Here is a 57,671-nt window from a genome sequence, read left to right as displayed (position 1 = left end):
GCTGCGACGTTCAAGCAGGATCTCATCAGGCAGGAAGTTGCCAGCGGGTGGTCCACCGAAACCAACGATGAGGCCGACCAGGACCGACACCCGGTTTTTGAGGCTTACATGGACAAGGTTTACGCGGCCCAGGAAGTGGCTAGCGGCCGGACGACTATCCAACCACTGGCAGCCGACTTGCTCGTCCAGCACGGGATTGCCGATCCATCGCTGGGCCGAGAGACCGATGGCAGCTATCCAATCAGGCGGCGTCGACGGCGGGTGGTGCCGTCGTGGCTCCAGGCTGAGCCGAACTTTTTATACCTGTGCCGGCTGTTGGAGGGCGTCCAACTACAGCTCGCAGAGTTGAGGTATCAAGCTCTTAAGAACGGCACGATCGTCCTGCCAGAAGCACCTCGAAACGAGGTCAGCACGTCCGCGCAAAGGTCCAACAGGACCGTAGGCGAGCTTCTCGTGGCCTATATCGACCGGAAGCAGAATGCTGTTAGTGCCTCGCGGATGGCTCAGTTCCGGCTCGTGACACGTGCCATGCAAGAGGAATGGGGCGAACACAAAACCTTAAGCGAGATTACGCGCGAGGACTGCAAGGAGCTCATTAATCTCATCGCGCGGACGCCGCCTTATGTCAGTCAGCACTACCGTGGAAAAACCCTTCGCCAAGCTGCCGATGCCTATCTAGCGACGAACGGTCGGAGCGCTGAACGCCAAGAAGAGGCTGGAAATCAACTGGCCGTGCTTGTCGATATGTTCGAGCTGGCAAAGCGTGAAGAATGGGTCGAACGGAACGTCGCAATCACGATTGAGCCGCCATCGGCGCGACGACAAAAAGTGCATGAAGCCCATGAGCGATCTGCACAGCCGTTCACCATCGATGAGTTGCAGCGCATCTTCGCATCATCGCTATACGCGAAGTGGTCTGAGCTTCCGAAAACTCGGGATCACTTCTCAAGTCGAGATCACTCGTTCTGGGCGCCCTTGATCGCGCTTTGGACCGGAGCCAGGCAGAACGAAATATTGCAACTGGAACGGGGGGATGTTCGTCGGGCCGGTGAAGTGCCGTACCTTCAAATCACCGATGAGACTGAGATCGAGTACGACCCAGAGCAGTTCGACAAACGGATCAAGGCAAGAAATTCGCTGCGAGCCATTCCGATCCATCCCGAGCTAGTACGGCTTGGTTTCTTGGACTGGGCGAGCACTCGGAACCCTGGCAGGCTCTTTCCCGAGGCCTCCAAGGGCAACAGCGATAAACCTTCTGATATCTATTCGAAGCGCTTCAAAAGAGTGCTTGAGCAGGCTGGGGTCTGGGTGCCTCGCCGCAAGGTTTTTCATAGCTTCCGGGATACATTCAACGACGCCCTGCGTCGGGCTCACGTCGGGCAGGAATTAAGAGAAGCGATTTGCGGCTGGAAGTCGCAGCGATCCATGGACAGTCGATATGGCGAGGGTCATCTTGTGAGACACCTCTACGAGGCATGCGCAAAGGTTGAATTTCCGGGCCTCGATCTAACCCATCTGCGGCCTTGACGACCAACACCATTGCAACTCGCTGCAAGACTACAGTGATCCCATCTCCAGCTAGACCTAATCTGGAATAGCAACTGTCGATTTGATCCTTCCCCCAAGCAGCTGCACATCAGTTGTCGTGCAGACGTTCGTTTAACCCGACGGCTCTATAGATCGACAAAGGGTCCGATCTCGTCAAGGCACATAGACAGTCAACTCGATGAGGCAACCGACACGCCGCGTCCCTCTTCCTCGTCGTGCAACACGTTTCATCGCGCGACCGCAACACGGTTGGTTCGACCGCATCAAGCTTCGCCTGTACCCCTTCGAGATCCGCGGACAGCTATCGCCCGGCGAACTGCGGACGCTGCGCGGCCGTATTCGCGCCTCCAGCCTCCTCAGATCTCGGCACGCGGACGAGCTAGACTGCACGGTTGGCGGAACATCGTGGCTGCTGTCCGGGCAGCTCAAGCGGGTTGGCAACCGTGTTCGCCTCGACCTTGAGTTCAATCCCACTCGAGTGCTGGCCGCGAGAGCCGGCACCATTTTCCGAGGGGAAGAAGGCTGGCGCGCCGCCTTTACTCGCCGACCCGACGTTTCTGCTTCGATCTCGTACGAAACGATGGACGCGGCGGATAACTTCGTGCGTGACGAAGACACCCGCCTGCTCCTGAACTTTGACTGGTCCAGATGGACCTCACAGGCGGTTCGGCATGTCGTAGAAATTATCGCCGAAGACCTAGGTGTCTCTCCCGAGCATCCTAGGCGTCTGATGCTGAGCTCGAATTGGGATTGGAAGCTCCGCCAAATCGAGACGTATTGGGAGTTCGACGTTCCAAATGCCGTGGCTTCCGCCCGAGAACTCGCTCGGATATTCCGCGAGAACGCCTCTCAATGGTCGGTTACCTTTCACGATGTCAGTAGGGTCGGCGAGCGGGCACAGGTATCGGAACAGGGAATAGGCAATGCGTGGTCATCCACCATCGCCTTGGGCGCGACCGGCACGTCACTAGTAGCTTATGCGAAGTCGTTCACCCGGCTGCGGCTGGAGGTCCGCCATCTGCGGCCACCGCGCCGAATATATCAGCTGCCGGAAAGTTCGTTGTCCAGTTCGGACGTGGCTTCGTTGGAACGGATGCTAGCCTTCGTGCAGCAAAGATCGGCCGAGCGCTTGACCAGGTTTCTCGCAACCATAGAGGCGCCTTTCGCCATGCGAACGGACACCTCTCTCGCAGACTTAGCCACGCTACTCGGGATCATTGCCGAGCATCGGTTCAGGGAAAGAGAGATTTCCGAATTGCTGACCGTGCTGATCGCGCAGGGCCGCGTTGTCAGTAACGTCGGCCACCGGCTCAGACCGCTGGTCGATCTCCTGGTTGCTGCCGAAGTTCTCCGGCTAGGTAGAGGTACCCACAGACCCGGAACTTTTGTTCTGATTTCGCCATACCGTGAGGCACTCGGGCGCTTAGCGGCGAGAAGCGCTCCCTGAGTGCTAAAGCACTCAGTCTATGTGCGCGAAAACATGCGGTGTTCTCGGCAAGAATGTTCGAGTTACCGGGTGCCTGACCTGTCTGAAATGATAGGTTTTGACAATTTCGCCTTAAGCGCTTTCACCCGACGATTGCAACATGTTGCAATGAGCGAAGTCGCAGCAGTGGCTAACTTACTGGATCTGACGAAATCCCTCTCTCAGCGATGAAGGTCCTCACTTCACCGATGAAGCTCTCAATTGCTGTGACCCAGCCCGAAAGCCTATTCGCCACCATCTCAATCCGGGGCGCTTTTCCGCCGACACGTATGGTCCAAATGCCGCTCGACATCCTCTCTTTGTCGACCTGCATTCCCCATTCTTTCGCGAGAACTTCGACGTATCTCTGCGCGATGGAAAGCGAAGGCGATGTCCAACTCGTTGCATCGGTCCATATTTGCCCATCTTGCATGATGTAGCCCAAATTTATCGACTTCCCCTCGGGCGGATCCCAGCGAAGTACCAAGGATTTTCTGAATTCCGGTCGCACGCCCAACGGCTCCAGCTCAGCCAGAAATGTCTTCAGCAGAGCCGGCAGATCCGCTCCTCTCTTGGCAATCGCATCAAAAAACTGTTCTTCCGTTATCCCGCTTGTTTTGTGCGATTGCAGTGACGGTACCGGAAGCACCTCAAGGCCATTCGCTTCGGAGAAGCGAACGATGCCCCGCTCGATCATTGTCGTCTTAGCTAATGTGCGCGGGACAACCAGCCGGCCATACGCCGGCACGAGGTAGACCGCGAGCTCTATCAAGGCGAACGTAAAGTGAAATCCGGCGTGCGATTGCAATACCTCAACTAAGCGCTCCGTCTCCGCGCGGATACCGTCGCCGATCAGAAGGAGAACTATACGACCGCGGCGGAGGTTGTGGCTGACAGCATCAACAAACGCGGCTTCTGAGGGCGCATCAGGCAAGTTCGCGATACGCGAGTAGAGATCGTCGGGATCGCCAGTTGCCTTTGCTATCGCCGCCTGGAATTCAATGTACCCCATCCCAAATAGGCAGCTCGCGTAATCCAGCGCCTGCGCGACCACTTCTCGTCGCGCTTGCGGGTTACGCCAGAGTTTCGTCTCCGCGAGCACTAGATCCCCGTTCACGGTCATAAATAGGATATCTATGTTGCCGTGCGCCGTGGGCAGCTCTTTGCAGATCGAAAGTAATTCTGGAAAGCCCGGCTCTATCTCGTGCATAGGAATGCAAGCGGGGTGCTCAAAGATGAGGTTTTGAAGCCACTCTTCTCGGAACTGCCCATCTGACCCCGTGAGTTCCTCGCGCTGCAGTAGCTGCGCAGTCTCTCCGATCAAAACCGGTCGCCCCTTCGTAATCATTATTCGCTCCCCGTGAAGTGGGCACCTGAATGCCACTTACCCCGATTTGTCCATTGGGCATGCTCCATCGGACGCGTCCAAACTTAGGCTCGATAGCGTCCATTAGAATTGATTTTGATTTTTGGACGCGCTAGTATCTAGAGCCCGGACCTCAATGGACACTCCAACATGCTCGTAGGATACGGAAGGACATCGACCTCCGAACAGGAAGCAGGCCTCGCGGCCCAGACCCGAGATCTGGTTGCCGCCGGATGCGAAGAGATCTTCGCCGAGCGAGTTTCATCAGTGGGGAAACGAAGCGAGTTGGAGAAGGCCCTCTCGTTCGTTCGCAAGGGCGACACACTTGTCGTGACCAAGGTTGACCGGCTGGCACGGAGCACAACCGGCCTGTGGTCCATTGTTGAGGGCCTAAAGAAGCGAGGTGTCGGACTTCGCGTCCTGAACCTGGGCGGCGATGTGGTCGACACCACGTCGGCGACAGGGCAATTGATCCTCACGATCTTCGCAGGCTTCGCACAATTTGAGAGGGAGATGATGCTGGAGCGCCAACGCGAGGGCATTGAGAAGGCGCGCGCTGAAGGAAAATACCGCGGTCGCAAACCCACTGCCCGCGCGAAATCAGCAGAGGTGATACGGCAGCATGAACAGGGCAGATCACCAACAGAGATCGCGAACTCGGTCGGCATTGGTCGAGCCTCGGTTTACCGGATAATCGAGGCCCATTCTGCGCCGCCGCCATCGCCCGCACCTTAGCACGCGCATATAAAAGCAACGCAGCCTTGGGGCGTATGCCGACTTAGTATCAGATGCTTTATACCCGCCATCGTAGGTTATCAAACCTCCGAAAAATCAGGTACCGGTTACAGACCGCAGGTCGTTTGGGGGGAGCGATGAAACGGTTGGTACTTGTCTCAATTCTTACGGGGGTCGTTCCAGTCAACGCCGGCTTTTTAGATGGCAATAAACTGCACGAATTTTGCCGACAAGAAGACCCGTGGGGCGGAGGTTGGGTCGCCGGTTTTCACGACGGCTACCACCGGGCAGCTCGGGAGCGCGGATATTGCGCGCCCGCTGACGTGACCATCAGACAGATGTTCGATGTGCTCTGTGGATACCTCAAGGAAAATGCCGGCACTCGGCACAGGCCCGCGAGCGAGTTGGCAACGGAAGCTTTTACCGAGGCGTTCCCCTGTTCGAAACTTAGGTGATAAGGGATACCTGTTGAGCTGCTCGGGTGCTCCAGCAGCGAGCGCAGCTGACCAAACGGTTCGACGGCAGTCCATCCATATTCAGTGAACGGTCGCAGCTTCTTTGACCCGCTCTAGCGTCTCCGGTTCGGGCTCCAAAATGTCCAAAGCCGGTAAGGCGCGTACGATTTTCCTAGTCTCAAGGCTGACGGTGATGATCCGGCGGAAGAGCTCGAAGGGATAGGCCGGGTCGCCAACCGTCTCGATTGCGTAGCGATTGGCGTCATTAACTATGCCGCTGGCCGGATCGGTCTTCACGCATTGACGTTCCATCACCCATTCGAGCGCCGGTTTGCCGTTGACGACATAGTCGTATGCTTCCGGCGGAATGCCCGAGATGGTGATGCGTGGATTGTAGATGACCGTGGTCTTGTCGAGGTTTGGACGCTTACCCGCGAACTTCATCTTCTCGACGCGATAATAAGCAACGGCATCGGCGATGTTAGCGAGACGGAGATCGCCTTCTTTGATCGTCACCGGGAAGGGCTCGACGCTCTCGAAGTTGACGTGCAGATCGCCGAGTTTCCGACCTGCGTCGACGAAGGCCCAGAAATCCTCGGCGCGCTTTATCAGCGGGATGCGCGGCAACTGCTTCGAGAGGTTGTCGGCGTAGCGCTCCCGATACTCCTCCGAATGCAGCAGGCCATAGACGTAGTAGAACACATCGTCCTTGGAGATCGTCTCGTCGGGATAGGCGTCGGTGAATTGCTTTAGGCCTTCGTCCGTGATCGCGTCGCGGCGGACGAACCGCCCCGCTGGCGCGCTCTCCAAGAGTTCGCCTTGCGGCTGGTTAGTATTCGGCTCATCGGCGAGGCCGTACAGGTAACGCGGGAAGCACTGCGTCCCGCTTTTCGCGGCGACCACCGACAGGTCGAATATGGTGCTACCCATCAGCGCAGAGAAAGGCGTCACGTTCCCCGGACCGGGGACACTGATGAAGAGATTGTCCACCGCGGGCGATCCCAACGGGAAAATGCGCGGCATCTGATAAACGCGTTCATTGAAATCCCGTGAATAGTAGAGGAATGCTTTCGTGAAAGGCCTATAGACGATTGAATCAATACAGCCATCATCGAATGTGAAACGTTTTCGAGTTACCACGCTCTGCTTGAGATTGTGGGTCCAGCTGATCTTCGATGCATCGCCAGCAATAAATCCATCTACGGCGGCAGCCCGAGCTTGGCGGGCAGCATACTGGTGCACCGCGTCAAATCGATTAGCTTCAGAATTGTATGTTTCTATCATGCGCTGCATGTTGTCTGCCAACGCCGCCCGGCTTGGATTGATCGCCCACGCATCCCTGTTGGTTCCAACACCCAGCGAGAAGCCTTCAAAGAGCGCCGAACGCCCAGATTGCCGCTCACCTATGGCCAAGAACGCCTCGAACGCGGCATCTCGCTGCTTTAGCCAGTCTCCATGCTCATCGGGAGTAATCGACTGCCATCGCTGGGCTGCTGAAATTCCAGCCAGACTGCCGAAACGCTCAACTATTGCGAGCTTTTTCTCACGGCTGAGATAGTCACCAATGTCGTGGAAGCGGATCGCGCCCCGCTCGGTAGCCATGGGGTTCTTCACCAGAATGGCAATGCCAACTGGGGCCCGGCTACCTTGACCGAAGACCTTGCCGCCCTCCTGACGAGAGCGCTCTCCAGACGTGCGCTGATTGCCACGAAGGTGGAACAAGTAGAGACTGGAAAACTCTTCTGCCAAGCACTTACGCAAACCGTCTGCTGTGTTGGCGTCAAGCCAACCCGCATTGGTGACAAAGCCGACCACGCCTCTATCGCTAATGCGGTCGCTCGCCCAACGTATTGCCCTGATATAGCTGTCGTAAAGAACGCGCTTGCTCTTGGCGTTGCTGCGCTTGGCATAAGTTTCCTCGATACGCCCGTCCAATCGGGGATAAGAAAGGTTCGCGGCATTGTCATTCGCATCACTCTGTCCAACCGAATAGGGCGGATTGCCGATGATGACGCGGATGTCGAGATCCTTCTGGCGCGTCCGGCGGTTCGAGTTGGCATCTAGCATGCCGCTGACGAGGTCGCGTTCCTGCTCGTAGAGCTGAAAGGTGTCGGTGAGGCAGATGCCGGGGAAGGGCTCGTATTCCCCGCCCGCCTGCTCGTGATAGACGGCCTCGATATTGATCGCCGCGATGTAGTAGGCCAGCAATACGAGTTCGTTGGCGTGGATTTCGTGCCGGTACTTGTGCGCCATCTGCTCTGGCTTGATCAGCCCGGATTGCAGTAGCCGCGTGATGAAGGTGCCGGTCCCGACGAAGGGGTCGATGATGTGGACACCTTCGCTGCCGAGGGTTTGGCCAAACTCGGCTTGCAGCACCTCGTCCACCGACTTGATGATGAAGTCCACGACCTCGACCGGGGTGTAGACGATGCCGAGTCGATCCGCGAGCTTGGGGAATGCCGCTTTGAAGAATTTGTCGTAAAGCTCGACGACGATCTTCTGCTTTGCGGTTGCATCTTCGATGTCCTGCGCCCGCATCTTCACGCTGGCATAGAACTTGTTGAGGTTTTCCGCTTCCTTCTCCAGATTTTGTCGGTCCAGCACTTCGATCACGCTCTGAAGCGCCTTCGAGACCGGGTTGTTCAGGGCGAAGCTGTAACCCTCGAACAAGGCCTCGAACACCGGTCGGGTGATGAGGTGCTGAGCCAGCATCTCGATGGCCTCGTCCTCGGAGATGCTGTCGTTCAGATCATCTCGGATTTCGGCGAGGAAGGCCTCGAAGGCCTGCTTCTCCTCCGACCCAGCCGCATGCACCGCTGCGCGGATGCGGGTAACATGGACCTCGGCGATGCGGGCGACATCCTTCGCCCAGTCTTCCCAATAGGAGCGGGTGCCACACCGTTTGACGATGCGCGCCATGATCGCTTTGGCGAATTCATCGAACTGAAAGCCAAGCTGCGTGCCGTCACCGGCTAGCCCTGAGCGGTCGTCGCCCGGCTCGCTTCCGTCCCCTCCTCCCGATCCCAAATTCAGCCCGTTGTTCGTCCCTTGCGACCGAACCGGAAGTTGATTGGTTACAGCTACGATCTCGATCCGATCGCCGGGATCAACGCCGAGGTCGATCTTGTTGATGGTGGCGTCCAGACGATCATCGTGGGCCCGCAAGGCATTGAGGATTTGCCAGACGACTCGATACCGTTCGTTGTCGTTTAGTGCTTCTTCCGGGGCCTTATCGGCTGGCACCCCAACCGGGAGGATGACGTAACCCATCTTCTTGCCTTCGGCACGGCGCATCACACGGCCGACCGACTGCACCACATCAATCTGCGATTTTCTTGGATGCAGGAACAGGATTGCGTCGAGCGCCGGAACGTCGACGCCTTCCGAGAGGCAGCGGGCATTGGTCAGGATACGGCAGGTCGCGTCACCAGCATTTCCGTCCTTCAGCCACGCGAGCCGCTCGTTTCGGGCATGGGCACTAAAGCCGCCATCGACGTGCTTGATCTCGACATCCAGCGGCGGAATCGTTCCGGCGACTTCCTCATCCAGCGTGGCGCGCCATTCCTTGGCGACACGGGCGAACTCCGCGTCGACCAACTTGGAACGCTTGATGTCCTTGGCGAAGGCGAGCGCTCGACGCATCGGGCCGGTATCACCCGCTACATCCGGCTTCAAATCGGCCTTTGTCAGTGCCTTGTAACAACCAATGATCTTGGTCGCATCGTCGAGCTTTAATTCGCTGTTCTCGTCGGCCAACAGCCGCTGGACACCTGCGCTGACGGCCTCCTCATCGACCGCCAGCACGATGACTTTGTAGTCGGTCAGAAGGCCGTTCTGGACCGCCCATGAGAAGTTACGGGTGAACAGCGTTTCGCCGAACAGCTTCGGGTCATCCATGGAGCAGAGAACCGCACCGACATCGTCAGCGGTCTTGCGCACGCCGTCGCCGAAGATGCGCGGCGTCGCGGTCATGTAGAGCCGTTTCTTGGCCTTGATGTAATCACCGTCGTGCACTCGGACGAAGTTGCTCTCCTCCTCGCCCTCCAGCGTCACGCCAGTCGTGCGGTGAGCCTCATCGCAGATGATGAGATCGAACTCTGGTAAGCCGAACGAGGCTTGGGCGGCGGCTACGGCTCGAATGGACTGGTAGGTCGAGAAGACGACCGTAATATGCTCGGGAGCGGCGGAGGTCGCTTTCGCGGCGATAGTCGCCTCATGGGTCGTGGCCGGGATTTCGAGGTCATGGACGTCGATATCCGCGACATCACCGTCAGCGGCCTTGCGCACGCCAACCTGACTGTCGGAGCAAACAGCGAAGGATCGCAATGGGATCGTGCTGTCGATCGACCATTCGCGGATGGTCTGGGACATCAAAGATAGAGAAGGCACGAGGAAAAGAACCCGACCGCCCTTACCGGCCAAGGCTTCCGAAATGATGAGACCGGTATAGGTTTTGCCGGTGCCGCAAGCCATGATGAGCTTGCCCCGGTCCGCCCTCGCCAGTCCCTCCTTCACGGCTGCCAGAGCCTCGACCTGATGCGGGCGCGGCTTTTTGCCGGCGACCAGCTTCACGGTCGCGGTGGCGACGAAGGCTTCCCAATCGATACCGCTGTCTTCGAGGTCAGAGAGACCAACGCGGGTGGTTTCCACGATCTGATCGCGGAGCGCTTCTTCTGCGTGCTCACTCCATTGCACGCCGGTCGTATCGACGATCATCCGGCGTGTGAAAGGCCGCTTGCCCGACGCCGTGAAGAAGCTGTCGATGTCTGCCTTCTGGATGCGGTAGCCTTCCCGGTAAAATTTGCACTGGATCGCGCACCAGCAACCGGGGCTGTCGTTAAGTTCGGCGACGAGATCGATACCTGTGTCGCGCTGATCGAAACAATTGGCCTTCGCCCACTCACCGAAAGTCAGTACGCGACTGAACTGAGGCTTCTGAGTAGGAGCGTTCTCCAACCACACCTTGGTCAGGCGTTCGAAGTACGTTCCCTTCTCACGTTCTGACGATGATCCGGAACGATATTTTTCCAGGAGCGCGCGTAAGCTCAAGGACCCCCTCCCCAGCAAATCAGCGCGCATGTTAGCGACGCCTCGTGCCATGTGACACTCAGCGTTTGGATTTCCAACCCCTTTCAGCAGCTACCGCGGCTCACCGCTGCACCCACACGGTTGCCCAACCACGTCCGACTTAAGTGGTGCAGGGGAAAGTCAGGCCGCGAGCCTTCGCCCAGCCGTGTATGAACTCTCGAATTTCTTGAGTTCGTGGGCCAGGAGGGACCTTCCCATCGCGCATTGACAGTGTCGCGCGATTTGCGAGCAGCCAAGGCAAGAGCCCGAGGCGGTCATAATTTTCGCCGGGATCGTTACGCCCTGGATTTAGCCATTGAACAAAGAGATCGAACTTCTCACCGACGGCGTACTCAAGGGTCTTACGCACCGCCTCGATGTACTGGATCGAGCACAGGACAATGCGACAATCTTGGTTTTCTAGGATGTCGCCCGCGTAGAGTTGGCGCTCCTCCGGAGAGCCGCTTATCAAGAAGACCTGAGCGCATTCCCCGCCGTGAAGCGGAAGCGTGCGCGGATGCTGACCAGTTCTCACTGTTCCCCCGAACAGGGTATTCCACGTGGTCGATTTGCCGGAGTTTCGATGTCCCAAGACCGCGACAAACAATCGATCACCCATGTCAGTTCCCCCCACCGACCCACCTGGGCAACACCGATATTGCGCCCTTCCCAAACAAGCAAACATCTCCCGTCGAAGCTGCGGAGTGCACCGCAGAACGAGTAATGGCAGTCAATCCAGAGGTTCTTCGATGGTTCGTAGCCAGAGACTTTGAACAAGACCCGCTTTAATCCGGAGTAGGTTCGACCATCGAACGTCGGTTGCCGATGAAACCCGTTGCAAATCTCAATGACCGGAACGCAAGCGCGAACGAAGGGCGAAGATCGTGCGGTGTGCTCGACAAGACACCCGACGCGAATTTACGAAGATGCCGGAGCTCGCACTTCATGAGCGATCTCCGAGGTTACGGCCTCGCTCGAAGCTTTTTCCCTTCCAATCGTTGGTCGAGGGACGCGAACTATCGTGCCTTGAATTGAAAACTCAAAATCCTCTGCATTGATCGTCACCGATACGTCCCCGTAGTGGACCTCGCGGTGATGGTTTGCGCACAGCGTCACTACATTGGTCGCTGACAGCGACCCGATCTGCCTCTTCGATACAGGCATCACGTGATGCGCTTCTACATAGGGCTCCCCGTTCCTCTTCTTAAATCCGATTGAGTTGAGCCCTAAGCCTTCGCAGAGTTGACACCGATACCCATTGGCTCGCTTCACCGCGGCGCCAATCGGCCCCCGCTCGATCCCTTTACTAACCCTCGTTTTCACCTCTGGGCTCGCATTCATGTAGCGCTGCTCCAATTCGGCGAGCTTGTCGGGCGTATCGACCGGCGGAGTCGTAGGTGAGGGCAATTCCTCTGCATCCTCGTTCAGAAGCGCGAGGACGGCTTGGAAGTCGTCGGCGGGAATAGGAAAGGACGCCGCTTGATGACCGTTCAGCAATAGGTGAGACAGTCCAGGGCGCTCGCGCCGCAATCGTTCGATTGAAAGCGGCCCGGTCAGGTACTTGCGAAGATACCGAATTGGCACCGTAGGCCAGCCTGGCTCGCGCTCCGCGCCCTCGGTCCAGTAAGCATCCGATGCCCCCGTGCCGGGAAAGGCTTCGCTTTCCACTTCGCATAGCGCGTAAATTCCTGGCTCCAGTGGAGATGCACCACCACGTTTCGCCACGCTTCGGCGATCAACGCCGACGCGCACAATGCCGAGTTGACCCGGCTTGAACTTGTACTGATCCGATGGTCGTACGCCCCAACTGTCGACGTCGATACCGTCGCTCAAAAAGCGGTCGATAGCCCATTTCGCTGGGTTGCAAACGAAGACCCAGTACGGAACGTCGCACTCTACAGAAACGCCATTTCCCGTCCCAGCCTCGATCTCGGCGAGGATTGCCTCTGATGCTGTGCCAAGCGCAGCGGGATCATTTGCAAAGTCCTGCCACACGGCCTCCTCAGTTTTGCTGCCTCTCTCCAAACCAACCCGACCATCCGTAGTGTACGAAGGGTCGATGCGGCGAAAATTCATCATCTTCATCGACACACCGTTGGGATTGCGAAATGTCGAAGCGCCGGACACGCCGCGCAGACGCGCGAGCGCCTTCAGCCTGTCTGATAACTCGATGATCCCTGGGTGTTCGGGGGCGTATGTGCTTCCCCGGAGTGTCATATAGAGGCTCAATGCCAAGATATGCTCCTCGCGGGTCCAGTCAGGATTACTTTTTGCGCTAACCGTCGACGGACGGGAGTTTCCGTTCTTAGCGGGTGGTCGCTCGCTGTCGTTTGGCAGCCCCAATGTCCGGCGCGCATACCACGCGGCCCGCTCCGAGAACTCCTCTGGATGATCTAGAATAATTTGCTCATAAGACAGATCCTGACGGTTCTCCTCCTGTAGAATTCGGAAACCCTGGGTCGGATTAGCCCGCGCGACCGCCTCTTCGGCTGAGCCTATGAGGCCCCGATTGCGGAGCTGTCCGAGTGTCCGCGTCGCGTCCTTGCCGTGACGCTTCATTACCCCGACGTACTCGCTTACTGCTTCGACAATTCGCGTTTCCGCCGGCGTGAGGCTGCTTAGATCGAGACCGGTACGTGCGCCGATAAGAGAGAAACCAAGAAAGGCGGACCGAGCCGTTATCGCCGTCGCGATCTCGTCGGTCATCGCACCGCGTCGATGAACATTTGTCTCGAATTGAGCCAGATCCTCAAAACTGGTGATCCGGCTCAGCGTGCGCGCGACCTGTTCATCCATCCCGCCCCCCCAAATGACAAAAGCCATTTTATCATCGCCGGTTAGGCGAAGGGCGCGCTAGTCCCATCCTAGAGCAGGGAAAAAGCGCGGTCCCTCGCCTGAGACCGGCCGACTGCTTAAGTGTCGATGCTGTCGGAAAACAAGGCTCAGCACATCAGGGCCCGGTGGCACGCCTAATTACCTCGACGGCTCCTGCAGCTGCCCTTCCGTCTCAACGCATTCTGTCGGAACATCCATAGGACCGACCTGACAATCTCGCGGCCGCGTCTGGTTCCAGACACGGATTAGCTGACAGCGGTTGTCCTTCCACCACTTGAAGATATTGCGTTCCCATTTTTCCAGCCCTCTTACCTCCGGAAGGCGCTCTCCGTCGGCGATACTGAAGCTCGCATCCTCGCCGGCATACCGTACGTGGAAGTGCGGTGGCGGATGCTCATTAGCCTGGATCGTCACCGATAGTCCGTGAATTTTGGCCACCTGTTTCTCGGTAAGAAATCGCATCCCCCGGTCGTCGAGGATTGGTCCCTGCTGAAAGCTTTCCGCGAGCTCTTCTGCTAGTTCGTTCGGTAGAGTTAGTTCGATTAGGGCCACAACGATCTCTCTCCTTCATTTATCGGGCGGCGCAACTGCCAAGTTCGCATACATGCAGGTCAGTCAAAAAAAGTGTTCAAAGAAAGCACCATTCGACAACCTGGTCAGGCGTTGGCCAGCCTACATTACCTGCGCGAGGTCGATCCGATGACGACAAAGACTCGTTGCTGGTACAGGATGGCCGACTTCCGGCGCCTACGAAAACGAGACGGTAGTTCGGCGGAGCTTCGAGCTGACTAACGTCGGGGTGCGCACATTCGAGCCGCTTTACTGGACGCTGGTCAGCCGGCTGATCACAACCAAGTACGATGCATTCATTGAGCGTTCTCTCGCTCTTGCAGGTAAGGACATCGCGCGGATCGTAGACGTGAAAGACATGCCGGGGCTGCGTCAGGAACAGGTGCAGGTCGTCAAGCTGCACGGAGATCTTGAGAGCGATGACACCATCGTGCTCACGGAAACAGACTACTTCAAGCGGCTTTCTTTTGAGGCGCCCCTCGACATCAAACTGCGAGCTGACACGTTAGGGCGGGCGGTGCTGTTCATTGGCTACAGCCTCTCAGACATCAACATCCGGCTTCTGTTGTTCAAGCTGGCTCAAGTTTGGAATGCCTCCGGTCATTCGCATAAACGACCCGCCTCCTACCTTTTCCTTGCTCGGCCTGACCCCATCCAAGAAGCTGTGCTCGGAGAATGGGGAGTGAAAGTGATCACTGAGGATGCTGACAATCCTGGTGATGCTTTGAGACTATTTCTAAAGCGGCTTGTTGCTGAGGCAACGGGATGAGCGGTGCCGACCAGTTGCATCAGGCTGCTGTTGCAACATGTTTCACTCGGGATGGTTCGTCTCGCTCTCGCGAGCTCTACAAGGCGTTCCGCCATTTAGAGGAGAAACGGCTTACCGCCGAGATGGATGTTAGTCGGCCACATCGAAAAATTCATTCCTTCGATTAAAAATCCGGACCCGCCATTATCCAGATCAGGGGTGGCGCAGCTAGGCCGCCTTGCGAGGCTTGGCCGCAGGCTCGGAACTGATGGGGGCAACAATGAGCGACGAGCTGGTGCAAGCGGAGGCGGATGCGCTTCTTGCAATGCCAAAGAAGTATGCGGAGGTCGCCTCCGTTCAGCTGCCTGACCGCGGAAAGTGTGCCGTCGACCTGGAAGGCATTGGAAACAAGCGAGAGCGGTTCTCCCTCGACATCAATCGAAGCTACATCAGCTTTTCAAAGATCACCTATCAGAACAGGGCACGGAGCGTTGTTGTTCTAGCTCGCCTGGACATCGACGGGGCACCGCACCGCAACCCTGACGACGAAGAAATCGCGTGCCCCCATCTCCATCTTTATAGAGAAGGCTTTGGCGATAAGTGGGCGTTCCCGCTGCCCCTCGGCATTTTCAGCGACCCCGCGGACCGCTGGAAAACTCTGCAAGAATTCATGGATTACTGCAAAATTGTCGAGGCGCCTTCGTTTGAGAGAGGCTTGCTGTGGTGACACCCATCGCCGAAGTACAACAGCTGGTCGATCAATATCGACTGTGGTTGAAAGACCGAACCCGATTGAGATCTGTACATTCCGACTGGGTGGAGATCACCACGCCCTTCATTGACCGCCACAATGACCTCATTCAGATCTATGCCCGCAAAGACGACTTTGGCTACCAGCTGACGGACGACGGCCATACGTTGAGAGATCTAGAATTGTCCGGCTGCGTTCTCGACACTCCAAAACGCAAGTCTCTGCTCCGGCTCGCATTGAGTGGTTTCGGCGTGGAGGAGGATGGCGGGACCCTTCGCGTGAGAGCCACGCCACAGAATTTTTCGGCTCGAAAACATGCCCTCGTCCAATCGATGCTGGCCGTCAACGATCTATTCTATACAGCGAGCCCAACCGTTCGAAGCCTATTTCGCGAAGACGTGGAGAACTGGCTTAGGCTGGCAGATATTCGCTTTGTTCCGAACGTTCAATTCACGGGCAAAAGCGGCTTTCAGCATCAGTTTGATTTTGCGATACCGGCTTCGCGCAGCGCGCCAGAGCGCATTTTGAAAGCGATTAACAATCCCAATAAAGACAGCGTCCTTAGCTTCATCATGGGCTGGCAGGACACGTCAGAGCAACGGCCCGAGGAGGCGCAGGCCTTCGCATTTTTGAACGACAATGAACGCGAAATCGCGCCGTCAGTCTTGGATGCCCTGCACCAATATGAAATTAGCCCTGTGCTATGGTCACATCGTGAAGATCAACGCGAGGCGCTAGTTGCCTAATGCAGATAAGCGCCGCGCGTGTTTCTCGCTCGGGGGCAACAATTTGAACGTCTGTGCTGGATTGACGGGGTTGATTTTGCTTGTCGTTTTGACAGGCGACGCGACCGCTAAGGACAAGCCTTCTGGGATCGCCTTGCCCCTAAGCGAGATTGTTGGCGGCGAAGCCTTCGCCGACGTGACCATCGACTATGTGTTCCGGCAGACGTTCACGACCACTCAAAGCAGCCGGCTGATTGTCGCTTAGCCGCGATATCTTCATCCGAGACCATCCCAGTAAGGCCGTCACTGCATAGCAGGACCTGGTCGCCGAAGTCGCCATCAGGGAATCCATGTAGCGCTGCTCCAATTCGGCGAGCTTGTCGGGCGTGTCGACCGGCAAAGACCTGGGTGAGGGCAATTCCTCTGCATCCTCGTTCAGAAGCGCGAAGACAGCTCGGAAGTCGTCGGCGGGAATAGAAAAGGACGCCGTTTGATGACCGTTCAGCAATAGGTGAGACAGTCCAGGGCGCTCACGTCGTAACCGCTCAAAAAGGTGGTGCAATTTGGTGCAAATCTGCTAGCAATAGGCTCTGCTCTATCAAAGACTTAGAAGTTCCGGCGGCGTTTCCCTCCCTCGCTACCAATACTCTCAGACACTTAGCGCAAGTTCGTCAGCTTCGCTGAAATGGCGAGCTACGAGCCAGCTACAATGCTGTAGCGGGCTTCAGCGGGAAAATGAAAGCTCGGGAATGAACAGCCGGGTGCGTTTTTAGGGAAGCGGATTCCCGAACTAAATTCCGGACGTGGTAACGGCAGTCCTCGACGATGAGCGATGATTTTCGTCAGCTGGAGGCTGAAGGGCTCGAGACCGAGACTGCGCTCCAAGGTCTGGGACAAGTTCGCCGCCCGGCGCGTCCGGTGATGGATTCGTTTTCACCGTTTGCGACAGCTCCGCAGACATGCCCACCCGGGACCCGGCATCGGTCAGATGAGATCCTTCAGTCGTTCTCGGCTGGATTGCACGATGACGTACAGCACGGGGATCAGGATTACGCCGAGCAGCGTTGCGGCCACCATCCCCCCGAAGATGGTGACGCCGATGGAACGGCGACTGGCAGCACCCGCGCCAGTCGCCAACACCAGCGGCAGGACGCCAAGAATTGACGCGAACGCCGTCATGAGAACAGGACGGTAGCGTTGACCAGTGCCCGCTTCAGCGGCCTCGCGGATGCTCATGCCCTCTTCTCGTCGGGCCTTCGCGAACCCTACGATCAGAATGGCGTTCTTGGCGGCCAGCCCGATCAGCAGCACCAAGCCGATCTGAGCATAAACATCGAGGTCGATCCCGGCACCCAGCAGATTTGCCAGAGCTCCCAGCGCAGCGACCGACACAGACAGCATCACTGCGACGGGTACGCTCCAGCTCTCATACTGCGCGACGAGAAACAGATATGCGAAGACGATGCCCATCGCGAGGATCGTTACAGTCTGGCTGCCCGCCCGACGCTCCTGCAAGGCAAGCCCCGTCCATTCGAATCCGAAGCCGTCTGGCAGATTTTCTTGCGCGACGGTCTCCATGGCAGCCAGTGCTTGTCCGGTACTGTTTCCCGGCGCAGCTTGTCCATTCACAGCGACGGCCGGAAACAGATTGTAGCGGCTGATCGTGTTGGGGCCGAACGAGGTGGATGTCGTGACGATCGATTGGAGAGGGACGAGGCTCCCCGTCTGGCTCCGCACATGAAGTCGCTGGATGTCCTCGACCCGGCTGCGGAACTGCGGCTCGTCTTGGATGCGGACCTGGAACACGCGGGAAAAGATGTTGAAGTCATCGACGTACAGGGACCCTAAGTGGGCCTGCATGGTTTGGAAAATTGTCCCGGCGGAGATCCCGAGAAGTTCCGCTCTCTTTCGGTCCACTCCGAGATAGACCTGCGGAACGTCGGCGGTGAAGGTGCTGAAGATTCCCGCAAGCTGCGGAGCCTGGTTCGCCCTGACGATGAGACCCCTTGTGACCTCGGCCAATTCTTGCTGCGTTTGTCCGGCGAGCGCCTGAACTCGAAGGTCGAAGCCCCCAGTCGTGCCGAGGCCGGAGATCGCAGGAGGATTGAACGGCACAACGGATGCGGCCGGAAGTCCGACGAACTGGCTTCTCAGGCGGCTGATGATGCCGTCGACAGCCTCAGTCGGGTTATTCCGTTCGCCCCAAGGCTTAAGCGCGGCGATCACCATGCCGAATTCCGACCCGCTGCCGCCGATCATGCTGTTGCCCGCGATACTGATGCTGTCGGCGATTCCGGGCGTCTGCCGCAGGATTCCGACGACGTCATCGAGCACCGCATCCGTGCGCTCCAGCGAAGCTGCGTTTGGCAACTGAACGTTGACGAAGAAATAGCCGAGGTCCTCCGACGGTATGAAACCCGTCGGCAGCAATCGAAACAGACCGAACACACCCGCGAAGACCAGGACCAGAACGAGGGACGACAGGATCAGCCGACGGGCCAGCCAATCCAGCAGGCGGAGATACCATCCGCGCGACTTTTCGAGCGACAAATTGAAGGCCCGGAACCACGCGAAGCTAGTCTCATGCCGCCTGAGGATCAGTGCGCATAGGGCCGGACTCAACGTCAGGGCATTGATCGTAGAAAAGGCGATGGTTACCAGGATGGTGACGGCAAATTGCCGATAGAGCTCCCCCGTTATCCCCGCGACGAACCCGATGGGAACGAACAGGGCTGCGAGAACGAGCGTCGTTGCCACGATCGGTCCGGTGACTTGAAGCATTGTCCGCCTGGTCGCCTCGGCGACTGCGATTGAGGGATCTTCCTTCAGCATCCGCTGCACGTTCTCTACGACGATGATGGCGTCGTCGACGACGAGACTGATCGCGAGGATGATTGCGAACAGAGTGATCGTGTTGGCCGAGTATCCGAGCGCGTAGAGGACGGCGAAGCCCCCGATAAGGGACACGGGAATGGTCAAAGCGGGAATCAGGGTGGCCCGCCAGTCTTGCAAGAAGGCATAGGTGACCAGCACGACGAGGATGAATGTGATAAGGAGCGTCACGAAAACTTCTCGGATCGCCTCGGTCACGAAGGACGTCGTGTCGAATACGATGGCGTAGGCGAGATCGTCGGGAAATTGGGAGACCAGGCGTTCCAGCTCAGTTTTTATCGCTGTCGACACCGCCAGTGCGTTGGCGTCGGGCGATTGGTAGACGACGACCGCTGCGCTGGGCTGACCATTGAACCGCGTTCTCGTGTCGTAGGTCTGTGCGCCGAGTTCCACCCGGGCCACGTCGCGCACCCTGACGATCGCCCCGTTCGGGTTCGTCCGGACAATGATGCTCCCAAATTCCTCGGCGCTGGCGAGGCGCCCGCGCGCCATGACGGTCAGTTGAAGTTGCTGGCCTACATCGGCGGGTGGGGACCCCAGTTGACCGGCGGATGCCTGCGCATTCTGGGCCTGGATCGCGGAAACCAAATCGGCTGCGGTGATCCCGAGCGACTGCATCCGATCCGGATTCATCCAGATCCGCATGCTGTACAGCGGACCGAAAACCGTGGCCTCGCCAACGCCGGGTATCCGGGCAATGGCGTCACGTACATTGATCGAGGCGTAGTTGCTGATGAATATCTCGTCCCGCGTGCCCCTGGGCGAATAGATGGACACACCCATCAGCATGCTCGTCGATCGGCTGCGGACCGAGACACCTGTCTGGGTGACCGCCGGCGGAAGCCGCGGCAAGGCGAGCGCCACGCGGTTTTGGACATTGACCTGAGCGATCGCAGGATCGGTGCCGACGGCAAAGGTCACCGTCAGCGTGTACGTGCCGTTGTTGCTGCTAGAGGACGACATGTAGATCATGTCTTCCACGCCGTTCACCTGGTCCTCTATCGGGGCACCGATACTGTCGGTGACGACGCTGGCGTTGGCGCCCGGATAATTGGCGGTGACCTGGACCTCCGGCGGCGTTATCTGCGGGAATTGGGCGACCGGGATCTGTGTGAGGGCGATAAGGCCCGCTAGCGTCATGACGATGGCAATCACGGCTGCGGAGCGTGGACGATCGATAAAGTAGGATGAGATCATGGGCCGCCCGCCCCGGCCACTGGAGCATCGTTATCGGCGGCATTCTCCGAAACGATGGGCCGAACGACGGTCCCCGGCCGAACATTCTGCAAGCCTTGGACGATCAGGCTCTCGCCTCCGCCAAGCCCCTCCTCCACCGTCCAATATTGGCCGATCTGCGCGCCCACCCGAATCCGCCTGATCCCAACTCGATCGCCGTGCTCGAGGACGAGAACGAACCGTCCGTCTCGGTCCTGCTCTACGGCACCGATCGGCACTACGGGGCGACGCATCGGCTCTGCCCGCTGAACGGAGACGGTCACGAACTGGCCCGGCACGAGCATCGCTCGAGAGTTAGCGAACCTGGCCCAAATCGGAATGGTTCCGGTCTGAGGATCGAATTCGTTGCCGAAGAACTCGATCTCGCCCGTCGGCTCGTAGGCGACTCCGGTTGGAAATCGCACGGTCGGAACGAAGCGTTTCGAGAGCTCGTCTTCGCTGAGGTCTCCCGCCTGGGTGCGAAGTTCCAGAATCGTGCGGTCGCTCACGGAGAAAACGACACGGATGGGATCGACCTGGACGACCCGCGCCAGAGGCTCGGAGGTCGGGCCGACCAGACTCCCGACCGAAAAAGCGGCCCGCCCCACTCTCCCGGAGATGGGAGCCCTGATCGTGGTGTAGTCGAGATTCAATTGAGCCTGTCGGACGCTCGCCTCGGCCGATTTTACGTTCGCTTGCGCGACGTCGCGCGCTGCGACCGCCTCGTCCAGGGTTGCCTGCGCTATGGCATTGGTCCGTCGAAGTTCCTGATTGCGCTGGAAACGCTGCTCGGCCTCCTGCAGCGTCGCCTGCGCGCTGGCGAGCGTCGCTTTGGTAACTGCAAGCGCGGCCTCGTAGGCCGTCGTCTCGATGATGAAAAGGACCTGTCCCTGCTGGATCAGCTGCCCCTCTTGGAACGGCCGCTCCTGCACGAAACCCTCCACGCGCGCGCGGACATCGACCGAATTTTGCGCCTCGACGCGCCCGACGAATTCAGTTCCGGGCGAGACATCCCTAACGAGGACAGGCGTTACGCCGACGGCGGGCAGCGGGGCTTCGGCTGCGGAAGCGGATGCTGCGACCAAGCCGAGCCATCCAAGCGATATCCCTAAGGCCGAGAATCCCGGCATCCCATCGAGGTGCACGCGGCGGTCCTTCCCTGAACTAGTTTTATCCCGCTCCTGGAAGCCGGACCCTTCGGCTCCTGACCCAGCGGCCCGGAACCCATACCCAACGCCCTTGGCGAGCGGTCCATACCCAACGCCCCTCAAGCCATTCGAAGCCCGGCCGATTATCCGGAACGGCCTCGTAGCGCGCTGGCGGCGCTGGTGGGCGCCGACCCCACGACGGGAAGGGACTCCGCCGCCGACCATCAGGAACAGTCTGCGCGTACACGGGGTCGAAGGCGACCGAACTGGCTGCAAACCCGCTGCCCAGTCCAAGTATCAATTGCCGACGAGACAGCATCGTTTTGGACCTCGCGCTCTTTTACAAATATACTCGACTACACTTTCTCACGTATAAGGACGACGCGGCACCTGATTATTATGGCCAATTCGGGCAGCACTCGTCGGCATTCTTGCTCCCACGACGACAGTGAGCAGCGGACTGGCAAGATTGAAGAAACAGAAAGGGAGATAAAGCAGGGTAGGAACTCCCAGCACTGCGGACATATAGGCGCCGCACGAATTCCAGGGCACGAGCGGCGAGGTGACGGTTCCGGCATCGGCAAGCGTGCGCGAAAGGTTCGTGGACGGCAGGCCGCGCGCCTCGAATTCTCTTCGGAAAAGCCGGGCGGGAAGCACCAGCGCCAGATACTGGTCGCCTGCGATGATGTTGAGCCCGATCGCGGTGCCGGCGGCACTTGCCACCAATTGCCCCGATGTTCGCGCCGCCTTGAGCATTGGCGTGATAAGCTTCGAAAGCAGGCCGAATTCGTCCAGCAGGGTACCGAACACCAGCGCTCCGAGGATCAGCCAGATCGTCTTCAGCATGCTGTCCATGCCGCCGCGCGACAGCAGGCTGTCGACCTCGGCAATGCCCGAAGTTGTCCGGTATCCGGTAGCGAGCGCCTGCCAGATGCCCTTGATGTAATCCCACGGCGCGGCGGTCTGGTCCGTCCCGACGAACCGCAGCACCGCCTCGGACTGCAGCAGCGGCGCCATCAATCCGGCGAACAGCGCGGCGGCCATGATCGCCAGCGACGCTGGGACCCGGAGAACGGAGAGGGTGACGAGCAGGACGAGCGGCAACAGGTTCAGCGGGGTGATATGGAAAAGCCCGTCGAGAGCCACGAGCTCGGAGGCGATGACCGCCTCCCCTGCCCCCTCGCTGCCGTCCATCAGGCCGATCATCCCGAACAGCACCGCCGCCAAAATGAAGGCGGGAACGGAGGTCTTCATCTGGGCGCGCAGATGGGTGTAGACGTCATTCCCCGTCAGTTGCGCGGCAAGGACCGTCGTCTCGGAGAGCGGCGACAGCTTGTCGCCGACATAGGCGCCGGAGACCACGGCCCCCGCAGTTATAACGGGCGACACGCCGGCAAGGGTCGCCAGGGCGGTCAGGCCGACGCCGATCGTCCCCGCCGTCGTCCATGAACTGCCGATCCCCATCGAGATCGCGGAGCAGATGACGAGGCTCGCGAGATAGAACCAGTTCGGACTGAGGATCTGGATGCCATAGAACACCAGCGTCGGAATCGTGCCCGACATGTTCCAGGCGCCGATCAGCGCTCCGACGGAAAGCAGGATGAAGATCGCGCTGACCACGGAGGACACGCCCTTGCGGCCCGCCTCGGCGATCTCCTCCCATGGATGACCGTTCTTCAGAATGATGAGGGCCGTGAACATAGCGGCGAGGATGAGCGCCACCTGTATCGGTCCCTCCGTGGCCTGAAGGCCGAAAAGCGCGACCGCACCGGCGATGAGCACGACCAGCAGCAGCATCGGGGCGATGCCGTCGGCGTAGGAAGGTTCCTTGATCTTTCGCGGTGGTTCGTCGGCTTCGGTCATGGTCGCCTCATCGCAACTCCGGGTCCGGGCCCCGCCCCGAATGGTGGACCCGCCACAGTCAGCCAACGACTTCCGAGGAGAGGACCATGCGGTCGTGCGTTGGGCGGCGACCTCAGATCCAGCGCCAATAGGGCACGCGACGGCACCTGCGAACCCAGCGGCCCCGGCGGCGGTAGCGGCGGCAGACCAGACGGGACCGGCGGACGCGGCGGCGATGTGGTCGGCCGCGGTGCCAAACCGGCTGAACGGCGCCCTGCTCCGTCGACGGAGGACTTATCACTTCGGACCCGCTGGGAACTGTTTTGGGGGCAATAGGCAGTGCGCTGACCGAACGCGGAACTGTTGCGGCGAGCGCGACGAGACCGGCGCTGCCGAATAGACCGATTACGAATGAACGTCTGTCCATGCCTGCTCCTCCGTGACGATACTTCCGATCGCGGGCCTCGCACACCCTGACCCGGGCAAGCCGGTCTTACGACCGCGGCCATCTCTCGTCATGAACCGGATTTCCGACCGGCAGTGCGCTCAGCGCCGAAACGTCGGGCCATCCACCCGATTGCTCCGTAGGCTACTCCGCCGAACATCAGCGAAGCGGCGAGCATGAGGCCGGGCGTATAGAGCCCAGCGAAGTGGAACTTGGCGAGCAGGACCCCTCCGGCAAGGATGGCGACCACGCCGGAGCCTAGAAGCAAGCTCCAGCCCTTTTCCGGTCGAACCCTCAATCCAAGAGCAACCTGCATCACACCCTGGATGATGAATGTCGCGGCGAGCACCGCGGTGATCGCAATGGCACCGGCGAACGGGTTTCCGTAGACAAGCACTCCCCCGATCAGCTGGACGACCCCCAACAGCAGATGCCAGGTGAACCCCGCCCATCTCCTCACCTGGAACGACTGAACGATCTGAATGCCGCCGCTCACGGCGAGGGTCGCGCCCAGCATCACACCGACCGCGAACGTCGATAGAAGCGGCAGGAACAGCGCCACTACTCCCAGCAGGAACAAGGCTGCTCCGAGAGCCAAGAAGGAGAACCATTTGCGGCCTTCTTCGCCGGCCGCCGATATTTGCAGCGAGTGTATCTCGGCCATGGCATCCTCCGGCAAGCTGCGACGCCCGCGACGTGTCGACCCTTGGGTGTCAGCCCGGTGCGGGGGCCAGGTTCCCCTCGGCCACCGGAACAGAATCGCTTGAGGCTGTTGCCCTCGAGAGTGCCTCCTGCAGGTTCTTCTCCTGCTCGGGGGACAAGGACGACCGAAGTATCTTGCCGTGATAGCCCGACAGCTCCTGCAGGACCTTATCGGGCTGTGCCTTGCGGATCAGCAGAAACAGTGCCGACGTATCCGGCTGCAGGGTTTCACCAAGCGAACGAATGAAGCCGTCGTTGATGCCGTAGTCCATGGCGCTCCCAGACAGGGCACCCGTGCCCGCGCCGACCGCTCCGCCGATCGCCATACCTGCGAGTGGGTTGGCCAGCAAGAGTCCGATCAGCCCGCCCCAGATCGCGCCAGTCATTCCACCACCGGCGGCTCCGGCCCTGACGAGATTCATGCTTTGCTTGATGCGGGTTTGCCCATCGGGGCTTCGGATGGCGACAACCGCATCCTCCAGATCGATGAGATACTCCTTCTGCAGCCTGACCAGTTCAGTCAAGACGCGGTCCGCATCGTGCGGATTGTCGAAGCCCACGACCACCAGCTCTGACATGGCATGCTCTCCTCTCGACGACCGAAAGTCTCGAGCGACCGGGACACTCTGCGGACTCCATGTTGCACAACCTCCGCCGAGGTCCGGACCGCCAAGGTCCCATGAACTCCGTCCAAGAGAAGAAGACAGAGTGTCAGCCAAGCATGTATTGGTACTTTAACTTAAACATGTATAAAAATCGATAAACAGTTCAAAATTCAGCATATTCTAGACGACTGCATGGCGTCTCCAATGCATCGTCTCTTTAGGTGCTGACACCTTATTATGGTGCGACAAGTTGTCAAGAGACGAATATTCTGCGAGGTTTTGCCACCCTCCGGCGAAACCTTGGAAGCTGGATGATGGCGACGCTGCCCGTAAGCACCGCAGGAATCATGCTAATCGCCGTCGTGATGGTTCTCGGCGGGCTGAAGCTGGCGAGCGCGGTGGTCGCTCCCGCGATGCTGGCGCTGTTCATCATCGCGCTCGCATGGCCCCTGCAAGGCTGGCTTCAGGCCAAGCTGCCGCGCCTCGCAGCTCTCGTCCTCACCCTCCTGACCATCCTGGCGGCGTTCGCCCTCCTGTCTTCCGTCGGCACCTGGGCCTTCAGCCACGTCGGTCGCTGGACCATGGCGAACGCCCAGACGTTCCAGGCAACTTACGACCGCGCGGCAAACTGGCTCGAAGGGCATGGAATAGCGGTCGCCGGCATCTGGGCGGAACACTTCAGCGCAGGATGGGTCCTGGGCTTGATCCAGCGGCTAACGGCCCACATCAACGCGACGATCACCTTCTCTCTGGTGGTGCTGATCTATGTGGCGCTCGGGCTCGTCGAAGTAGACGCCATCGCCGCGAGGATACGCTCACTGCCGAGGAAACCGCTCGCACGGGCGATCCTCGAAGGCTGCGCCGAGACGGCTCGAAAATGGCGACGCTTTATGGTCGTCCGGACGCTCATGAGCGTTCTTACCGGCACGCTCGTCTGGATCTTCGCAGTTGCTCTCGGCTTGCCGCTCGCACGCGAATGGGGCGTCATCGCCTTTGTTTTTAACTACATACCAATCATCGGTCCCTTCTTCGCGACGCTGTTGCCGACCCTGATCTCGGCGGTGCAGATGGAGAGTTGGCAGAGCGTGGCGACCGTGCTCGGCTGCATGTGGTCCATCCAGTTGATAGTCGGCAGCTACGTCGAGCCGCGCCTTTACGGCTCCGCCCTCACGATCTCACCCACGATCGTGCTCTTCTCCATCTTTCTCTGGACGTACCTCTGGGGCCTGCCTGGCACTGTGCTCGGCGTGCCGATCGCCGTGGCGGCGCTCACATTCTGCCGGATCGACCCGCGGACTGAATGGCTGGCGACCTTGGCGTCGACGGCACCGCCTCAGGGCGATCCACGCCTCGCGGCCGAAGGCGGATTCCCGCGAGAACCCGCAGCGCCGACGACTTCAACGAAGCGAATGGGCGGCGAAACTATTCACACAGATCAAGCAGTCGCGCTGCGTGAGCGCGGATCATGGCACACGCGTTGGGTGAAATGAAATGTTGACTTGACAATATGCTACAGTACAGTTCGGCGCAGTCTGAATAGACCGTCAATGTATCTGCCGCCAATATCGCGGCCTTCGCAGCTACTGCTTGCCGTATGCTGAGTATTATCTCTATGTAAGCATAGAATACTTCTAAAATGAAAGCCATTTCACTGACCACGTGAGGAGGCGCGCATGACGACGACGTCTGCTGCAGATCAGGTCGCGGCATCATCGACCGAGCAGAAGCTCAAGCTTCCGGTTCTCACTGCGATGGTCATCGGCTCGATGGTCGGGTCGGGAATTTTCTCCCTGCCACGAACCTTCGGACTCGCGACAGGCCCCTTCGGTGCGATCATCGCCTGGTGCATCGCCGCCAGTGGAATGTACATGCTCGCACGCGTCTTCCAGGCACTCGCCGAACGCAAGCCTGATTTGGATGCCGGCGTCTACGCCTATGCGAAGGAAGGTTTCGGAAACTATCCGGGATTTCTCTCCGCGCTCGGCTACTGGATTGGCAGCTGCATCGGCAACGTCTCCTATTGGGTGCTGATCAAGTCCACCCTCGGCGCCTTCTTCCCGGTCTTCGGCGATGGAAACACCGTGGCCGCCATTGTCGTCGCGTCCGTTGGCATCTGGCTGTTCCACTTCATGATCCTGCGCGGCACCGAGCAGGCGGCGTTCATCAATACCGTCGTCACCATTGCCAAGATCATCCCAATCCTCGTCTTCATCTTCATTCTGTTCTTTGCGTTCAAGCTCGACTTGTTCCGTGCCAATTTCTGGGGCGGCGAAGGCATGCCTCCGACGAGCCTGCTCGAGCAGGTGCGCGCCACCATGCTGGTCACAGTATTTGTATTCCTCGGGATCGAGGGCGCGAGCGTCTATTCGCGCTATGCACAGAGGCGCTCGCATGTCGGCGTCGCAACAATCATCGGCTTTCTGAGCGTCACCACGCTCATGGTGCTCGTGACGCTGCTGCCTTACGGCGTGTTGGAGCGACCCGACATCGCGGGCATGCGGCAACCGTCCATGGCGGCCGTGCTCGAAGCCGTTGTCGGACATTGGGGTGCGGTGTTCGTCAGTATCGGGCTTCTGATCTCGGTGCTCGGCGCGTATCTCGCCTGGTCGCTGATCTGCGCCGAAGTGCTGTTCGCCGCGGCGAAGACCAAGGACATGCCGAAGATCTTCGCGAGGCAGAACGAGAACCGGGTGCCGGCGGCGGCGCTGTGGCTCACCAACATCATCGTCCAGTTGTTCGTCATCAGCACCTATTGGTCGAACGACGCCTTCTCGCTGATGCTGAACCTGACCAGCGTGATGGCGCTGATCCCGTTCCTGCTCGTCGCCGCCTACGGCTTGCAGTTGGCCATGCGCGGCGAGACTTATGGGACCCGGCCGCAGGAACGCAGACGCGACATGATCTTTGCGGCGCTTGCCGTCATCTACACGCTGTTTCTGATCTATTCCGCCGGCATGAAGTTCCTGGTTCTCTCAGCGATCCTGTATGGACCGGGAACCATCCTCTACTTCTGGGCGCGGCGGGAGGAGAACCGAAAGTTGTTCACGCCGATCGAATGGGGCGTGTTCATCGTGGCCATGATCCTGTGCAGTATCGGGATCCACGGCCTCGCCACTGGCTACATCACCATTTGACAGAACGGAGATGCACCATGCCGAAGTCAGCCATCCTCGATAAGCCAGCCCAAGAGACGCCGGCGTCTAAGACCGCCTACGGGGTCCACTCCGAGGTCGGAACCTTGCGCAAAGTCCTGGTTTGCGCACCCGGCCTCGCACATACGCGCCTGACCCCCAGCAATTGCGACTCCCTTCTGTTTGACGACGTGCTGTGGGTGCAAAACGCCAAGCGCGACCACTTCGACTTCATGAGCAAGATGCGCGAACGAGGAGTGGAAGTGGTCGAAATGCACAACGCGCTTGCCGAAACGCTCGCGATCCCCGATGCGAAGAAATGGCTGCTCGACCGCCAGATCGTGCCCAACGAGGTCGGCCTCGGCCTCGTCGACGAAGTTCGCGGATTTCTTGATAGTCTGGAACCGCGCCAGCTTGCCGAATTCATGATCGGCGGCCTTTCGGCAACCGACGTTCCGGACAAGTACGGCTCCAAATACTTTGCGATGGTTCGGGAGGCGACGGGGGCGAAGGAATATCTCCTCCCGCCATTGCCCAATACGCTCTACACGCGCGACACCACATGCTGGATCTACGGCGGCGTCACGCTCAATCCGCTGTACTGGCCGGTGCGGCGCGAAGAGACGCTGCTGACGACGTCGATCTACAAATTCCACCCCGATTTCGCTGGCAGGGTGAATGTGTGGTGGGGCGATCCTGAACAGAATTTCGGTTCGGCGACACTCGAAGGCGGTGACGTCCTCGTCCCCGGCAATGGGGTTGTCATCATCGGCATGAGCGAACGCACATCTCGCCAGGCGATCACCCAGCTCGCAGCGAAGCTGTTTGAAAAGGGCGGCGCCTCGCACGTCATCATCGCGGCGATGCCGAAGCTCCGTGCCGCGATGCATCTCGACACCGTGTTCACCTTCTGTGACCGAGACCTCGTCTCGCTCTATCCCGAGATCGTCTACAAGATGCACGCGATCTCGCTGCGGCCTTCTGACGGACCGGTCGGCGTAGACGTCACGGTCGAGACGAAGCCGTTCATCGATGTCGTCGCCGAGGCGCTGAACCTTAAGAAGCTGCGCGTCGTCGAGACGGGCGGCGACTCCTACGCCACCGAGCGCCAGCAATGGGACAGCGGCAACAACTACGTCGCGCTGGCACCCGGCGTCGTCGTTGCCTACGACCGCAACACCTATTCGAACACGATGCTCCGTCGGCAAGGCGTGGAGGTGATCTCGATCGTCGGCGCCGAGCTCGGCCGCGGTCGCGGTGGCGGGCACTGCATGACCTGCCCGCTCATCCGCGACCCGGTCGACTACTGACGTGCCCGCCGGCCGCGGAAATCCTCGCGGCTGGCGCCCATCGATTCACAGACAAGGTGAGCGCGGCCGCCGGCGTTCCGGCGAACTGCCTCGCTCTCGGCGTCGTCGGCTGCTGCGCGGTTGCATTCGTCGCCGACTTTAACCGCACGGAATCTGCGGCGCTGGGATGGAGTACTGCGGGCCGTGTCCAGCGAGTTGGAGGTGACCAATGCTTTCGAGACGCTCATTCCTGGAAACGCTGCTGGCGGCGCTGGCGATGTTGCCATTGTCCGGCCTGGCAGACATCAAGGCCCAGGCGCAGCCCGCTCCGGGGATCGACAGGCCACGGCCGCCCGGAGGCGGCAGGCCGGGATCCGGAGGTCGTCGCGGCTCGGGTTCCGGAAACCGACCCGGCCCGGGCAACAGGCCCGGCTCGGGCAATCGCCCCGGCGAAGGTAACAGACCCGGAGGCAACAGGCCCGGAGGCAACAGGCCCGGAAATCGTCCCGGCAACAGACCTGGCAATCGACCGGGCAGGCCTGGCAACCGCCCCGGCCGTCCGAACCGGCGTCCACCGCCGCTTCGGCGTGAACGGCGTCCTCCCGCCCGGTCCGGCTTCATCTGGGTGCCCGGCTACTGGACCTGGAGCGACAGCGCCTGGGATTTTGTCTGGGTGCCCGGCTACTGGCTGCGTGCGCGCCCCGGCCGGCGGTTCATCGGACCGAGCTGGTCGATGAGAGGAGGAGACTGGGTGTTCGCGCCTGGTCGCTGGCGCTGACGAAGCCGCATATGTAGGCGTTGGGGGCTATGTCCCCGCGCCTCACAAACCAGTTCTGAGCTGAGCTGATCTGAGCTGCAGGAAGTCTACGTCGGCCGTGGGCTCGACAGAGTCTCGCCTGAGCGGCGAGGCTCCTCTTTTCTCGCCTTTGCCCGCGGTGGGGCAAGTCGTCCGTGACCCGTCTGCGAAGACAATAAACCGTGGTCTTGCGATGTTCCTTACATCGAGCCATAGGCAGCGACACAGATCATCGTTCGCTTGGTCGCTTAGGGCAATCGTGGGCGCTGGCCGACCTAAGCAGGCAATCAGAGCCCCATGATGATGCTTGGACGAGAAACGCGGGTCATTGATTCCGCTCGGTTGAGTGGCGGACGGAAAGACCGAGGCGCAGAAGGCGCAATGCGTTCGCAGTGACGAGGACGGTCGCGCCGGTATCGGCCAGGATCGCCATCCATAGGGTCGTCACGCCGAACAGCGTCGTGCCGAGGAAAACGGCCTTCAGCCCCAACGCGAGCCCGATGTTTTGCCAAATGTTGCCGAGGGTCGCCTGCGACAACTCAATCAAATCGGCAACACCGGTAACGCGGTTTCGCAATAGGGCCGCATCGGCGGTCTCCAGCGCCACGTCCGCGCCGCCTCCCATGGCGACGCCGACAGAAGCAGCGGCAAGAGCGGGGGCGTCGTTGATGCCGTCGCCGATCATCGCGATCGGTCCGAGCTTCTTCATATCGGCGATTTCAAGAAGCTTGGCTTCCGGCAGCAGCTCCGCCCGGGCGACCAGCCCGAGCTTGCCAGCGGTTGCGTCGGCAGTGCGCCGGTTGTCTCCGGTGAGCATGACGGTGGAGATTCCAGCAGCGTTGAGCCGGGCAATGCCGACGGCAGCATCCTCCCGAGGCTCGTCACGCAGAGCGAGCAATCCCTCGACCCGCTTTCCCGAAAGCAGCACGACGACTGTTTTTCCCTCCTCCTCGAGGGCGACAATCTTCCGCGAGACGCTCTCGTCCGGCGCCGTCTGCTCGGCCGCGTATCGCGGCGACCCGACCGAGGCGAAACCGTCCTTGAGCCGGGTCGTGACTGCCTTTCCCGGCACTGCAATGGCGCCACCGAAACTCGCGGGTATATCGAGCGCTCTCGCGGTTGCCGCCTCTACAATTGCGATGCCCAAAGGGTGACTCGTGTTGCGCTCGACAGCCGCGGCGCGCGCCAGCACGTCACCCTCATTGCCGACAATCGGCACGATATCGGTCACTTGAGGGCGGCCTAGAGTCAGCGTGCCGGTCTTATCAAAGGCGACGGTTCTGACCTTGCCGAGCATCTCGAGAGCGGCACCGCCCCTTATGAGGAGACCCTTCCGCGCGCCTGCCGCCAGACCGGACGCAATAGCGGCAGGCGTCGAGATCACCAGAGCGCAAGGACACGAAATCAGCAGGGTTGCCAGCCCACGATAAACCCACGTCATCCAGTCGGCGTCGAACACAAGCGGCGGCACAACGATGACCAGAGCCGCGGCGGCCATTGCGGCCGGAGTGTACCAAGCACTGAATCTGTCGATCAGCCGCGCCATGGGCGCCTTCGATCCCTGCGCTTCCTCCACGAGGTGAATGATGCGAGCAATCGTATTGTCGGCCGCCACGTGGCTGATTTCGACGCGAAGCTCCCCATTCGTGTTGATGCTGCCTGCGAAGACCTTGTCACCTGCCTGCTTGGCAATCGGCACCGACTCGCCCGTGACAGGCGCTTCGTCGAGCTCGGAAAAGCCCTCCAGGATTTTTCCGTCGGAGGGAACTCGATCCCCGGGCCGCACGATTACGATATCGCCGAGTGCGAGATCATCGACCGAAATGCGCTCGACGACGCCATCTCGCTCGCGGAATGCGACACGGGGAACGAGGTCGATGAGCGCCTCGATGCCTGCGCGAGCCCGTCCGGCGGCGATCGTCTCGAGCAGTTCGCCGACGGCAAATAGCAAAATGACTACGGCAGCCTCTTCAGCCGCGCCGATCAGGACAGCGCCGAAGGCCGCGATGGACATGAGAGTTTCAATGCTGAAAGGCGTTCCAGAAATCGCACCTGCAAAGGCGCGTCTGGCAAATGGAACGATGCTGATTACCGCCGCTGCGGAGTAGGCCCATTGGCTCCATTGCGGCTCAATCTGCGCGGCAGCGAACGCGGCGCCAAACATCGCCGCCGCGAAGATTACGAGCCGCCCTTTCTTGCCCCGCCACCAGGGTTCCCGTGCGCTCAGCACGGGTGCGCTTCGGGGCGCCACCAGATCTTTCCGTTCACTGATAGGCGTGAAGCCGAGGGCTCTGATCTTCTCTTTAATGGTAAGCGCGGACGTGCGGTCTTCATCAAACGTGAGAGCCACACTTTCCTGGCCGTAGCTCACATTGATGTCGCTGACCCCGGGGAGCCGCTTCATCGCATTTTCGATTTTGAGCGCGCACGCTCCGCAATCCATGCCCTCGACGCGCAGTTTCAAGGGGCTGAGAGCCGCCATTGGGGTTCCTCGACATTCCCGATATAGCGCAATAGATAGGGCCTGTAGTCACTACAGGGTCAATGCTTTGAGCGATGTTCTGACGATCGGGTATCTGGCGCGGCAAACCGGCACCAAGGTCGAGACGATCAGGTTTTATGAGAGAAGCGGCCTTCTCCCGGCCCCAGCCCGGACCGACAGCAACTACCGCGCATATGACATTTCTCACCTGCGACGGCTGAGTTTCATACGCAAAGCGCGCGACCTTGGTTTCTCGCTCGATCAGGTCCGGGAACTGATGTCGCTATCGGACGAACGAGACCGATCTTGCGCAGCCGTCGATGCCATCGCGCATGCCCATCGGTCGGATATCGAACGCAAGATCGAGGATCTGAAAGCTCTGAAGTTGGAGCTCGATAACATCATCGACCAGTGCGGCTGCGGAACCGTCGCCGAATGTCGGATTATTGAATCGCTTTCGCCAACAGACAGGTAGTTGGCGCGAGGAGTTCGAGCGTTTTAGGCTCGCTTGGCATAAACTAAGACGGATTTTAAACTCAGCATCGGTCATAGTCTGCGAATGCAAGACTTTGATCGACGATTCGGCAGGTCGTTTGCAATATCTGGGCCCTCGCTCGGATCGGTGGCAGCGGTTGCCGACCAACTGAAGCTGGAAAAGGGCCGATTGCTTGGTTCGGCCGGAACGCCGCCAGCCGGCACCGCCAGGGTCGGTATCTGGCAGTGCCAACTGCCCTTTGAAACTCTGACGTGGACCAGCGCCGTCTACGACCTTTTCGAGCTTCCGCGTGGATTTCGGGTGACCCGGGAAGAGGCCTTGGGGTTCTACACGAAGGACTCCCGCGAGATCCTGGAAGAAGTCCGTACACGAGCGATCCAGGACGGCACCGGTTTCACGCTCGATGCCGAGATTATGACTGCGCTCGGAAAGCCGCGGCTCATGCGCATAACGGCCACGGTAGAGTATGAAATCGACCGGCCGGTTCGGATCTGGGGAACCAAGCAGGACATCACTCCGACAGGCGATCAGCCGTAAAGCGGACCGAGCCTAACGCCGCGATCACGCGGACGCGGTCGCCTCGATAATCAGATTGGCGACTTCGTCCGGATGTGAAATCAGTGAAAGGTGGCTCGCCGCGATCTCGATCGTCCGCGCTTTCATCCGCGCCGCCATGAAGCGTTCGAGCTCAGGCGAAATGGTTCGGTCCTGCGTGGAGACCGCGTACCAAGTGGGCTTCGATCGCCATGCCGCTTCGGTCGTCCGGCCGGCAAAGAGTGTTTCCGAAATCCGACCCTGGACGGCGAACAGGGCCTTGGCTCTCGCAGGCTCCAGGTCACCACCGAAATCCCGCAGGAACGCTTCCTCGCTGAGTTCGGCAAAACCTCCGGCCTTGACGAGACCCGCGCTCGCTGGCGGGGTCGGGTATTTGGCGGCCAGCGCGGTATAATCTTCTCCGGCGTCGGGCGCCCTTGCGGCGATGTAGACCAACCCGGCGACCTTCAGATGAACACCGGCCTCGCTGATGACCATGCCGCCCCATGAGTGCGCCACGAGAATGGTCGGACCGTCCTGAAGATCCAGGATCCGGCGCGTTGCCTCGACATCGTCCGCCAACGAGGTCAACGGGTTCTGGACTGCCGAAGCGTTGAGGCCTGCGGCCTGGAGGCGCTGAATCACGTCAAGCCAGCAGGAGCCGTCGGCATAGGCGCCGTGTACCAGGACGACATTTGTTATCGGGGACTTTGACTGAGCGCGAACCGAATTCGCGATCAACGACGTCGCGGCGGCCGCGGCGATACCAAGCGAGAACGTGCGTCTGTTTATCATGTTCGGTCTCCTGCGGATTGGGGATATCAGCCTTGGCGATCGGGACGCTTGGCGGCCGCGGCCTGGATGGCTGCGAAAACAGCGTCCAGCGACGCCTCGACCTGTTCGGCCTCTGCGACGGATTCTCCGCGACCCGGCCTCAAGGTGCCGAATAGTCGATTCCAGCGGCTCCGCAGTGTTTCCCTGAACATGAGACTTTCCCTCTGATGACAGCCCGTCGGCCCCGGCGGACACCAGATTGCCGGCCGGCGACATCCGTGGGAATCGTACGCTCGGCTTGCCAACCCACGCTTTCGATTGGGTCAGTTCATACGGAGGTCTAGTGGGTAGGCGGCCCGATACGGGAGACAATGCGGCCGGAGCAGGAACGCGTGTTCCGCCTAGCGTTACATATCTGTCATCTTTTCCCTTGATATGGAGCGGGCGACTGCGGAACTGCTCGCGAACGACCGGGGAGCATCGATTGGATCACACCAGCCGGGCATTCGACGACGAATTGTTGGGATTGACGAGCCGCATCCAGGAGATGGGCGATCTCGCCCGGCATCTGTTCGAGAATGCCATAACCGCGCTTCGCACCGGCGACGTTTCCCTCGGGCAGCGCGCCGTCCATCAGGATCTGTCGATCGATCAGATGCAGATCGAGATCGAGGATCTCGCGATCCTGATCATCGCCCGGCGCCAGCCGGTCGCGAGCGATCTGAGGCATGTGATCGCCTGCATGCGCATGGCGAGCGATCTCGAGCGTGTTGGCGATCTCGCAAAGAGCATCGCCGCGCGGGTCACCAGCGAGAACAACGCGCTTTCGCAGATGGCGATCTCGTCGAGCCTCAAGCGGCTGGCGGCGGCGGTGCAGAAGCAGCTATCCCGGGTGCTCATCGCATTCGATCGTCTCGACGCCGAAGCGGCCGAGGCGGTCCGGCTCGGCGACGTCAAGATCGACGAGCTCTACAACGCTCTCTTCCGCGAACTCCTCACTTACATGATGGAGGACGCCCGCAGCATCGGTCAGTGCACCAACCTGCTGTTCTGCGCCAAGAACCTCGAGCGCATCGGCGACCATGCGACCAATCTCGCCGAGAACATCCAGTACGCCCTCACCGGACGGCAGCCGCTCGCTGCGCGTCCCAAGGGCGACACCGTGACGGGCCTTCCCTAGGTCGGTCCCGAGACCTTTAGCGCCTGTCGCGCTCCGTCACGCCTTGCAGCCGTTGTAGAAGACCTCCGCGCACTGCTTGGCGCGGAAGGCGATCTCGTCGCGGTGCGGCGCCGAACGCTGGCCCATCATCGCGGTTCGCTGCGGCTCCATGATCATCATGCCGCGCAGCATGCCGGAGGCGATGTGGACGTCGTCGACCCGTAGCGTTCCCTTCGCCTTCTGCTTGTTCAGCCAGTCCTCGATGACACCGTTCACCGGCACGATCGCCGATTGGTAGAAGGCGCGCGCGATCTCGGGGAAGCGCTCGCATTCGCCGATCACCAGGCGGTTGATGGCGATCGTCTCCTCGCTGAGCGTCAGCACGCCGAAGGCGAACAGGATGCGCTCCAGCTGCTCCTCGGTATCGAGATCGTCGGTCACCACGCCGTCGACATCGAGCAGGAAGCGGCCGATCCGCTGACGGATCACGGCCTCGAACAGCTCGGCCTTGTTCGGTACGAGCTTGTAGAGCGTCTTGGTCGAAACGCCCGCCCGCTGCGCGACGCAATTGATGTTCGTGCCGGCATAGCCGTTAAGCTGAAATTCGCGATCCGCCGCGTCGAGGATGAGGAGCATTGTGTCCTCGTCAGACCTGATCTGCGGACGCCCGCGGGAACGCCGGATCGTCTCCTGAATTTGTCCCATAACTATTTTCCAAATTCCCGTTGACAGAACCTATCTAGGCACTATTTTGGAAAATATCAAGTTTCCTAATTGCAGTACTCGGCTGGAACCGGAGCCCTGCAGGAGCTGAACCGATGAGCAAGCATCAGGATCAAATTTCCGCCGACCGCGCCATCCCGCCCGAAAAGGCCGTGCCCGATATCCCCGCTGAAAAGCTGGCCGAGGCTGCCGCTCCGACCACTCCCCAGGAAACAGACCGCCCGAAGCACTCGTTACGGCGCATGGCGCTTGCGGGAGTTGCGGTCGCCGCACTTCTCGGCGTCGGCTATTGGGGCCACGATTATTGGACGGTCGGCCGCTTCGAGGTCTCGACCGACGACGCCTATGTGAAGGCGGACAACACGACGATCGCCCCGAAGGTCTCCGGCTATATCGGAGAGGTCCTTGTTCGTGACAACGAGACGGTGAAGGCCGGCCAAGTCCTGGCCCGGATCGACGACCGCGACTTCCGCGTCGCGCTCGACCAGGCCAAGGCGGACGTCGCGGCGGCGCGCGCCGCCGTCGTCAGCAAGCAGGCCCAGCTCGACGCCCAACAGTCTGTGATCGACACCGCCCGCGCGACCGTCGAGGTCGACAAGGCCAACGCCACATTCGCCGAGCAGGACAACGACCGCTATACGAATCTCGCCAAGACCGGCTACGGCACGGTGCAGAACGCCCAGGCGGCCTCGTCGAAGATCATTGCCGCCCGCGCCACTATCGATCGCGACACCGCCTCGCTCACCGCCGCGGAGAAGCAGGTCGACCTGATCAAGGCCGACCTCGCCCAGGCGCAAGCCACCGTCGCCCACGACGAGGCGGTTCAGCGTCAGGCAGAGCTCAATCTCTCCTATACGCAGATCACCGCTCCGGTCGACGGCGTGGTCGGCAACCGCACGCTCCGCGTCGGCCAGTATGTGCAGGCCGGCACGCAGCTGATGGCGGTCGTCCCGGTCGCGGGCGCCTACATCGTCGCGAACTTCAAGGAAACGCAGCTCACCGACGTGAAGCCCGGCCAGAAGGTCGAGGTCGACGTCGACATGTTTCCCGGCGCGACCGTCGAGGGCCATGTCGACAGCATCGCACCCGCCAGCGGCCAGGAATTCGCGCTGCTGCCCCCGGACAACGCGACCGGCAACTTCACCAAGGTCGTCCAGCGCGTCCCGGTGAAGATCGTGCTCGACCCAGGCCATAACCTCTCGGGCGATCTGCGCCCGGGCATGTCGGTCGTGCCGACCATCAACACCAAGGTCTCAATCGAAAAGGCCGTGGCGGACGCGCGGTAACCCGCGCGCCCGGCTTGCAAGGAGCTGGGTCATGTCAAACGCAACCGTCGCCGCCGTCCCTGCCTCCCGGACTCCATCCGCCGAGGACAAGGCCAGCATCTCGACCTGGATCGCCATCATCGCCGGCTCGATCGGCGCGTTCATGGCGATCCTCAACATCCAGATCACCAATGCCTCGCTGCTCGATATCGAGGGCGGCATCGGCACCGGCGTCGACAACGGCGCCTGGATCTCGACCTCGTACCTCATCGGCGAGATCATCGTCATCCCGCTGACGGGCTATCTGAGCCGCGTCTTCTCGTTCAAGACCTACATCATCGCCAGCACGATCGCGTTCGCGCTGTTCTCGATGGCCTGCGCCTCCGCGAGCACTCTCGGCGAGATGATCGTTTTGCGCGGCCTGCAGGGTTTCGCCGGCGGCGTGCTGATCCCGATGGCCTTCACCATGGTCGCGACCCGCCTGCCCAAGTCGCAGCAGCCCGTCGGTCTGGCGATGTTCGCGCTCGCGGTGACCTTCGCCCCGGCGATCGGCCCGACCATCGGCGGCTACCTGACCGAGAACTACGGTTGGCAGACCATCTTCTTCATCAACACCATCCCCAGCATGGTGATGGTCGCCGCGCTCTATCTGACGCTGGAGCGCGAGCCGATGCAGCTCGGCCTACTGAAGGAAGGCGACTGGTTTGGCATCGCCACGATGGCGGTCGGCCTCTCCGCCCTGCAGACCCTGCTGGAAGAGGGTAACAAGGACGACTGGTTCCAGTCGCCGTTCATCGTCCAGCTGGCGATCATCGCCGTGGTGTTCCTGACCGCGTTCATCTGGATCGAACTCAAGATCGAGAAGCCGCTCGTCGATCTGAGGCTCCTGAAGAACCGCAATTTCGGCGTCGCCACGTTGGCGAACATCCTCGTGGGCTTCGCTCTGTTCGGATCGGTCTATGTCCTGCCGCAATATCTCGGCCAGGTGCAGGGCTACAATGCGGAGCAGATCGGCATGGTGCTCGCCTGGACCGGCCTGCCGCAGATCCTGCTGATCCCGCTCGTCCCGATGATGATGAAGCGCTTCGACGTCCGATACATCACCTTCGTCGGCATCGCCCTGTTCGCGGTCTCCTGCTTCATGAACATCCACATGTCGCTGAACTATTCCGGCGACCAGCTGTTCTGGCCGAACATCGTCCGCGCCATCGGCCAGTCCATGGTCATCACGCCGCTGACCGCGATCTCGATCATGAACATCCAGCCGAAGGACGCCGCGAACGCATCAGGCCTGTCCAACATGCTCCGCAATCTCGGCGGCGCGGTCGGCACGGCGACGCTCGGCACGATCATCACCAAGCGCGAGCAGTTCCATTCGAACATCATCGGCCAGTCGGTCACGCCGTTCCGCGAGGAGGTCCGTACCCGCATCGACCAGATGACCAACTACTTCATGGCGCACGGCGTCTCGGATCAGGCCACCGCGCAGCACCAGGCGATCATCGCCCTAGGCAAGACGGTGAGGCGGCAGGCGCTCGTGATGGGCTTCAGCGACACCTTCGCCGTCATTGGCGTCATCCTGGCCATTGCCGCCGTCGCGATCCTGTTCGCCAGGAAGGGCCAGGCGAGCGCCGCAGGTGCGCACTGAGCGAACACCAGCCAGACGCGCATCGATCTTCCGCGCGGCGCCTCGAGGCGCCATGATGCAGGATCGATGCGCATTCTCGTCTTCCAGCACCTCGTCAGCGAACATCCGGCCGTCTTCGCCGAGTTCTGGGCCGAAGCCGGCCACACGATCACCACGGTCGAACTCGATCACGGCGATCCGATCCCGGATTTCTCGGCGTTCGACCTCCTCGCGGTGATGGGCGGGCCGATGAACGTCTTCAACGAGGAGGAGCATTCCTGGCTCGTCCCCGAGAAGGCCGCCATCCGGCATTGGGTGCGCGATCTCGGCAAGCCCTATTTCGGCATCTGCCTCGGCCACCAATTGCTGGCCGACGCACTCGGCGGCACTGTCACCCTGATGGAGCGGCCGGAAGTCGGCCTCGCGACGGTCCAGTTCTCGCCGGCCTGCAAAAGCGATCCGCTCTTCGGCCAATTCCCCTCGGTCCTCCAGACTTTCCAATGGCACGGCTGCGAGGTGTCGAAACTTCCGGAAGGCGCCGAGGTGCTCGCATACAACGCCCACACACCCGTCCAGGCCATGCGCTGGGGCCGCCATGCATACGGCGTGCAGTTCCACCCGGAAATCACCCACTCGACGGTCGATGACTGGAGGCGCATCCCGGAATATTGGGCCGACCTCGTCAACTCGATCGGCGAACAGCGGGCCGAGCAGCTCGCCTTGGAAGTCAGGCCGCGTCTCGACGATTTCCGCGCCACCGCTCGCAGCCTGAACGACCGGCTGATGGCGATGGCCTCCCTGCCCGCCTGATGCCCGAAAGTCCGGGCGCGCCCTCGCAATCCTGTGCTATGGAGCGCGCTTTCCCGCGCCCGTCATGATCACCGATCCCACCTTTTATCTCGCCGCCATTCCGGCCGTCATTCTGGTCGGCCTCGCCAAAGGCGGCTTCGCGGGCATCGGCACGGTCAGCCTGCCGCTGATGGCGCTGGCGATCGACCCGGTCCAGGCCGCTGCGATCCTCCTGCCGATCATGATGGTTCAGGACGTCATCAGCGTCGGCGCCTATTGGAAGAAATGGGACCGCCGCAACCTCGTCCTGCTCGTTCCGGGCGCGATCGTCGGCATCCTGCTCGGCTATCTCCTGGCATCCAGGGTTTCAATGGCCGCGTTCAACGTCGCGCTCGGCCTGATCGCGGCCGCCTTCGCGCTACGCTATCTCCTCCGGCCGCAGATGCCGCCGAAGCAGGGCGGCTCCCTCGCCGGCTATTTCTGGGGCACGGTCTCGGGCTTCACCTCGATGATCGCCCATTCCGGAGCGCCGCCGTTCCAGATCTACGTGATGCCGCAAAAGCTGGAGCGCGACACCTTCGTCGGCACTTCCAACGCCTTCTTCGGCATCGTCAACTGGCTGAAATTCCCGGCCTTCATGGCGCTCGGCGAGTTCACCACCGAGAACGTGACGACGACCGCCGTCCTGCTGCCGCTCGCCATCGCCTCGACCTGGGCTGGCGTACTCCTGGTGCGGCGCGTTCCGGCCGAGCCGTTCTACAAATTCATCTATCTGCTGCTGACGGCCGTCGGGCTGAAGCTGATCTGGGAAGGCGGAACGGCGCTGCTGGGGGCGGCCTAGGCGAGGTGCTCTCCCTCCCCACTGTGGGGAGGGCCGAGTCGCGCGTCAGCGCGAACCCGGGCGGGGGCTGGGCCTATCCCAGCTTTCTGCCATACGGAGAGGCCATCACCCCACCTGGCTCGCTTCGCGAGTCCGCCCGCTCCATTCAGGGGAGGGAGGCGCCCTACCTCTTCCTGATCCGAACCAGCTTGAAGAACCCCGCCGGGAACACCGGCGCGACTTCGACCACCTGCATGTCCGGATGCCGCGCCGCCCATTGCTCCAGCCGCGACACCTTGAAGTGCGAGCTCCAGCCGATCCTGCCCATCAGCGGGGCGAGCCTCTCCTCGGCCCAGGCCTGGAGGCCCTTGTCGACGCCGAGCTTGGAGGTGACGACGATCTCGCCGCCCGGCCTGAGCACCCGGCGCATCTCGTCGAGGGCCGATTCCGGATTCGGCACGAGCGTGATGACGAAAGGCACCGCCACGGCATCGAAGCTCTCGTCGCGAAAGCCGAGCCGGCAGGCGTCCATGCTGGCAAGAAGCTTCACATGCCCGAGACCGAGATCGCGGACCTTCTCGACGGCCTTCTCCAGCATGTGCACCGAGAGGTCGACGCCGATCACGTTCCGGTCGGATGGGTAATAGCGGAGCATCAGCCCCGTACCGACGCCGACTTCCAGGATGTCGCGTCCGCAGGCGGCCGCCGCGGTCGAGGTCTTCGAATGCGCGTCGGTCAGGAACCTGTTGTAGACGGCGTCATAGATCGGCGCCCATTTCTCATAGACGCGCTGCTGGCCTTCCAGGTCATACTGAACGGTCATTTGGCTTTACGCGACTGCCAGTTCGGATTTCGCGGGAGCGACACGCGTGCCGGCCTTGATGACGCCGCCGCCGAGCACCCTTGCCTGCCCGTCGTCCGCGTCGTAGATCACGCAGGCTTGGCCGGGCGCGACGCCCTCTTCGGGATCGAGAAGCGAGATCTCGATCTCGCCGCCAACCTGACGCAGAAGCGCCGGGCGCGGGGAACGAGTCGAGCGCACCTTCACGAAGACATCCAAGCCCTCGGCGGGAAGCGCGTCGAGGTCGGCATCGCCGAGCCAGTTCACGTCGCGAAGGGTCAGCGTCCTGGTTGCCAGCGCCTCGCGCGGCCCGACGATCACGCGATGTGCCGCGGCGTCGAGACCGACCACGAACAACGGGTCGCGCGCGGCAATACCGAGTCCGCGGCGCTGGCCGATCGTGTAGTGCATGATGCCGTGATGGCGGCCGAGCACACGGCCGTCGAGATGAACGATCTCGCCCGGCTCGCCGGCTTCCGGCTTCAGCTTGCCGACGATGTCCGAATAGCTGCCCGACGGCACGAAGCAGATGTCCTGGCTGTCGTGCTTGTCGGCGATGTGCAGGCCGAACTCGCGGGCGATGTCGCGGGTCTCCGTCTTGGTCAGGTCGCCCAGCGGAAAGCGCAGGATGTCGAGCTGATCGCGGGTCGTGCCATAGAGGAAATAGCTCTGGTCGCGCTCCGGATCGCGGGCGCGGAGCAGCGTGCGGCCACCCTCCGGCGCAGCGCGCGAGGCGACGTAATGGCCGGTCGCCAGCACAGCCGCACCGAGATTGCGGGCGGTGTCGAGCAGGTCGGCGAACTTGATCTTCTGATTGCACTCGACGCACGGGATCGGCGTCTCGCCGATCGCATAGCTTTCCGCGAACCGGTCGATCACCTTTTCGCGGAAGCGCGCCTCGTAATCGAGGACGTAGTGCGGAATGCCGATGGCGTCGGCGACGCGGCGGGCATCGTGGATGTCCTGGCCGGCGCAGCAGGCACCCTTGCGATGGATGGCGGCGCCGTGGTCGTAGAGCTGAAGCGTCACGCCGACGACATCGTAGCCTTCCCGCTTCAGGAGTGCGGCGACGACCGATGAATCCACGCCACCTGACATCGCCACCACGACGCGGTGGTTCGCCGGCTGGCCGGGAAGATCGAGATCGAAACGCATTGCCGAAGGGATGCCTGTGGTCACCAGACGCGGTCTATAGCACCGCGCCCGGCGAATGTAGGCCCTTAGCGCCTCGGGTTCCAGTCCGATCAGGCGTCGGGCGTGGTGTCGGTGTCATCACCGGTATCACCGTCGTCTTCCGTCGGCGGTGTGGTCGAGCCGTTCACGATGTTCTTCACGTCGCTGAGCTTGATGCGGATATTGCCGACGTTCAGCACAGGCTGACCGTCTTCGAGCTCCACGCCGGTGACCGGGCCCTGGATGTCCGTGGACGTCGTCACCGCCTTGCCGGCGGCATCCTGCGCAACCACGGTGATCGTATAGAAGCCGTTCGGCGCCGGCAGGTTGTCGGTGGTCATGCCGTTCCAGGTGAACATCTGGTCGCCCTTGGCCAGGCTTACATTCTGCGAATAGACCTGCTCGCCGTCGGCGTTCTTGATGATGACCTTGGAGGTCGGGGCGGCGCTTTCGGAATTGATGAGCCAGGTCGCGTTCGACTCGTCGAGCAGCGTGGTGCGGCCTTCCGCCACGACCTGCTTGCCGATGAACGAGACCGCGCTGGAAAGCCGTGTCGCATCAGAAGTGGCGAGCAATGCTGTCAGCGTGTCGTTGGTCTGGATTTGCTGCTCCACACCCGCGAACTGGACGAGCTGCTGGGTGAACTGGTTGGTGTCCAGCGGGTCGAGCGGGTTCTGGTTCTGCAGCTGGGTCGTCAGCAATTGCAGGAACTGATTGAAGTTGTCCGCGATGCGGGCACCCGAGCTTCCGCTGGCGGCACTGTTGCCCGTCAGCGAATATGATCCAACGCTTGAGACTGCCATGGTCGTTTACTCCTTACACTCGCAGGTCGAGCCCGCCGTCCGCGCGCGGGGGTGCGCGGTAGGCGGTTTCGGCGGCAAGGCGCGCCGGCTCTTCCTCAGTGATCGGTGATTGGGTTGCGCTCTCCCAGAGAGCGCGCTGTTGCTGGAATTGCTGCTGCGCGCCGCGGTCGTCGCGCATAGAGAAGCTCAGGGAGCCCTGGTCGGTCTTGAAGCCGGCATCGGTGAGCGCCCTTTCGAGCGCGCGCTGGTCGGATTTCAGGAGTTCGAGCGTCTCGGCCTTCTCGACGATCAGTCGCGAGTGGACGGTGCCGTTCTTGTCGATGTCGACACGGACATCGACGCGGCCGAGCTCCTGCGGATCGAGCCTGATCTCGAAGCGGCTCGACCCTTTCTTCACCCGGCTGGCGATCTCGCCGGCAAGCGCCGGGATGGCGACGGCGGCCTGGGCCTGCGTCTGCGCGTTCAGGCGTGCCACCGCATCAACCACGGTTGGCTTGGCGTCAGTCATCTGCTGGACGGTCTGGTTCTTGTCGGCATGGCTGACGGGCTTATCGTTCGCCTGGGCGACCGGCTTGTCCTGACTGTCGTCCGGCTTTTCACTCTTCGCCGTCTGCTGCGGCTGGTCCGCACTCTTCACATCGGCCGGCCTGTCTGTCTCGGCCTTGGCATCGACCGGCTGCGGAGCGGGCGACGGTACGGGCTTCGCGTCCTTGGCCTCCGGCTTCGGCGTTTCGGGAGCGATCGCCGCCACCGCTTCCGCCTGCGCCTTGGCGGTCGTCGCCGTCATCTCAACGGTCTCGACCGGCTTTGCTGCGACGGGGGCTGCGATTACCGGCGCCACAGGCTTGGCATCGGTGGCTGTCACGATCTCGTCGGCTGCGCCGGTCGTCGGCGCGGCCGACTGATCGTTAGCGGTGGGCGTCGTCGTGCCCTTCACACTAGTGACGCCCGCTGCATTGGCGATGGCGGCGGCATCAGCGGGCGCGGGTGTGGACGAAGCCGCGACGTTCGCGGCCGGACGTGTCTGGACCGGCGCGGCGCTGGCAACGGGGCCAGCCACCGGCACGATGGACGGCTCTGTCGCATCGGCATCGGCAATCGGAACCGACGTCACGGCTGGCGCAGGAGCGGGATTCCCCTGAGGCTGCGGCGCGGAAGCGGCAACATCCTTAGCCGGGACCAGACCCGACTGATCCTTCGAAACGGGTTGGTCCGGAGCGGGAGCCGCTGTCGCCGCCCGCCCTTCGATCAAGGGTTCGACGGGCTCGCCGTCCACGGGGACGATCGTTCCGGCCGGTTGCGGCACAACGGGCAGTTCCGGCGCAGCCACCGGCGCACTCGGCGTGGCGGTTATTGGCTCAATGCCTTCGCCCGTCGCCGTCGCCGGCTTGGGTGAAATAACGACAGGTACCGGGACGACCGGCACCGGGACGGCTGCCGCCAGAAGGAGGGTTGGATCGCCGTCGCCCTCGAGCCCATCGCCGTCCGTCGAGGCGATACCGTCCGGCGCACCGTCATCGGCTTCGCTGGCCACGTCTTCAATCTCGACCGGGACCGCCGGCACATCCGAGCCCGTCATGGGCGGCAGGATACCATCCACCGGAACACCATCGACCGGTGCTGCGTCGACCAGAAGCCCCGCCGTCATCGCCTTCTCGACGTCGGCGCTGACCATCGGACGCGGCGCCAAGAGTTTCGCGGACTGCGCCGTGACGCTTGAAAGCTCCGCCCCTGCCACTACGGCGCCGTCCGGAACGATTCCCGCCTGCCCTCCGAGCGACGCAACGATCTGCTCGAATGCCTCAACGGCCCCGCTCGCGCCCGAAGGCGCACTCGTTGCCTGACCGGGAGTAACCGGCTTCGTGCCTGCGACCTGAAAGAAATCGACTGATGCGGTTGCCATGGGCGGCCCTCTGCTCACAAGGCATGACGCAAGGCTCGTTCCATTTATGCCAACCAGATAACTAGCTGTGATTGCTAGATATTTTTACGAGACTGAATCGGCTGCGGCGATCCCGCCGGGCAAAAACTTCCGGGTTCGGCAAGACATGCCGACGGCATTCGCAGCGAGCCTGCCCCAGACCTTGCCAATCCGTTTCTGGATGATGCTCTCCTTCAACTTTGAGCTTAGGCAAATGTTAAAGTGCAGGCATTACGGTGCATGGAAACTTTGGTCAGTCTTGTTGAGAGTATCCCATGACCGAACTGCCGCGTGCCAAGGTGAAATACGTGATCGGACCGGACGGAAGTCCGTTGACGATTGCGGATTTGCCCCCGTCGAACACGAAACGCTGGGTCATCCGCCGCAAGGCGGAGGTGGTTGCCGCCGTGCGCGGCGGCCTGCTGAGTCTTGAGGATGCCTGCAAGCGCTACACCCTTACGGTGGAAGAGTTTTTGGCTTGGCAGGCGTCGATCGACCGCCACGGTCTGGCCGGCCTCCGGACGACCCGTATCCAGCAGTACCGGGTTGGCTGAGCGTTAACGCCGGTCAACCAAGATTACTCAAATTTTACTGACGCCGGGTCTCAAGATCCGGCGTTTTTATTTTTGCTTAACTTATCTCCCCTGTAAGCGCCCTGAACTGCCCAACCCCGATTAACGCCCCCGTTAACCAGCCGTTTACCGACACTCGGCAATTTCTGCCGGGTATCCGGTGTCGTCCGGGTGCGGACGTGGGGCGCGGGGCAGGTTTTTGAGTGGCTTTCTCGAATTTTTGAAAGGCCTTGGGGCACAGCGCCTGCTCGCGATGGGCGCCGTCGCGCTCAGTCTGGCCGGTTTCTTCACCTTCATCGCCATCCGCGTCACCGAGCCGGACATGGTTCCGGTCTTCTCCGACCTCGCAATGTCCGACGCCGCGGGGGTGGTGAAAGAACTCGAGGCGCAGGGAATCAAATACGAAGCGAGCCGCGATGGTTCGACGATCTCGGTTCCCTCCGACCAGGTCGCCTCGGTCCGCATGAAGCTCGCAGAGCAGGGCCTGCCGACAGGCGGCGGCGTCGGCTGGGAAATCTTCGACAAGGGCGACGGCCTGTCGTCGACGAGCTTCCTGCAGAACGTCAATCGCCTCCGCGCCCTCGAAGGCGAACTCGCCCGCTCGATCCGCTCGCTGGACCGCGTCAGCGCCGCCCGCGTCCATCTCGTCGTTCCGGAACGCCCGCTCTTCGCGAAGGACGCGCCGAAGCCCTCCGCCTCGATCGTGCTGCGCGTCTCGGGCGAGCTCGGCTCCGGCCAGGTGAAGGCGATCCTCCACCTCGTGGCCTCCGCCGTTCAGGGGCTCGAGCCGCAGTCAATCTCGATCGTCGACGAGCGCGGCGCGCTCCTGGCCGACGGCTCCGACATACAGGACGGCATGCCCAACGGCGCACAGGAACGCGAGACGGCGTTCGAGAAGCGCCTCAAGGATCAGGTCCAGAACATCGTCGAGCGCGTGGTCGGTTCCGGCCGCGCCCGCGCCGAGGTCAACGCCACCTTCGACTACACCCGCGTCACCAACACCGCCGACACCTTCGATCCCGAGAGCCGCGTCGTCCGCTCGACCCAGACGAACGAAGAGGAAGCCGAGAGCGGCAATCCCGAGCAGTCCGTTTCCGTCGGCAACGAACTGCCGAACGCGGCCGCCAACAGCGGCAATGCCACCACCCGCGAAAAGAGCTCGAAGAGCCAGGAAACGACGAATTACGAGATTTCCCGCACCACCCGCACCGAGGTGCAGGAAGCCGGTCGGGTGAAACGCGTCACTGTCGCCGTCCTCGTCGACGGCGTCTATACGAGCGATCCGAGCGGCAACATCACCTACGCCCCGCGCTCGCAGGACGAACTCGACCGCATCGCCGCCCTCGTCCGCACCTCCATCGGCTTCGACCAGGGTCGCGGCGACCAGGTGGAAGTCGTCAATCTCCGCTTCGCCGAACCGCCGGGCGTCCAGCCGATCAACGACAATGCCGGCTCGGCCATTCTCGGCCTGACCAAGGACGACCTGATGCGGCTGGTCGAACAGGCGATCCTGTTCATCGTCTCGATGCTCGTCCTCCTGATGGTCGTCCGGCCGATGGTGAAGAAGATCCTGGCGCCCGACGCCAAACAGACCGCGGCGCTCCCCAGCGCGCCTGCCATCGAGGGCGTGCCCGCGGCCGACGCTCCGGTCGGCGCCCTGCCGCCGCCGGACCCGACCGCACGCATGATCGATCTCGCCCAGGTCAACGGCAAGATCGCCCAGGAATCGCTCCAGCGCGTCGGCGAGCTCGCCGAGAACAATCCAGCAGAAACCGTCGCGATCATCCGTCAGTGGCTGACGGAACCCGCGCCGGCCACGTGATAGACCGCCATGGCTCCTAACGCCCTCGCCACCCGCATCCCGACGAAACGGGTCCTCACCGGCCCGGAACGCTCTGCGATCCTGATGCTTGCGCTCGGTGAACAGCACGGCGCGGCGATCTGGAAGCAGCTCGACGAGGACGAGATCCGCGACATCTCCCACGCAATGTCCAATCTCGGAAACATCGAGTCCGAGATGGTCGAGAACATGCTCGTCGAGTTCGTCTCGAAAATGTCCTCGGCCGGCGCGCTGATGGGCAATGTCGAGTCGACCGAACGCATCCTCACCGGCTTCCTGCCGAAGGACCGCGTCGAGCAGATCATGGAAGAGATCCGCGGCCCCGCCGGCCGCAATATGTGGGAGAAGCTCTCCAACGTTCAGGAGCAGGTTCTCGCCAATTACCTGAAGAACGAATACCCGCAGACCGTCGCCGTCGTGCTCTCGAAGATCCGCGCCGAGCACGCCGCTCGCGTCCTCGCCATCCTGCCCGACGAATTCGCGCTGGACGTCGTCAAGCGCATGCTGACGATCGAAAGCGTGCAGAAGGACATCATCGAGCGCGTCGAGCAGACATTGCGCACCGAGTTCATGTCGAACCTGTCGCAGACGAGCCGCCGCGACGCGCACGAGATGATCGCGGAAATCTTCAACGCCTTCGACCGCCAGACCGAGACTCGCTTCCTCACCGCGCTGGAAGAGGACAATCGCGACTCGGCCGACCGCATCAAGGCCCTGATGTTCACCTTCGACGACCTGATGCGCCTCGACGCGGCGGCCGTGCAGACGCTGCTCCGCAACGTCGCCCGCGACCGCCTCACCGTGGCGCTCAAGGGTGCGACGCAGGCGGTCCGCGACTTCTTCATGAGTCACATGTCCCAGCGCGCCGGCAAGATGCTGGCCGACGACATGGGCGCCATGGGTCCTGTCCGCATGCGCGACGTCGATGAAGCGCAATCCCACATGGTGATGGTGGCCAAGGATCTCGCCGCGAAGGGCGAGATCATGATCACCAAGAACCGCAGCGACGACGAGCTCGTATTCTGATGGCCCTCGCGAAGCCCGTCCCCTTCCTCTTCAACAACGATTTCGACGGTCGCCAGCGCGGCGAAGAGATGATCCCGATGTCGCAGCATCTGGCCGCGATCTCGGAGAGCGAGCAGCGCGCCTTCGCGGCAGGCGAGATCGAGGGCCGGTCCCTCGCAATGGACAGCGAGACCGCGCGGCTGGCCAGGACCATGGACAAGCTCGCGGCGACGATCGCAGCCGAAATCGCGCGTTCCGAAGCCCGTTTCCTGGAGCAGGAGCGCTCATCGATCGAGCTGGCGCTCTGCCTCGCCGAGAAGCTCGCGGGCGGCGCCATCGCCAAATTCCCGCTGGCCTCTATCGAGGCCGCCGCCCAGGAGGCTTTCGCCGAGGCCCGTACCGCGCCGCATATCGCGGTCCGCATCAATGACGGCCTGGTCGAGCAGGTGAAGGAACGCCTGACCCATCTGGCGGCAGAGCGCGGCTTCGCCGGCAAGCTGATCGTGCTCGGCGATCCCGGCATCGCTCAGGGCGACGTCCGCCTTGAATGGGCCGACGGAGGCGTCGTCCGCGATCGCGCGGCCATTGCTTCGGCCATCGACCGCACCATCAAGCACCACATCGAATCCGTCACCGGCAAGGCATCAGGAGAGCCCACATGAGCGACACGGATCTGCCGCTGCCCAATCTCGACGGCACGACCTCCCCCGACGATTTCACGACCGACCGCAGCGATTCCGGCCCGAAGATCGCGGACGATCTCGAAGCCGTCTTCGACGTCCCGGTCTCCGTCTCGGCGGTGCTCGGCCGAACCAAGATCGAAGTCGGCGACCTGATGAATCTCAGGCCGGGCGCCGTTCTCGAACTCGACCGCCGCGTCGGCGAGGCGATCGACATCTACGTCAACGACCGGCTCGTCGCGCGCGGCGAAGTCGTTCTCGTCGAGGAAAAGCTCGGCGTCACCATGACCGAAATCATCAAGGCCGAACGCTGATACGCAGCGGTGAAGGCCGTCATCCTCCGGCTTGACCGGAGGAACCACTGAGGCAGCGGTTTGGGTCCTCCGGTCGAGCCGGAGACGACGACCCGGAAAGGATGTGAAGCCATGAGGCTCATGATCGTTGGAACATTGTCGGGTCAGCTGACCATGGCCACCAAGATCGCCATGGAGCGCGGCGCGAAGGTCACCCATGCCGAGGACACCGAGCAGGCGCTCCGTGTGCTTCGCGCGGGCCGGGGCGCGGACCTTCTCATGGTCGATGTCGGCCAGCCCATCCGCGACCTCGTCGACAAGCTGGAAGCCGAGCGCATCCATGTCCCGATCGTCGCCTGCGGCATCGATAACGATGCCCGCGCGGCGGTCGCGGCGATTCACGCCGGCGCCAAGGAGTACATCCCGCTCCCACCCGATCCGGAGCTGATCGCGGCCGTCCTCGCCGCCGTCGCCGAGGACAATCGCGACATCGTCTTCAAGGACGAGGCGATGAAGCTCGTCGTCGACCTCGCGGCCCAGATCGCGAAGTCGGACGCGAGCGTCCTCATCACCGGCGAGAGCGGCACCGGTAAGGAAGTCATCGCGCGCTATCTCCATTCGCGCTCGAACCGCGCCGGCCGCGCCTTCATCTCGGTCAACTGCGCCGCGATCCCGGAGCAACTGCTCGAATCCGAATTGTTCGGCCACGAGAAAGGCGCCTTCACCGGCGCCGTCGCGCGCCGCATCGGCAAATTCGAGGAGGCCGACGGCGGCACGCTGCTGCTCGACGAAATCTCGGAGATGGACGCCCGTCTGCAGGCCAAGCTGCTGCGCGCGATCCAGGAGCGCGTGATCGACAGGGTGGGCGGCCAGCGCCCGGTACCGGTCAATATCCGCATCCTCGCAACCTCGAACCGCAATCTCACCGAGGAGGTCCGCAAGGGCACATTCCGCGAGGACCTGCTCTATCGCCTCAACGTGCTCAATCTGAAGATCCCGCCGCTGCGCGAACGTCCAGCCGACATCGCGGTCCTGTCCGAGCATTTCGCCCGGAAATTCGCCGACGCGAACGGCCTGCCCTACCGGCCGATCTCCGGCGACGCCGCCCGCGAACTCGCCCGCGCCCGCTTCCCCGGCAACGTCCGTGAGCTGGAGAACACGATCCACCGTGCCGTGCTCCTCGCACAGGGTCCGGAGATCGGCGTCGATGCCATCCGCACGCCGGACGGCGCTCGCATGGAGGCTTCCGCGACCGGCCCGGCCCAACAGGCCGCGCTTGCGGCCGAAGCCGCCACCCGTTCGCTCGTCGGCCTGACCGTCGAGGCAGTCGAGCGTTCGCTCATCCTCGACACGCTGAACCATTGCTTCGGCAACCGGACCCATGCCGCGAACATCCTCGGCATTTCGATCCGCACGCTCAGGAACAAGCTGAACCAGTATTCGGCGGAGGGAATTCCGATCCCGCCGTCGACGGGCCAGGCGGCGTAATCGCCGGGAATGCGCCTCGCGGTCCTCGCCGACATCCACGGCAATGTCCTCGCCCTAGAAGCGGTCATTGCCGACATGGCCGGACGCGCCGTGGACCGTGTCATCAATCTCGGCGATTGTGTCTCCGGCCCGCTCTGGCCGTGCGAGACTCTCGATCTTCTTCGTCGCCATGACTGGCCGACGATACGCGGCAATCACGACCGCTGGGTCGGCGAGGCGGTCTCCGAGCCCGAAGGCAAGTCCGATGCGCACGCCTGGCGAGCGCTCGACCAAGCCGGCCGCGCCTGGCTCGGCGCCCTGCCCGCGACGCTCGATCTCGGTCACGGCGTTCATGCCTTCCACGGCCGCCCGGGCAGCGACATCGAATATCTGATCGAAGACATCGAGAACGGCCGCCTCGCCCGCGCTCCGCTCGCCTGCATCGCGAACCGCGTCGGCGACATCGACGCCCGCGTACTCCTGTGCGGCCACAGCCATCAGCCCTCGATCACGACCCTTGAGGATGGCCGGCTGATCCTCAATCCGGGAAGCGTCGGCTGCCCCGCCTATGACGACGAGGACCACGTCTCGGAGACCGGCTCGCCCATGTCGCGCTACGCCATCCTCGACCTCCCGGAACAGGGTCCACCCCGCGTGGAAATGCTGGCCATCCCTTACGACCACGAAAGCGCGGCGAAAGAGGCCGCACACAACGGCCGCCCCGAATGGGCGCACGCGCTCATGACCGGCGTCATGCCGACGCGCTGATACTGGCAGGCCCGGCTCGCCTTCCCCAGATAAGGAATCTCACCTATCCGGGGTACATCATGAAAATCGACCTCACCGGGAAAACTGCCGTCGTCACCGGCTCGACGCTCGGCATCGGCTTCGCAATCGCCAAAGGACTCGCCGAAGCCGGCGCGACTGTCGTCGTCAACGGCCGAAAGCAGGACGCGGTCGACAAGGCGATCGAACTCCTGAAGCAGGCGGTTCCGGGTGCCAATGTGCGCGGCGTCGCCGCCGACCTCGCGACGGCAGAGGGCTGCGCTGTCCTCGCCAAGGCCGAGCCCTCGGCCGACATCCTGGTCAACAATCTCGGTATCTTCGCGCAGCAGGACTTCTTCGACGTTCCCGACGAGGAATGGACACGCTTCTTCGACGTCAACGTGCTGTCCGGCGTGCGGGTGTCGCGCGCCTATGTGCCCGGAATGGTCGACCGTAAATGGGGCCGCGTGATCTTCATCTCGTCCGAGTCCGGCCTGAACATCCCCAAGGACATGATCCATTACGGCGTGACGAAGACGGCCAATATCGCGGTATCCCGCGGACTGGCGAAGCGCCTCGCCGGCACCGGCGTGACGGTGAATTCCATCCTGCCCGGTCCGACGCTCTCGGAAGGTGCGGCGGACATGCTCCGCGATGAGGTCGCCAAATCGGGCCAGACCGTCGAACAGGCGGCGGCCGCTTTCGTCAAACAGCACCGGCCGACATCGATCATCCAGCGCGCGGCGACCGTCGAGGAAGTCGCCAATCTGGTCGTCTACACCGCCTCTCCACAGGCGTCCGCGACGACCGGAGCAGCACTTCGCGTCGACGGCGGCGTGGTGGACACCATCGCCTAGGCCGTAGGACGTCCATACCCATGACTAAATATTAACGTGCCGGTTCTGAGCGAACACGCTACCCAGAACGCCCACGGAGAACCGCCTCGTGTTCGTTTCCTTCTTCCCCCAGCCGAAACTGTTCTTCTGGTCCGTTGTCATCTGGTCGGCTATCGCCATCGGACTCTGGTACGGCTTCGCCGCCGAGTTCGGCGCAACATACGGACTGGGACTGGGAGGCGCCGCCGATCCGGCGCGAGCTGGCACTGTCGCCACCTTCTGGTCGCCGGCCTTCCTCTGGTTCTATCTCTATTTCGCGGCCATGGTCTGGATCTTCGCCGGCTTCTGGATGCGGTACTCGCCCCACCCCTGGGCCGGATGGTCGATCCTCGGCTCGGCGCTGATCCTGTTCACGACCTATTTCCAGGTCCAGGTCTCGGTCGCCGTGAATGCGTGGTACGGGCCGTTCTACGATTTGATCCAGGCCGCCCTTGCGAAAACCCGACCCGTCACGCTCCAGGAATTTTTTGCGGAGCTAGTCACATTCGCCGGCATTGCGTTCGTCGCGGTCGCCGTCGGTGTCTTCATGCGCTTCTTCATGAGCCATTGGCTCTTCCGTTGGCGCAACGCAATGAACGATTACTACATGTCGCACTGGTCGAAGCTGCGCGCCGTCGAAGGCGCCTCGCAGCGTATCCAGGAAGACACGATGCGTTTCTCAACCACGATGGAAACTCTCGGCGTCAATCTCGTCCAATCCGTCATGACGCTCATCGCGTTCCTGCCGATCCTGCTCAGCTACTCGCAAACGATCACGGAGATGCCGTTCATCGGCGAAGTCCCGCATGCGCTCGTTTGGGCGGCGGTCCTGTGGGCCGCGTTTGGCACCGCTTTCCTCGCTCTCGTCGGCATCAAGCTGCCCGGACTTGAATTCAAGAACCAGCGCGTCGAAGCCGCGTTCCGAAAGGAACTAGTGTATGGCGAGGACGATCCCAGCCGCGCCAGACCGCCGACAGTCGGCGAATTGTTCTCCAATGTACGCCGGAACTATTTCCGTCTCTATTTTCATTACGCGTACTTCAACGTAGCGCGCATTTTCTATCTGCAGACCGACAACATTTTTCCCTACATCATTCTTGCGCCATCGATCGTAGCTGGAAAGATCACGCTCGGCTTGATGAATCAGGTCCTCAACGCCTTCGAACAGGTTCGCTCGTCGTTCCAGTATCTCGTAAATTCCTGGACGACGATCGTCGAGCTCCTGTCGGTCTACAAGCGTCTCAGGACCTTCGAACGGGTGATCCACGGCGAACCGCCGCCGGCACCGGCCGTCGAGGACGCCCGCCCCGCAGTCGCCTAGCTCGATGAAGGCGGTCTGGCCCCGACCGCCGCCTTCATGACGCTCGACGGAGGATTCTCAGCGGGTCCAATCGATGGGCTCCTGTAATCTATTGGTAGGCCGCCATTTCCGGCCTAATGACGCATGCTGGGCAGCGTTGGAATTTAAGCCCAAGCTCGAGCTCCGGAGACTACCAGCGTACAAGCCGCTGAGCTGCAAGGGCGCCGAGGCCGGAGAGGCCGGCAATAGCGAGTGTGTACCAGGTCGCGACGAAAAGCGGAGAGTCGTCGGTACAATGCAGGACATAGATCGTCCCGGCAATTCCGCCCGCAAGAAGACCGGCGACCGCTCCGGCAATTCCCGAACGTGATGGCGCTCCGTGACGCATTGCCAGCAGGAAGATCGAGAGCGGGCCGAGGCCGATCGCCATAACGAGGAGGAAGCAGTACACGTTGCTCGTGCCCATCAGCCTTTCCGGCCAACTCTCCGAGGGAGTAGTGAACAGTTCGAGGGTGACAGCTGCGACCAGCAGGATCGGCGATGCCATCAACAGCGGAACCGTTTTGCGCAAATCTCCCTCCGGGCGTGACAGGATGCGCAAAGCGCCGAAAGCCCCAAGCGCCAGCGTCAGCAACACCACGAATTTGAACAGGAAACGCAGCGTGCCGGCAGCAGCAGCAAGATCAGGCCGCGGGGCGAGCGTGGCGAGGAAGACGGCTGCGGCAACGGCGGCCGCGAGCGCTGCAGCGCCCCACCAGACGGTCGAAAGCGACGCCGGGGGCGGCCTTGTATCGGCTGCCAGCGCCTTGATCAGTTCGTTGGTTTCCATTTCAGCCCCGCCCGAACCGTCTGGCGATCGCCGCCAGGCCGCGATGCAGAGCGACGCGGACCGCCGTTTCGCTCATGCCTAGATTGCTGGCCGTCTCGCTGATCGAACGGCCGTCGACGGAAACCGCCGCTACGACCGAGCGCTGGCCGGGTGCCAAGCTCTCCAGCGCACGATTTATCTCCCATTCGCGCGCCAGCTCCGCCTGAGGTTCGGCAGCCGGTTCCGCAATCGCTTCGATGTCGATCTCCATCCTGCGGCCACGGCGCCGAAACGCGTCGATGAGCTTGTAGCGCGCGATCGCGTAGAGCCATGGCGCGACAGGCGCATCTTCCCGCCACGTGTGGCGCTTGAGGTGAATCGCAAGCAGCGTCTCCTGCACGATATCCTCCGGATCGATCCCGCCGTTCACGATCTTTCGCCGGGCAAAACCGCGCACGAGGCAGGCTGCGCGCCGGAGAAACTCGCCATAGGCTCTTTCATCTCCCGCGATCGCAGCGCGCATAAGCCGGGCAAGTTCGTTGTCGTCGCTGCTGTCCAAGCCTGCCTTCCTCCCGAACTACGTTGCTGCGCAGTCCTTTGTTACCTGGCCGGCGAATTTTGTTACGTGGCCGGCAAATTTCTGCTCAGGCCAAGCCCCGGACGATCACGAAATCGTGTCTCTGGCAGGTGGTAACACAGAGGCTGCCGGACCGAACTGGGATTGCGCGCCCGAGGAGCGGCGCGCGGGCCACCCAACCGGGAGAACAGTATCATGACCACGAAATCAGCCGTGAGCGCCGCCGTGCTGGCCGGCGCCGTCGCAACCGCGCTCGCATCGTTTGCCACTGCTTCCCCCCTGTCGAAAGCGGAAGTGAAGGCAGCGATGGACGCCGGCAAGGAAAAATGCTTCGGCGTTGCCCTGAAGGGGCAGAACGACTGCAAGGCCGGCGCCGGCACGACCTGCCAGGGCAGTTCGACCGTCGACTACCAGGGCAACGCCTGGAAGTTCGTCGACGGCGGCACCTGCACCACGATGGACCTGCCCGGCGACCGCAAGGGATCTACCACGGAGCTGAAGCGCGACATCCCGTCGTAAGCACGCGACCTGCCGGAAAGCGGAGGACCAAGATGAACGAACTGGCCATTCACCCAGCGTCCCGCACGTCGAAACCCTCGCGCTTTCCGGCGTACTCCGTCGCCGGCCTTGCCGGTACCAGTTTCAAGCACGAGCACCTGCAGGCAATCACCGCCAGCGGCGAGAACGGTTTCTTCGAGGTCCACGCCGAAAACTACATGGGTGCCGGCGGGCCGCCGCACGCCGCGCTCGCCCGTATCCGCCGCGACCATCCCGTTTCGCTGCACGGTGTCTGCATGTCGATCGGCGGACCGCGGCCACTCGACCAGGCGCATCTCGGTCGTTTCAAGGCTCTCGTCGATCGCTATGAGCCGGCGCTTGTTTCGGAGCATCTCGCCTGGTCGACCCACGAGACCACCTACTACAACGACCTGCTTCCCCTGCCCTACACGCCGGCAACGGTGTCGCGTGTCGCCGATCACATCGAGGAGATGCAGGAGGCGATCGGCCGGCCGATCCTGCTCGAAAATCCCTCGACCTACGTGCTTTTTCCGGAATCGACGATGAGCGAGACCGATTTCATCCGCGAGCTGGTGCGGCTTACCGGTTGCGGCCTGCTGCTCGACGTCAACAACGTTTTCGTCTCGGCCACCAATCACGGCTATTGCGCGCGCGACTACCTTGCGGATTTCCCACTCGATCATGTCGGCGAAATCCATCTGGCCGGGCACGCCGAGCAGGCGGATGACGAGGGCGACCTGCTGCTTATCGACAGCCACGATGGTCCGGTGGCCGATGCGGTCTGGAAGCTCTTCGATATCGTCATTGGCCAATGCGGGCCGATCCCGACATTGGTCGAGTGGGACAGCGATATCCCGGATTGGCCGGTGCTCAAGGCAGAGGCCGCCGCCGCCCAAAAGATTCTCGACCGTCACGCCAGTGGCGACATGCCCGGTAGACCCTATGCCGCCTGTTGAGCGACCGTTGAAGGATTCCGAGCGCAGGCTTGGCTATGCAGCGGCATTCACCGCAGGGCTGCTCGATCCCGCCCGTCCCCCGCCCGACATGGTTTCCGGGCCGGGAGGCAAAGCCTCGGTCAGGCGGTACGCGGTCTACCGCAACAATGTCACTGTCAGTCTGATCGATGCTTTGGCTGCCAGCTTTCCGGCAACCCGGCGCATCACCGGGCCGGACTTCTTTCGGGCGGTGGCTCGCTCGCATATTCGCGAGACGCCGCCCACCTCGCCGCTCCTG

Annotated in this window: 51 protein-coding genes (2 of these 51 running past the window's edge); 31 read left to right on the top strand and 20 right to left on the bottom strand. The window is 61.7% G+C overall.

From position 1 onward, the window contains the following. Both ACFPFW_RS00830 and ACFPFW_RS00825 read left to right on the top strand, forming a co-directional pair. Positions 1-1,527: the 3' portion of a site-specific integrase gene (locus ACFPFW_RS00830; protein ID WP_114955340.1), read on the top strand. Its footprint begins 345 nt before the window's first position; 1,527 of the gene's 1,872 nt are visible here — the last part of the coding sequence; its start codon lies off the left edge, out of view; its stop codon occupies positions 1,525-1,527. A 199-nt stretch (positions 1,528-1,726) separates the two neighbouring features. Next, positions 1,727-2,995, top strand: coding sequence for a hypothetical protein (locus ACFPFW_RS00825; RefSeq protein WP_162799561.1), 1,269 nt, complete (start codon positions 1,727-1,729; stop codon positions 2,993-2,995). A 169-nt stretch (positions 2,996-3,164) separates the two neighbouring features. On the opposite strand, the gene ACFPFW_RS00820 is transcribed toward ACFPFW_RS00825, so the two are convergent. Beyond that, entirely contained in the window at positions 3,165-4,361 is a 1,197-nt protein-coding gene (locus tag ACFPFW_RS00820; protein ID WP_114955338.1) for a PDDEXK family nuclease, read from the bottom strand. A gap of 168 nt (positions 4,362-4,529) precedes the next feature. Here ACFPFW_RS00820 and ACFPFW_RS00815 point away from each other — a divergent pair, with 168 nt between their 5' ends. Together ACFPFW_RS00815 and ACFPFW_RS00810 are read left to right on the top strand one after the other, a co-directional pair. After that, positions 4,530-5,114 (top strand): recombinase family protein, encoded by a 585-nt coding sequence (locus ACFPFW_RS00815; protein ID WP_114955337.1) that lies wholly within the window; start codon positions 4,530-4,532, stop codon positions 5,112-5,114. Positions 5,115-5,167: 53 nt separating this feature from the next. Then, positions 5,168-5,569, top strand: coding sequence for a Rap1a/Tai family immunity protein (locus tag ACFPFW_RS00810; RefSeq protein ID WP_379769001.1), 402 nt, complete (start codon positions 5,168-5,170; stop codon positions 5,567-5,569). Positions 5,570-5,650: 81 nt separating this feature from the next. On the opposite strand, the gene ACFPFW_RS00805 is transcribed toward ACFPFW_RS00810, so the two are convergent. The 4 genes from ACFPFW_RS00805 to ACFPFW_RS00790 form a co-directional block, all read right to left on the bottom strand. Next, on the bottom strand, positions 5,651-10,618 hold the full coding sequence (locus ACFPFW_RS00805) for a DEAD/DEAH box helicase (protein WP_379768998.1): 4,968 nt from the start codon (positions 10,616-10,618) through the stop codon (positions 5,651-5,653). A gap of 139 nt (positions 10,619-10,757) precedes the next feature. After that, positions 10,758-11,255 carry a hypothetical protein gene (locus ACFPFW_RS00800; RefSeq protein WP_114955335.1) on the bottom strand — a complete coding sequence of 166 codons (498 nt, stop codon included), beginning with the start codon at positions 11,253-11,255 and terminating at the stop codon, positions 10,758-10,760. Between the two features lie 299 nt (positions 11,256-11,554). Beyond that, the gene (locus ACFPFW_RS00795; protein WP_162799560.1) at positions 11,555-13,432 is read right to left on the bottom strand and encodes an EVE domain-containing protein; all 1,878 of its coding nucleotides are present in this window, start codon (positions 13,430-13,432) and stop codon (positions 11,555-11,557) included. Between the two features lie 177 nt (positions 13,433-13,609). Further along, the gene (locus tag ACFPFW_RS00790) at positions 13,610-13,933 is read right to left on the bottom strand and encodes a DUF4160 domain-containing protein (RefSeq protein WP_379769230.1); all 324 of its coding nucleotides are present in this window, start codon (positions 13,931-13,933) and stop codon (positions 13,610-13,612) included. Between the two features lie 337 nt (positions 13,934-14,270). Between ACFPFW_RS00790 and ACFPFW_RS00785 the strand changes: the two genes are divergently transcribed. The 4 genes from ACFPFW_RS00785 (at position 14,271) to ACFPFW_RS00770 (ending at position 16,530) form a co-directional block, all read left to right on the top strand. Continuing rightward, positions 14,271-14,810 (top strand): SIR2 family NAD-dependent protein deacylase, encoded by a 540-nt coding sequence (locus tag ACFPFW_RS00785; RefSeq protein ID WP_162799559.1) that lies wholly within the window; start codon positions 14,271-14,273, stop codon positions 14,808-14,810. Positions 14,811-15,069: 259 nt separating this feature from the next. Further along, on the top strand, positions 15,070-15,516 hold the full coding sequence (locus ACFPFW_RS00780) for a DUF6978 family protein (RefSeq protein WP_114955331.1): 447 nt from the start codon (positions 15,070-15,072) through the stop codon (positions 15,514-15,516). After that, positions 15,510-16,286 (top strand): DUF1829 domain-containing protein, encoded by a 777-nt coding sequence (locus ACFPFW_RS00775; RefSeq protein WP_379768993.1) that lies wholly within the window; start codon positions 15,510-15,512, stop codon positions 16,284-16,286. Before ACFPFW_RS00780 ends, ACFPFW_RS00775 begins: the two co-directional genes overlap by 7 nt. Beyond that, positions 16,279-16,530 carry a hypothetical protein gene (locus ACFPFW_RS00770; protein ID WP_162799558.1) on the top strand — a complete coding sequence of 84 codons (252 nt, stop codon included), beginning with the start codon at positions 16,279-16,281 and terminating at the stop codon, positions 16,528-16,530. The genes ACFPFW_RS00775 and ACFPFW_RS00770 overlap by 8 nt, the downstream gene beginning before the upstream one ends. Before the next feature lie 719 nt (positions 16,531-17,249). Here ACFPFW_RS00770 and ACFPFW_RS00765 read toward each other — a convergent pair. From ACFPFW_RS00765 to ACFPFW_RS00740, 6 genes are all read right to left on the bottom strand, one after another. Continuing rightward, a complete protein-coding gene (locus ACFPFW_RS00765) occupies positions 17,250-20,354 on the bottom strand; it encodes an efflux RND transporter permease subunit (RefSeq protein WP_114955329.1) in 3,105 nt (1,034 codons plus the stop codon). Next, positions 20,351-21,502, bottom strand: coding sequence for an efflux RND transporter periplasmic adaptor subunit (locus ACFPFW_RS00760; RefSeq protein WP_114955328.1), 1,152 nt, complete (start codon positions 21,500-21,502; stop codon positions 20,351-20,353). Before ACFPFW_RS00760 ends, ACFPFW_RS00765 begins: the two co-directional genes overlap by 4 nt. 40 nt (positions 21,503-21,542) lie before the next feature. Then, positions 21,543-21,839: a YXWGXW repeat-containing protein gene (locus tag ACFPFW_RS00755; RefSeq protein ID WP_114955327.1), complete on the bottom strand. Its 297-nt coding sequence runs from the start codon at positions 21,837-21,839 to the stop codon at positions 21,543-21,545. A 47-nt stretch (positions 21,840-21,886) separates the two neighbouring features. Further along, positions 21,887-23,383: a Na+/H+ antiporter NhaC family protein gene (locus ACFPFW_RS00750; RefSeq protein WP_114955326.1), complete on the bottom strand. Its 1,497-nt coding sequence runs from the start codon at positions 23,381-23,383 to the stop codon at positions 21,887-21,889. Positions 23,384-23,877: 494 nt separating this feature from the next. Further along, positions 23,878-24,471 (bottom strand): HdeD family acid-resistance protein, encoded by a 594-nt coding sequence (locus ACFPFW_RS00745; protein WP_114955324.1) that lies wholly within the window; start codon positions 24,469-24,471, stop codon positions 23,878-23,880. A gap of 49 nt (positions 24,472-24,520) precedes the next feature. Next, on the bottom strand, positions 24,521-25,087 hold the full coding sequence (locus ACFPFW_RS00740) for a DUF1269 domain-containing protein (protein WP_114955323.1): 567 nt from the start codon (positions 25,085-25,087) through the stop codon (positions 24,521-24,523). A gap of 374 nt (positions 25,088-25,461) precedes the next feature. Here ACFPFW_RS00740 and ACFPFW_RS00735 point away from each other — a divergent pair, with 374 nt between their 5' ends. The 4 genes from ACFPFW_RS00735 to ACFPFW_RS00720 all read left to right on the top strand — a co-directional run bounded on the left by ACFPFW_RS00735 (position 25,462) and on the right by ACFPFW_RS00720 (position 30,312). Beyond that, complete coding sequence (locus ACFPFW_RS00735; protein ID WP_379768987.1) at positions 25,462-26,604, top strand: AI-2E family transporter; 1,143 nt, start codon at positions 25,462-25,464, stop codon at positions 26,602-26,604. 183 nt (positions 26,605-26,787) lie between these two features. Next, the gene (locus ACFPFW_RS00730; RefSeq protein WP_114955322.1) at positions 26,788-28,248 is read left to right on the top strand and encodes a basic amino acid/polyamine antiporter; all 1,461 of its coding nucleotides are present in this window, start codon (positions 26,788-26,790) and stop codon (positions 28,246-28,248) included. Between the two features lie 17 nt (positions 28,249-28,265). Continuing rightward, positions 28,266-29,555, top strand: a complete 1,290-nt coding sequence (arcA, locus tag ACFPFW_RS00725) for an arginine deiminase (RefSeq protein ID WP_114955321.1) — start codon at positions 28,266-28,268, stop codon at positions 29,553-29,555. Between the two features lie 208 nt (positions 29,556-29,763). After that, on the top strand, positions 29,764-30,312 hold the full coding sequence (locus ACFPFW_RS00720; RefSeq protein ID WP_114955320.1) for a YXWGXW repeat-containing protein: 549 nt from the start codon (positions 29,764-29,766) through the stop codon (positions 30,310-30,312). A 343-nt stretch (positions 30,313-30,655) separates the two neighbouring features. Here the strand turns inward: ACFPFW_RS00720 and ACFPFW_RS00715 are convergent, their stop codons facing one another. Continuing rightward, complete coding sequence (locus tag ACFPFW_RS00715; protein WP_114955319.1) at positions 30,656-32,812, bottom strand: heavy metal translocating P-type ATPase; 2,157 nt, start codon at positions 32,810-32,812, stop codon at positions 30,656-30,658. A gap of 67 nt (positions 32,813-32,879) precedes the next feature. Here ACFPFW_RS00715 and ACFPFW_RS00710 point away from each other — a divergent pair, with 67 nt between their 5' ends. Then, positions 32,880-33,287, top strand: coding sequence for a MerR family transcriptional regulator (locus ACFPFW_RS00710; RefSeq protein ID WP_379768982.1), 408 nt, complete (start codon positions 32,880-32,882; stop codon positions 33,285-33,287). Positions 33,288-33,434: 147 nt separating this feature from the next. Next, positions 33,435-33,845, top strand: coding sequence for a hypothetical protein (locus tag ACFPFW_RS00705; protein WP_162799557.1), 411 nt, complete (start codon positions 33,435-33,437; stop codon positions 33,843-33,845). A gap of 24 nt (positions 33,846-33,869) precedes the next feature. On the opposite strand, the gene ACFPFW_RS00700 is transcribed toward ACFPFW_RS00705, so the two are convergent. Continuing rightward, entirely contained in the window at positions 33,870-34,637 is a 768-nt protein-coding gene (locus ACFPFW_RS00700; RefSeq protein ID WP_114955316.1) for an alpha/beta fold hydrolase, read from the bottom strand. Positions 34,638-35,100: 463 nt separating this feature from the next. On the opposite strand from ACFPFW_RS00700, the gene phoU reads away from it, so the two are divergent. Beyond that, positions 35,101-35,796: a phosphate signaling complex protein PhoU gene (gene phoU, locus ACFPFW_RS00695; protein ID WP_114955315.1), complete on the top strand. Its 696-nt coding sequence runs from the start codon at positions 35,101-35,103 to the stop codon at positions 35,794-35,796. 36 nt (positions 35,797-35,832) lie between these two features. Here phoU and ACFPFW_RS00690 read toward each other — a convergent pair whose 3' ends face one another. Next, positions 35,833-36,480 (bottom strand): TetR/AcrR family transcriptional regulator, encoded by a 648-nt coding sequence (locus tag ACFPFW_RS00690; RefSeq protein WP_114955314.1) that lies wholly within the window; start codon positions 36,478-36,480, stop codon positions 35,833-35,835. Positions 36,481-36,593: 113 nt separating this feature from the next. On the opposite strand from ACFPFW_RS00690, the gene ACFPFW_RS00685 reads away from it, so the two are divergent. The 4 genes from ACFPFW_RS00685 (at position 36,594) to ACFPFW_RS00670 (ending at position 41,020) form a co-directional block, all read left to right on the top strand. Beyond that, positions 36,594-37,784, top strand: coding sequence for an HlyD family secretion protein (locus ACFPFW_RS00685; RefSeq protein WP_114955313.1), 1,191 nt, complete (start codon positions 36,594-36,596; stop codon positions 37,782-37,784). Positions 37,785-37,815: 31 nt separating this feature from the next. Further along, a complete protein-coding gene (locus ACFPFW_RS00680; RefSeq protein ID WP_114955312.1) occupies positions 37,816-39,411 on the top strand; it encodes a DHA2 family efflux MFS transporter permease subunit in 1,596 nt (531 codons plus the stop codon). A gap of 66 nt (positions 39,412-39,477) precedes the next feature. Continuing rightward, entirely contained in the window at positions 39,478-40,200 is a 723-nt protein-coding gene (locus ACFPFW_RS00675; RefSeq protein WP_114955311.1) for a type 1 glutamine amidotransferase, read from the top strand. 64 nt (positions 40,201-40,264) lie between these two features. Then, entirely contained in the window at positions 40,265-41,020 is a 756-nt protein-coding gene (locus tag ACFPFW_RS00670; protein ID WP_114955310.1) for a sulfite exporter TauE/SafE family protein, read from the top strand. Between the two features lie 163 nt (positions 41,021-41,183). Here ACFPFW_RS00670 and ACFPFW_RS00665 read toward each other — a convergent pair whose 3' ends face one another. The 4 genes from ACFPFW_RS00665 to ACFPFW_RS00650 form a co-directional block, all read right to left on the bottom strand. Then, positions 41,184-41,822: a class I SAM-dependent methyltransferase gene (locus ACFPFW_RS00665; RefSeq protein ID WP_114955309.1), complete on the bottom strand. Its 639-nt coding sequence runs from the start codon at positions 41,820-41,822 to the stop codon at positions 41,184-41,186. A 6-nt stretch (positions 41,823-41,828) separates the two neighbouring features. After that, positions 41,829-42,995: a tRNA 2-thiouridine(34) synthase MnmA gene (gene mnmA / locus ACFPFW_RS00660; protein ID WP_114955308.1), complete on the bottom strand. Its 1,167-nt coding sequence runs from the start codon at positions 42,993-42,995 to the stop codon at positions 41,829-41,831. Positions 42,996-43,084: 89 nt separating this feature from the next. Then, on the bottom strand, positions 43,085-43,816 hold the full coding sequence (locus ACFPFW_RS00655; RefSeq protein WP_114955307.1) for a flagellar hook assembly protein FlgD: 732 nt from the start codon (positions 43,814-43,816) through the stop codon (positions 43,085-43,087). A gap of 13 nt (positions 43,817-43,829) precedes the next feature. After that, complete coding sequence (locus tag ACFPFW_RS00650) at positions 43,830-45,719, bottom strand: flagellar hook-length control protein FliK (protein WP_114955306.1); 1,890 nt, start codon at positions 45,717-45,719, stop codon at positions 43,830-43,832. 293 nt (positions 45,720-46,012) lie between these two features. On the opposite strand from ACFPFW_RS00650, the gene sciP reads away from it, so the two are divergent. The 9 genes from sciP to sbmA all read left to right on the top strand — a co-directional run bounded on the left by sciP (position 46,013) and on the right by sbmA (position 54,555). Continuing rightward, positions 46,013-46,291 (top strand): CtrA inhibitor SciP, encoded by a 279-nt coding sequence (sciP, locus tag ACFPFW_RS00645; protein WP_114955305.1) that lies wholly within the window; start codon positions 46,013-46,015, stop codon positions 46,289-46,291. Positions 46,292-46,508: 217 nt separating this feature from the next. Beyond that, positions 46,509-48,131, top strand: a complete 1,623-nt coding sequence (gene fliF, locus ACFPFW_RS00640) for a flagellar basal-body MS-ring/collar protein FliF (RefSeq protein ID WP_114955304.1) — start codon at positions 46,509-46,511, stop codon at positions 48,129-48,131. 9 nt (positions 48,132-48,140) lie between these two features. Continuing rightward, positions 48,141-49,175 carry a flagellar motor switch protein FliG gene (fliG, locus tag ACFPFW_RS00635; protein WP_114955303.1) on the top strand — a complete coding sequence of 345 codons (1,035 nt, stop codon included), beginning with the start codon at positions 48,141-48,143 and terminating at the stop codon, positions 49,173-49,175. Further along, the gene (locus ACFPFW_RS00630; protein WP_114955302.1) at positions 49,175-49,816 is read left to right on the top strand and encodes a FliH/SctL family protein; all 642 of its coding nucleotides are present in this window, start codon (positions 49,175-49,177) and stop codon (positions 49,814-49,816) included. The genes fliG and ACFPFW_RS00630 overlap by 1 nt, the downstream gene beginning before the upstream one ends. Beyond that, complete coding sequence (gene fliN / locus ACFPFW_RS00625) at positions 49,813-50,148, top strand: flagellar motor switch protein FliN (protein ID WP_114955301.1); 336 nt, start codon at positions 49,813-49,815, stop codon at positions 50,146-50,148. Before ACFPFW_RS00630 ends, fliN begins: the two co-directional genes overlap by 4 nt. A gap of 111 nt (positions 50,149-50,259) precedes the next feature. Beyond that, the gene (gene flbD / locus ACFPFW_RS00620; protein ID WP_114955300.1) at positions 50,260-51,615 is read left to right on the top strand and encodes a sigma-54-dependent transcriptional regulator FlbD; all 1,356 of its coding nucleotides are present in this window, start codon (positions 50,260-50,262) and stop codon (positions 51,613-51,615) included. Between the two features lie 9 nt (positions 51,616-51,624). Beyond that, positions 51,625-52,362, top strand: a complete 738-nt coding sequence (locus ACFPFW_RS00615) for a metallophosphoesterase family protein (RefSeq protein ID WP_114955299.1) — start codon at positions 51,625-51,627, stop codon at positions 52,360-52,362. Positions 52,363-52,421: 59 nt separating this feature from the next. Beyond that, on the top strand, positions 52,422-53,216 hold the full coding sequence (locus ACFPFW_RS00610) for an SDR family NAD(P)-dependent oxidoreductase (RefSeq protein WP_114955584.1): 795 nt from the start codon (positions 52,422-52,424) through the stop codon (positions 53,214-53,216). 88 nt (positions 53,217-53,304) lie between these two features. Continuing rightward, on the top strand, positions 53,305-54,555 hold the full coding sequence (gene sbmA, locus ACFPFW_RS00605) for a peptide antibiotic transporter SbmA (protein ID WP_114955298.1): 1,251 nt from the start codon (positions 53,305-53,307) through the stop codon (positions 54,553-54,555). A 169-nt stretch (positions 54,556-54,724) separates the two neighbouring features. On the opposite strand, the gene ACFPFW_RS00600 is transcribed toward sbmA, so the two are convergent. Together ACFPFW_RS00600 and ACFPFW_RS00595 are read right to left on the bottom strand one after the other, a co-directional pair. Then, entirely contained in the window at positions 54,725-55,363 is a 639-nt protein-coding gene (locus ACFPFW_RS00600) for an NrsF family protein (RefSeq protein WP_114955297.1), read from the bottom strand. Between the two features lies 1 nt (position 55,364). After that, complete coding sequence (locus tag ACFPFW_RS00595) at positions 55,365-55,865, bottom strand: sigma-70 family RNA polymerase sigma factor (protein WP_379769227.1); 501 nt, start codon at positions 55,863-55,865, stop codon at positions 55,365-55,367. 249 nt (positions 55,866-56,114) lie between these two features. Here ACFPFW_RS00595 and ACFPFW_RS00590 point away from each other — a divergent pair, with 249 nt between their 5' ends. The 3 genes in view from ACFPFW_RS00590 to ACFPFW_RS00580 are tightly spaced (at most 32 nt apart) and all read left to right on the top strand, a layout consistent with a single transcriptional unit that may run on beyond the window. Further along, positions 56,115-56,438, top strand: a complete 324-nt coding sequence (locus ACFPFW_RS00590; protein ID WP_114955295.1) for a BufA1 family periplasmic bufferin-type metallophore — start codon at positions 56,115-56,117, stop codon at positions 56,436-56,438. A 32-nt stretch (positions 56,439-56,470) separates the two neighbouring features. After that, positions 56,471-57,394, top strand: a complete 924-nt coding sequence (gene bufB / locus ACFPFW_RS00585; RefSeq protein ID WP_114955294.1) for an MNIO family bufferin maturase — start codon at positions 56,471-56,473, stop codon at positions 57,392-57,394. Further along, positions 57,381-57,671: the beginning of an HvfC/BufC N-terminal domain-containing protein gene (locus ACFPFW_RS00580; RefSeq protein WP_114955293.1), read on the top strand. Its footprint extends 516 nt past the window's final position; the window shows 291 of its 807 coding nt (coding positions 1-291); its start codon is at positions 57,381-57,383; its stop codon lies beyond the right edge, outside the window. The genes bufB and ACFPFW_RS00580 overlap by 14 nt, the downstream gene beginning before the upstream one ends.

This window comes from Flaviflagellibacter deserti (assembly GCF_042652085.1).
Classification (GTDB): domain Bacteria; phylum Pseudomonadota; class Alphaproteobacteria; order Rhizobiales; family Methylopilaceae; genus Flaviflagellibacter; species Flaviflagellibacter deserti.
Note: the sequence above shows the minus strand (reverse complement) of the source record. Positions and strands in the feature narration are given on the sequence as shown.

Excerpts from the sequence above, each read along its gene's own strand:
- ACFPFW_RS00825 (WP_162799561.1), top strand. The coding sequence starts at position 1,727 with ATGAGGCAACCGACACGCCGCGTCCCTCTTCCTCGTCGTGCAACACGT.
- ACFPFW_RS00820 (WP_114955338.1), bottom strand. The coding sequence starts at position 4,361 with ATGATTACGAAGGGGCGACCGGTTTTGATCGGAGAGACTGCGCAGCTA.
- ACFPFW_RS00815 (WP_114955337.1), top strand. The coding sequence starts at position 4,530 with ATGCTCGTAGGATACGGAAGGACATCGACCTCCGAACAGGAAGCAGGC.
- ACFPFW_RS00810 (WP_379769001.1), top strand. The coding sequence starts at position 5,168 with ATGCTTTATACCCGCCATCGTAGGTTATCAAACCTCCGAAAAATCAGG.
- ACFPFW_RS00800 (WP_114955335.1), bottom strand. The coding sequence starts at position 11,255 with ATGGGTGATCGATTGTTTGTCGCGGTCTTGGGACATCGAAACTCCGGC.
- ACFPFW_RS00795 (WP_162799560.1), bottom strand. The coding sequence starts at position 13,432 with ATGGATGAACAGGTCGCGCGCACGCTGAGCCGGATCACCAGTTTTGAG.
- ACFPFW_RS00790 (WP_379769230.1), bottom strand. The coding sequence starts at position 13,933 with ATGCGATTTCTTACCGAGAAACAGGTGGCCAAAATTCACGGACTATCG.
- ACFPFW_RS00780 (WP_114955331.1), top strand. The coding sequence starts at position 15,070 with ATGAGCGACGAGCTGGTGCAAGCGGAGGCGGATGCGCTTCTTGCAATG.
- ACFPFW_RS00765 (WP_114955329.1), bottom strand. The coding sequence starts at position 20,354 with ATGATCTCATCCTACTTTATCGATCGTCCACGCTCCGCAGCCGTGATT.
- ACFPFW_RS00760 (WP_114955328.1), bottom strand. The coding sequence starts at position 21,502 with ATGCCGGGATTCTCGGCCTTAGGGATATCGCTTGGATGGCTCGGCTTG.
- ACFPFW_RS00755 (WP_114955327.1), bottom strand. The coding sequence starts at position 21,839 with ATGCTGTCTCGTCGGCAATTGATACTTGGACTGGGCAGCGGGTTTGCA.
- ACFPFW_RS00750 (WP_114955326.1), bottom strand. The coding sequence starts at position 23,383 with ATGACCGAAGCCGACGAACCACCGCGAAAGATCAAGGAACCTTCCTAC.
- ACFPFW_RS00745 (WP_114955324.1), bottom strand. The coding sequence starts at position 24,471 with ATGGCCGAGATACACTCGCTGCAAATATCGGCGGCCGGCGAAGAAGGC.
- ACFPFW_RS00740 (WP_114955323.1), bottom strand. The coding sequence starts at position 25,087 with ATGTCAGAGCTGGTGGTCGTGGGCTTCGACAATCCGCACGATGCGGAC.
- ACFPFW_RS00735 (WP_379768987.1), top strand. The coding sequence starts at position 25,462 with ATGCTAATCGCCGTCGTGATGGTTCTCGGCGGGCTGAAGCTGGCGAGC.
- ACFPFW_RS00730 (WP_114955322.1), top strand. The coding sequence starts at position 26,788 with ATGACGACGACGTCTGCTGCAGATCAGGTCGCGGCATCATCGACCGAG.
- arcA (WP_114955321.1), top strand. The coding sequence starts at position 28,266 with ATGCCGAAGTCAGCCATCCTCGATAAGCCAGCCCAAGAGACGCCGGCG.
- ACFPFW_RS00720 (WP_114955320.1), top strand. The coding sequence starts at position 29,764 with ATGCTTTCGAGACGCTCATTCCTGGAAACGCTGCTGGCGGCGCTGGCG.
- ACFPFW_RS00715 (WP_114955319.1), bottom strand. The coding sequence starts at position 32,812 with ATGGCGGCTCTCAGCCCCTTGAAACTGCGCGTCGAGGGCATGGATTGC.
- ACFPFW_RS00700 (WP_114955316.1), bottom strand. The coding sequence starts at position 34,637 with ATGATAAACAGACGCACGTTCTCGCTTGGTATCGCCGCGGCCGCCGCG.
- ACFPFW_RS00690 (WP_114955314.1), bottom strand. The coding sequence starts at position 36,480 with ATGGGACAAATTCAGGAGACGATCCGGCGTTCCCGCGGGCGTCCGCAG.
- ACFPFW_RS00685 (WP_114955313.1), top strand. The coding sequence starts at position 36,594 with ATGAGCAAGCATCAGGATCAAATTTCCGCCGACCGCGCCATCCCGCCC.
- ACFPFW_RS00680 (WP_114955312.1), top strand. The coding sequence starts at position 37,816 with ATGTCAAACGCAACCGTCGCCGCCGTCCCTGCCTCCCGGACTCCATCC.
- ACFPFW_RS00675 (WP_114955311.1), top strand. The coding sequence starts at position 39,478 with ATGCGCATTCTCGTCTTCCAGCACCTCGTCAGCGAACATCCGGCCGTC.
- ACFPFW_RS00670 (WP_114955310.1), top strand. The coding sequence starts at position 40,265 with ATGATCACCGATCCCACCTTTTATCTCGCCGCCATTCCGGCCGTCATT.
- ACFPFW_RS00665 (WP_114955309.1), bottom strand. The coding sequence starts at position 41,822 with ATGACCGTTCAGTATGACCTGGAAGGCCAGCAGCGCGTCTATGAGAAA.
- mnmA (WP_114955308.1), bottom strand. The coding sequence starts at position 42,995 with ATGCGTTTCGATCTCGATCTTCCCGGCCAGCCGGCGAACCACCGCGTC.
- ACFPFW_RS00655 (WP_114955307.1), bottom strand. The coding sequence starts at position 43,816 with ATGGCAGTCTCAAGCGTTGGATCATATTCGCTGACGGGCAACAGTGCC.
- ACFPFW_RS00650 (WP_114955306.1), bottom strand. The coding sequence starts at position 45,719 with ATGGCAACCGCATCAGTCGATTTCTTTCAGGTCGCAGGCACGAAGCCG.
- sciP (WP_114955305.1), top strand. The coding sequence starts at position 46,013 with ATGACCGAACTGCCGCGTGCCAAGGTGAAATACGTGATCGGACCGGAC.
- fliG (WP_114955303.1), top strand. The coding sequence starts at position 48,141 with ATGGCTCCTAACGCCCTCGCCACCCGCATCCCGACGAAACGGGTCCTC.
- ACFPFW_RS00630 (WP_114955302.1), top strand. The coding sequence starts at position 49,175 with ATGGCCCTCGCGAAGCCCGTCCCCTTCCTCTTCAACAACGATTTCGAC.
- fliN (WP_114955301.1), top strand. The coding sequence starts at position 49,813 with ATGAGCGACACGGATCTGCCGCTGCCCAATCTCGACGGCACGACCTCC.
- flbD (WP_114955300.1), top strand. The coding sequence starts at position 50,260 with ATGAGGCTCATGATCGTTGGAACATTGTCGGGTCAGCTGACCATGGCC.
- ACFPFW_RS00615 (WP_114955299.1), top strand. The coding sequence starts at position 51,625 with ATGCGCCTCGCGGTCCTCGCCGACATCCACGGCAATGTCCTCGCCCTA.
- ACFPFW_RS00610 (WP_114955584.1), top strand. The coding sequence starts at position 52,422 with ATGAAAATCGACCTCACCGGGAAAACTGCCGTCGTCACCGGCTCGACG.
- ACFPFW_RS00600 (WP_114955297.1), bottom strand. The coding sequence starts at position 55,363 with ATGGAAACCAACGAACTGATCAAGGCGCTGGCAGCCGATACAAGGCCG.
- ACFPFW_RS00595 (WP_379769227.1), bottom strand. The coding sequence starts at position 55,865 with ATGCGCGCTGCGATCGCGGGAGATGAAAGAGCCTATGGCGAGTTTCTC.
- ACFPFW_RS00590 (WP_114955295.1), top strand. The coding sequence starts at position 56,115 with ATGACCACGAAATCAGCCGTGAGCGCCGCCGTGCTGGCCGGCGCCGTC.
- bufB (WP_114955294.1), top strand. The coding sequence starts at position 56,471 with ATGAACGAACTGGCCATTCACCCAGCGTCCCGCACGTCGAAACCCTCG.